The sequence below is a fragment of the Streptomyces sp. NPDC027663 genome, from assembly GCF_055566415.1.
In genome coordinates, this window is record NZ_JBVHSK010000002.1 from 821825 (window position 1) to 879296 (window position 57472).

The following is a 57472-nucleotide window of genomic DNA, read 5'->3' on the forward strand; positions in this document are numbered from 1 at the left end:
CGTACGCCGGCCAGGGCGGGATACAGATGTACGGCGACGCACACCACAGCATCTACCTCGACAATCCGTTCGAGATCACCGTGACCGCACTGATCGGGCTGGTGTTCACGCTGGCGACACCGTGGCTCGTACGGGCCCTGACGACCGTGGACGGTCTGCTCGTGCGCGGGCTGCTCGGCCCGTCCCTGCTGTCGGCGCGGGTGGTGGAGCTGGAGTCGGACCGTGGGGTCGTGGTCGACACGGCCGCCGCCGACCTGAGGCGCATCGAGCGGGACCTGCACGACGGGGCGCAGGCCCGGCTGGTCAGCCTGGCCATGGACCTGGGGCTGGCGAAGGAGAAGCTGAGGGAGGACCCGCAGACGGCGGCGCGCATGGTGGAGGAGGCGCACGGCGAGGTGAAGACGGCCCTGCAGGCGCTGCGCGACCTCGCCCGGGGCATCCACCCGGCCGTGCTCACCGACCGCGGTCTGGACGCGGCCCTGTCCTCGGTCGCCTCCCGCTGCACGGTGCCGGTGAAGGTGGACGTGGACCTGCCGTCCCGGCCGGCTCCGGCGATCGAGGGCATTGCCTATTTCACCGTCTCCGAGCTGCTGCAGAACATCAGCAAGCACAGCCGTGCCACCGCTGCCTCGGTCGACGTGTGGCGCTCCGAGGACCGGCTGATGCTGCAGGTGATCGACGACGGTGTGGGCGGCGCCGGCTCCGCCCAGGGCTCCGGACTGGCCGGCCTCGCCGGCCGTCTGGACGCGGTGGACGGCGTCCTCGTGGTGGAGTCCCCGCCCGGTGGCCCCACCCGGGTGATCGCGGAACTGCCCTGGCGCGCCTGACGGCGGCCGGCTCCTCGCCACCCGGCATTCCCCCGGCAGGGCGGCGGTCCGGCACGATTCCTGGAATGCTGGACCACCGCGGACGCACGCAACGGCGGGCGGACCGCGGTGTCGGGCTGGGGGGCCGAATAATCGTGGAGGACAAGGTGCGCGTGGTCATCGCCGAGGATTCAGTGCTGCTCAGGGAGGGCCTGACCCGGCTGCTGACCGACCGTGGGCATGACGTCGTGGCCGGCGTCGGCGACGCGGACGCGCTGGTGAAGACCATCTCCGGCCTGGACGAGCGGGGCGAGCTGCCCGACGTGGTCGTGGCCGACGTACGGATGCCGCCGACCCACACCGACGAGGGCGTCCGCGCGGCCGTGCTGCTGCGCAAGCTGCACCCGGGGCTCGGGGTGCTTGTGCTGTCGCAGTACGTGGAGGAGCGGTACGCCACCGAACTGCTGGCTGGTTCCAGCCGGGGCGTGGGCTATCTGCTGAAGGACCGGGTCGCCGACGTGCGGGAGTTCGTCGACGCGGTGGTGCGGGTCGCCGAGGGCGGCACGGCGCTGGATCCCGAGGTGGTCGCGCAGTTGCTCGGCCGCAGCCGCAAGCAGGACGTGCTGACGGGGCTGACCCCGCGGGAGCGCGAGGTGCTGGGGCTGATGGCGGAGGGCCGTACGAACTCGGCGATCGCCCGGCAGCTGGTGGTCAGCGACGGTGCCGTGGAGAAGCACGTCAGCAACATCTTCCTGAAGCTCGGCCTGGCTCCCAGCGAGGGGGACCACCGTCGGGTTCTGGCCGTCCTCACCTACCTGAACTCCTAGCCCCGGCCCGGCGTCGGCACCAGCGTCGGTGCCCGCGTCGGCCCGCCCGGCTTCCGTCGTGGGCGGGGTCGGGGTACCCGGACGGAAAAGGTTCGGACGCCCGGGACGGAAAACGGCAGGCGTTCCGGACGGACAGGCAGGGGCCCCGGAAGGAGGACGTCCGGCCTGTGCGAAGGCCGGGAGAGAACCTGGAACGCGGCGGGAGCGCCTCGACCGGCGCTCCGGCGCTGCGGGACATGATGTGAAGCCAGCGCGACAGGCCGTCTCGAAATGTCGTCCAATCCTCGGATGACCTCGGGAAGGCGACCCTAACCGACGTAGGGTTGATCCTGGGATGGTCCGTGGGACGACCACGCCCCGGACAGCCGCCTCGAAGGAGGTCCAGTTCAGTGACCAGCCAGGTCAGCAGCCCAGCGGAGCAGACCGACGGAACCGTCGTGGGAGAGCAACGCAAACCGGGCGGCGCCAAGGACGTGCGGCGCCTGGACCGGGTGATCATCCGGTTCGCGGGGGACTCGGGTGACGGTATGCAGCTCACCGGTGACCGGTTCACCTCGGAGACCGCTTCCTTCGGCAACGACCTCTCCACTCTCCCCAACTTCCCCGCAGAGATCCGCGCCCCCGCAGGCACCCTGCCGGGTGTCTCTTCCTTCCAGCTCCACTTCGCCGACCACGACATCCTCACCCCTGGGGACGCGCCGAACGTCCTGGTCGCGATGAACCCCGCCGCCCTCAAGGCGAACATCGGCGATCTGCCACGCGGTGCCGAGATCATCGTCAACACCGACGAGTTCACGAAGCGCGCCCTGCAGAAGGTCGGCTACGACGCCTCCCCGCTGGAGGACGGTTCGCTCGACGGTTACAGCCTCCACCCGGTGCCGCTGACGACCCTCACGGTCGAGGCGCTGAAGGAGTTCTCGCTCTCCCGCAAGGAGGCCGAGCGCAGCAAGAACATGTTCGCCCTGGGCCTGCTGTCGTGGATGTACCACCGGCCCACCGACGGCACCGAGAAGTTCCTGAAGTCGAAGTTCGCGAAGAAGCCGGACATCGCGGAAGCCAACATCGCGGCGTTCCGGGCGGGCTGGAACTTCGGGGAGACGACGGAGGACTTCGCGGTCTCCTACGAGGTCGCGCCGGCCGCCCAGGCCTTCCCCGTCGGCACCTACCGGAACATCTCCGGCAACCTGGCCCTCGCCTACGGCCTGGTCTCCGCGTCCCGGCAGGCGGACCTGCCGCTGTTCCTGGGGTCGTACCCGATCACGCCGGCCTCGGACATCCTGCACGAGCTGAGCAAGCACAAGAACTTCGGCGTCCGCACCTTCCAGGCCGAGGACGAGATCGCCGGCATCGGCGCGGCGCTCGGCGCGGCGTTCGGCGGCTCGCTCGCGGTGACCACGACGTCCGGTCCGGGCGTGGCCCTGAAGTCGGAGACGATCGGCCTCGCGGTCTCGCTGGAGCTTCCGCTGCTGGTCGTGGACATCCAGCGCGGCGGCCCGTCGACCGGTCTGCCGACCAAGACCGAGCAGGCGGACCTGCTCCAGGCGATGTACGGGCGCAACGGCGAGGCGCCGGTGCCGATCGTCGCGCCGAAGACACCGGCCGACTGTTTCGACGCCGCCCTGGAGGCGGCCCGGATCGCGCTGACCTACCGCACGCCGGTGATGCTGCTCTCCGACGGCTACCTGGCCAACGGCTCCGAGCCGTGGCGCATCCCCGACCTGGACGAGCTGCCCGACCTGCGGGTGCAGTTCGCCTCCGGACCGAACCACACGCTCGCGGACGGCACCGAGGTCTTCTGGCCCTACAAGCGGGACCCGCAGACCCTGGCCCGGCCCTGGGCCATCCCCGGCACCCCGGGCCTGGAGCACCGCATCGGCGGCATCGAGAAGCAGGACGGCACGGGCAACATCTCCTACGACCCGGCCAACCACGACTTCATGGTCCGCACCCGCCAGGCCAAGATCGACGGCATCGACGTCCCCGACGTGGAGGTCGACGACCCGCACGGCGCGCGCACCCTGGTCCTCGGCTGGGGTTCCACCTACGGGCCGATCACGGCGGCGGTACGGCGGCTGCGTGCTGCCGGTGAGTCGATCGCCCAGGCCCACCTGCGCCACCTCAACCCCTTCCCGCGCAATCTCGGCACGGTCCTGAAGGGCTACGACAAGGTGGTCATCCCCGAGATGAACCTCGGGCAGCTCGCCACCCTGATCCGGGCGAAGTACCTGGTCGACGCCCACTCCTACAACCAGGTCAACGGCATGCCGTTCAAGGCGGAACAGCTCGCCGCGGCGCTGAAGGAGGCCATCGATGAGTGACGCCGGCAACGGGCTGCTGCAGCTGGTCCCCAAGGCGGAGGCCAAGCAGTCGATGAAGGACTTCAAGTCGGACCAGGAGGTGCGCTGGTGCCCGGGCTGCGGTGACTACGCGATCCTCGCGGCCGTGCAGGGCTTCATGCCGGAGCTGGGCCTGGCCAGGGAGAACATCGTCTTCGTCTCCGGCATCGGCTGCTCCTCCCGCTTCCCGTACTACATGAACACCTACGGGATGCACTCGATCCACGGCCGCGCCCCGGCCATCGCGACGGGCCTGGCCGCCTCCCGCCGCGACCTGAGCGTGTGGGTGGTCACCGGTGACGGCGACGCCCTGTCCATCGGCGGCAACCACCTCATCCACGCCCTGCGCCGCAACGTCAACCTGAAGATCCTGCTGTTCAACAACCGGATCTACGGCCTGACGAAGGGGCAGTACTCCCCGACCTCCGAGGTCGGCAAGATCACCAAGTCGACGCCGATGGGCTCGCTGGACGCTCCCTTCAACCCGGTGTCGCTGGCGATCGGCGCGGAGGCGTCCTTCGTGGCGCGCACGATCGACTCCGACCGCAAGCACCTGACCGAGGTGCTGCGCGCGGCAGCGGACCACCCCGGCACGGCCCTGGTCGAGATCTACCAGAACTGCAACATCTTCAACGACGGCGCCTTCGACGCCCTGAAGGACAAGCAGCAGGCCGAGGAGGCGCTGATCCGGCTGGAGCACGGGCAGCCGATCCGCTTCGGGGCCGACGGGGCGAGAGGTGTCGTACGCGACCGGCAGACCGGCGACCTGAAGGTGGTCACGGTGACGCCGGAGAACGAGGCGGACGTCCTGGTGCACGACGCGCACTCCGCGTCCCCCACCACCGCCTTCGCCCTGTCGCGGCTCGCCGATCCGGACACCCTGCACCACACCCCGATCGGCGTGTTCCGCTCCGTCGAGCGGCCGGTCTACGACACCCAGATGTCCGACCAGCTCGACACCGCCATCGAACAGCACGGCAAGGGAGACCTCGCGGCGCTGCTCGCCGGCGGCGACACCTGGACGGTCGTCGGCTGATCTTCCTGCTGGATCACCGCTGCTGGATCACGAGGCCCGGGACTGGATTTCCCGGGCCTCGTCGTACGCCCGGCGGGCCCGCTCCACCTCGGCCATGCGCTCGTCCGTCCACCGGGCGAGGCCCCGGACCTGCTCCGCCGCCTCGCGGCCGAGCGAGGTGAGCGAGTAGTCCACGCGGGGCGGGATGACCGGCTTGGCGTCCCGGTGGACCATGCCGTCGCGCTCCAGGGTCTGGAGTGTCTGGGTGAGCATCTTCTCGCTGACCCCCCGGCCGCCGCCGTAGCCGCTGACCGCCCGGCGCAGTTCGCTGAACCGGTACGGGCGCTCCAGCAGTGTGATGAGGACGAGGACACCCCAGCGGCTGGTGACGTGCTCCAGGACCAGGCGGTGCGGGCACATCGCCTCGCCATCCGCCGCCTTACCGCTTACCAACATGCCAGTACCTTACTTCAAAGTGGGTACTTTCGTATCAACAGTGCCGCTCCTACGGTGAGTGTCATCAAGGCATCCCACAAGGAGTTACACCTCATGAGCATCGTCGTCACCGGAGCCACCGGACACCTCGGCCGGCACGTCGTGGAGCAACTGCTGGAGAAGGTTCCGGCGGAGCAGGTCACCGCCGTCGTGCGTGACGAGGCGAAGGCCGCCGGCTTCGCCTCCCGCGGCGTGAAAGTGGCCGTCGCCGACTACAACGAGCCCGGGACCTTCGACGGCCTGTTCGCCGCCGGCGACAGGGTCCTGCTGATCTCCGGCAACGAGTTCGACAAGGGCCGAGTGCAGCAGCACACGGTCGTCATCGAGGCGGCCAAGGCGGCCGGCGTGGCACTGCTCGCCTACACCAGCGCCCCCGGCGGACTCACGGCCGCACTCGCGGACGACCACCGGTCCACCGAGGAGGTGCTGCTCGCCTCCGGTCTCCCCTACAGCCTGCTGCGCAACGGCTGGTACCACGAGAACTACACCGAGAACCTGGCCCCGGTCCTGGAGCACAACGCGGTCGTGAGCGCCGCCGGCGACGGGCGGGTCTCCTCGGCCTCCCGCGCCGACTACGCCGCCGCCGCGGTCGCGGTGCTGACCGGCGAGGGGCACGAGAACACCACGTACGAGCTGGGCGGCGACGAAGCCTGGAGCTTCGCCGAGTACGCGGCCGAGCTGAGCCGGCAGACCGGCAAGGAGATCGTCCACAACGCGGTCTCGGTCGACGCCCTCACCGGCATCCTGACCGGCGCCGGGCTGCCCGAGCCGCTCGCCGCGATCCTGGCCGGCGTGGACACCTCGATCGAGAAGGGCGAGCTGGTGATCACCTCCGGCGACCTGTCCCGCCTGGCCGGCCGTCCGACCACCCCGCTGGCCGAGGCCGTCGCCGCCGCGGTCAAGGGCTGACACGTCCCGGCAATCCTGACTGTCATGACCGTATGGCGATACGGCCATGACAGCCAGGGGGGTCCGGCGCTACCTTCATTCCCATGCGTCCACGCCGGATGCGCGGGTGAGAAGGAGGGGCCGTGGCCGGGACGTCCAGGAGCGAGCACCGCACAGGCCTGCTGAACGGCTTCGCCGCCTACGGGATGTGGGGGCTGGTCCCGCTGTTCTGGCCCCTGCTCAAGCCGGCCGGCGCGGTGGAGATCCTGGCCCACCGCATGGTGTGGTCCCTGGTGTTCGTCGCCGGGGCGCTGCTCTTCGTACGCCGCTGGGACTGGGCCGCCGAGCTGCTGCGCCAGCCCCGGCGGCTCGGCCTCGTCACCCTGGCGGCCACCGTCATCACCCTGAACTGGGGCGTCTACATCTGGGCCGTGAACTCCGGCCACGTCGTCGAGGCCTCACTCGGCTACTTCATCAACCCTCTGGTCACCATCGCGATCGGCGTACTGCTCCTCAAGGAACGGCTGCGGCCCGTGCAGTGGGCGGCGGTCGGCACAGGCTTCGCCGCCGTCATCGTCCTGACCGTCGGCTACGGCCGCCCGCCGTGGATCTCCCTCTCCCTCGCCTTCTCCTTCGCCACCTACGGGCTGGTGAAGAAGAAGGTCGCCCTCGGTGGCGTGGAGTCGCTGGCCGCCGAGACCGCGATCCAGTTCTTCCCGGCGCTCGGCTTCCTGCTGTGGCTGACCGCGCACGGCGACGCAAGTTTCGTCAACGAGGGCACCGGACATGCCGCCCTGCTCGCCTCCACCGGCATCGTCACCGCCCTCCCCCTGGTCTGCTTCGGCGCGGCGGCGATACGGGTCCCCCTGTCGACGCTGGGCCTGCTCCAGTACCTGGCCCCGCTCTTCCAGTTCCTGCTCGGCGTCCTCTACTTCCACGAGGCCATGCCGCCCGAGCGGTGGGCCGGGTTCGCGCTGGTCTGGCTGGCCCTGCTCCTGCTCACCGGCGACGCCCTGCGCTTCGCTCGGCGGCCGCGGCGACTCACCCTGCCGGCGGCCCGCACCGAGGCCCCGGCCGACACCCGCGCCGAGGCCCCCGCCTCGGCTCCGGCGGACGCCTGACCGCCACGGAACACCCTCCTCCGCCCGAGGCTTCCGGTTATAAGTGGGCCATGACCACACAGGCGCCCACCCCGCTGCACTGGAAGCTCGTCATCGACGCGGCCGACCCGCACGGCCAGGCCGACTTCTGGGCCGCCGCGCTGCACTACACGCCCGAGGACAACAGCGCCCTCGTCGAACGGCTGCTGTCCCTCGGCGCGCTGCCCGGGGAGGCCACCGTCGAGTACCACGGGCGGCCCGCCTTCCGCGACCTGATCGCCGTACGGCATCCCGACGACCCGTACGACCCCGAGAGCGGCACCGGCCTCGGACGACGGCTGCTGTTCCAGCGCGTACCGGAACCGAAGACCGTCAAGAACCGGCTCCATCTCGACCTCCATCCCGGCCCGGACCGGCGCGCGGACGAGGTGGCCCGGCTTCAGGCGCTGGGCGCGCAGGTGGTGCGGGAGATGAAGGAGCCCTCCGGCCAGTGGGTGCTGATGACGGACCCGGAGGGCAATGAGTTCTGCGTGCACTAGGCGGGTTCCGCGTGCACCAGGTTCTGCCTGCGCTGGGCAGGTCCTAAGTGCGCTGGGCAGGTCCTAAGTGCGCTGGGCAGGTCCTGCGCGCGCTGGACGAGCCCTGCGTACCGGAGTCGCGTTCTACCCGTAATGGGCCTGTGCCGCACGCACTAGGCGGGTTCTGAGTGCAGCAGGCGCATTCTGCAGGCAGCAGGCAGGCGGCGGCGTCTGCGGGTCATGGCCGGCCGGCGCGGGCCGCGCGGTCGGTCAGGCGGAGCATGCGGGCGCGGGCCGACTCCAGGGGGCGCGGGTCGTCGGCGGCGGGGCCGGGCTCGGCGGTGAGGTCCGTCCACAGGTCGATCAGGTCCTGGCCCAGCCGCAGCCCCTCCTCGGGGTCGCGTACCGCGCGCCAGGCGGTCGCCGCGCTCTGCACGTTGCCGTAGGCGGCCTCCCCGTCCTGCGCCTGGCGGCGCTGCCGGGCGAGGTCCAGGGACAGGTGGAAGGCGCGCACCGGGTCACCTGCCAAGTAGGCGATGTAGGCGGACAGTTCGCGCAGATGGAGCACCTCGGCGTGGTGCGGTCCGAGCACGGTGGACGCCTCGGTGAGCGTACGGTCGGCCAGCTCCGTCGCCGCGTCGATACGGCCCGCCCGCACGGCCTCGTTGATACGGGTCATCGGCTCGGTGAGCAGCTCCGCCCCCTCGGCGGTCTCGGTCAACGGCCCGTCCCCGAGCACCTCCTCGGCGACCGCGTCGAACCCGCGGGCCGGGGTGTGGGTGGAAGCGGACGGCTCCGAGGGCAGGGTGCCGACGGGAGCCGGGGCGACGGGCGCCTCGGACACGGGCGGCTCGGGGTCCGCGAGCTGCCCGTGGGGCATGCCCCTTACGGGCTCGACCGGAACAGGCGCGTCCGCCGCGGGTGCGTCCCTCACGGGCCTGTTCGGGACGGGCGTGTCCACAGCGCGTGCGTCCGCCGCGGGGGTGCCCGCCAAGGGCCCGTTCGCCGCAGGCAGGTCCGTCACCGGGGCGTCCATCACCGGCGCCGGCCCGAACTGCCCGGTCGGAGCCTGCACGATCCCCGACGCCACGGCCACGGACTGCACGTTCGGCTGCGGCTGCGGAGTGGTCACCCGGACCGGCTCGCCCGTCACCCGGCTGGAGCCGTCCGCCGAGATCTCCAGGGGAACCACGCATCCCGAGCGGTCGTCGTGGATCGTGGCGCGTACGGGGACGCCGATGCTGATGGCCAAGCGCTGGAGGTGATTCAGTACGGCCTGCTGGATCTCCTCACCCGGTGCCGCGACGACACGCGTCCCGCCCACCGACGCGCCACCCGTGCCGAACACCCGGACCTGCACCACCGCCGGATGCGCCACGGGCTGCTGCACGCGCCTCTTCTCGAAGCTCAGTCGAGCCATCGGTGTCCCTCACTCCCCCGGCGTCGCGATCCGGTCGTACGCGTCCTGCACACCAGTCTGTCGGTTCCCTGCGGTTTCCGCGTCACCGCGACGTCACAGCCTCGCACCAGCCGCACCCTGGCCAAAGTTGATTGCGTATGCATAAAATGCACACGCCTTTATTCGTAGTACGACAAGAACCGCACCTGGGGGATCCATGAGCCGCCGCTTCCTCTTCGTCCTGGGCAGCGCCCGCGCCGAGGGCAACACCGAACTACTGGCCCGCAGGGCCGCCGAGCAGCTGCCCGGCGACGTCGAACAGCGCTGGATCCACCTCGCCGACCATCCCCTGCCCGACTTCGCGGACCTGCGGCACGACAGCGACCATGTGCGGCCGTCGCCGGACACCCCCGTCGGCCGGCTGCTGGACGCCACGCTCGCGGCGACGGACCTGGTGATCGCCTCGCCGCTGTACTGGTACTCGGTGTCCAGCCACACCAAGCGCTACCTGGACCACTGGTCGGCCTGGCTGCGCACCCCCGGCGTCGACTTCAAGGCGACGATGGCCGGCCGCACGCTCTGGGGCATCGCCGCACTGGCGGACGCCGAGCCGTCGGTCGCCGACCCCTACGCCGGCACGCTCAACAACTCCGCCGCCTACCTGGGGATGCGCTTCGGCGGGGTGCTGCTGGGCAACGGCAGCGCGCCCGGTGACGTACTCGAGGACACCGCGGCGCTGACGCGCGCGAAGACGTTCTTCGCCCAGGACGCACCCCTCGCCCGCTTCCCCTACCAGACTCCTGCCGCCTAGGGCCTTCCTTGGGCTCCGGCGGGATCCGGAAGAAAGGCCCCGGCCCCCCGCAGGCCCTACGTGCTGATGTCCTTCGCTGTGAACCCGGCCCAGGCCGCCGAGCCGAACACGGCCGCGTACAGCGCCTGGAGGCCCAGATTCCGCACCAGGTCGTCCCAGTAGACGGGGTCACGCATCAGGTCGGCGAAGGACAGCCAGTAGTGCGGGAACAGATACGGCTGCAGCGCGTGCAGCTGGGGTATCTGGTCGACGATCTGCACGGTGATCAGCAGGCCGACCGTGGTCGCCATCGCCGCGATGCCGCTGTTGGTGAGGGTCGACACGAACAGGCCGAGCGCCGCCACGCCCACGAGTGAGGCCGCGACGACCAGCGCGATCAGCAGGGCCCGGCCGAGCCCCTCGGCGAAGCTGATCCGGGTGCCGGAGATCGTCGTCAGCTCGCCCGTCGGGAAGAGCAGCGCGCCGACGGCCAGCGCGGAGACGGCGACGACCAGGGTGGCGAGCAGGCAGAAGGCCATCACGGTCGCGTACTTGGTGAGCAGCAGCCGGGTGCGGCCGGCCGGGGCGACCAGCAGATAGCGCAGGGTGCCGGCGCCCGCCTCCCCGGCGATGGCGTCGCCCGCGACGACGCCGACCGCCATCGGCAGGAAGAACGGCAGGGTCGCGGCCAGCGCCGTGAACACCAGGAACAGCCCGTTGTTGGTGATCTGCGCGATGAATGCCGGGCCCTCGCCGTTCCCGCCGCCCACCGGTCCGCCGCCCCGCGTCTCGATCTTCACCGCGATCCCGACCAGCACCGGCACCGCGGCCAGCACGCCGAGCAGGGCGAGGGTGCGCCAGCGGCGGACGGTCGTGACCAGCTCGCTGCGCAGCAACCCGAATGGCCACAGGGGACTCGGCCGGCGCACGGTGCCCGTCCGGGCCACGTCAGCCCGCGACATCGAAGCCCTCCCCGGTCAGCGCCACGAACGCGTCCTCCAGCGAGGCCCGTTCCACGGTGAGGCCCCGGACGCGGACACCCGCGGTGACCAGGGCCTCGGTCACCTCGGCGAGGTCCCGCGCGGGCGGCTCGCCGCTCACCCGGTCGCCGTCGGCGGTCACGTCCCCGACGCCCTGTTCCTTCAGCACCCGGGCCGCCTCCGCCGCGTCCGGGGTGGTCACCACCAGCCGGCCGCGCACGCCGGCCGCCAGGTCGCTCACCGCGCCCTGGGTGACGAGCCGGCCCTGCGCCATGACCGCCGCATGGGTGCAGACCTGCTCGATCTCGTCGAGGAGGTGGGAGGAGAGGAAGACCGTCGTGCCGTCGGCGGCCAGCTCCCTGATCAGGGAGCGGATCTCCCGCATGCCCTGGGGGTCGAGGCCGTTGGTGGGCTCGTCCAGGACGAGCAGCCGGCGTGGCCGGAGCAGCGCGGCGGCCAGGCCCAGGCGCTGTTTCATGCCGAGCGAGTACGCCCTCGCCTTCTTGCCGGCGGCGGCTGCGAGGCCGACCCGGTCCAGTGCCGCCGCGACGCGGGCGTGCCGGGTGCGCGGGTCGGCGGTCGGGTCGGCGGCGTCGTAGCGCAGCAGGTTGTCCCGGTCGGTGAGGAAGCCGTACAGGGCGGGTCCCTCGATGAGCGCGCCGACCTGGGGAAGGACCGTACGGGCCGCACGGGGCATGGGGCGGCCCAGCACCCGGACCGTGCCCGCGGTCGGCTCGATCAGGCCCATCAGCATGCGGATGGTGGTGGTCTTGCCGGAGCCGTTGGGGCCGAGGAAGCCGAAGACGCTGCCCGCCGGGACGGTCAGGTCGAGACCGTCCACGGCGAGCTGTCCGCCGCGGTAGCGCTTGGTGAGACCGCGCGTGGCGATGACGCTCGCCTGCGCCGCGGCCGGGTCGGGCTCCGGCGCGCCCGCGGACTCCCGCCTCGGCACGCCCGCGGCCTCCCGCCCTGCCAGGCCCGCCGAATCCCGCTCCGCCACGGACTCGGACTCCCGTTCCGCCGCGGCCGTGGGCGCACGCTTCGGCGCCTCCCCCTGCTCACGATCCGCGGCGGACGGTTCGTCCATCGGTTCCCCTCGATTCCTCGTGCCCGGATGGGTTACTTCCCCGCGTCGGCCGCCTTCACGAGGGCGTCCTTGGTCACCGCGCCGGCGTAGACCTTGCCGTCGTCGGTGATCAGGGCGTTGACCAGGCGGGTGGAGAAGACCATGCCCTTGCCGAACTTCCCGGAGACCTGGTCGCCGAGCGAGCCGAGGAAGCCGCCGAGGTCACCGCCCTGGGAGCCGGTGGGCAGGCCGCCCTCGGCTCCGGTGTCGAAGGTGGCTATGGACGTCCAGCCCTCGCCGAGGACGTTCAGCCCCTCCAGGCCCTGGGCGAAGTCCTTGCCGGACTTCGGGCCGTGCTCGCGGGCCTTCGCCTCGTCCTTCTCCTCGGTGACCTTCGCGCCCTTGGGCGGGGTGAAGTCGAACGTGGAGCCGGCAGGCCTGGCGAAGGACACCTGGGTGAAGCCGGCGTCGAGCACGGCGGCGCCGCCGCTCTTCGGGGTCAGCGTGAACTTCAGCGGCATGCCGGTCTTCGCGTCCACGGCGATGCTGATCGCACCGACCGTGGTGCCGGACTGCCTGGGCTTGATCAGCAGCTTGTAGGCGTCGCGCCCGGCGACCTGGGCGGTGCCGTCGACGGTGACGGACGTGGTGTCGTCCACCGACTTCAGGGCCTCGTCGGCGAAGTCCTCGGGCGTGGCCGGCGGCTCGGCCTGGTGGTCCTTGCCGGAGGCGGCCGCGGTTCCGTGGTAGACCTCGTTGCTCTTGCTGTCGTAGCCCCAGACGTCCTTGCCGTTGTGGATCAGGCTGTACTCCGCGCCGCTCTCCAGGAGCGACAGTTTCTGCCGGTCCGGGCCGTCGGTGGCGACGCGCAGGGTGTGGGTGCCGGAGACCAGCTCGGTAAGCTTGGACGTCGGGTCCGCGGAGGAGCCGTCGTCGCCCTGGGCCGCCCCGGACGCCAGGCTGTTCTCCAGGCCGCCGAGGTCCGGCAGGCCGAGGTCGGTGCTGATCTTCACGGTGCCGGACAGCTGCTGCACGTCCGACTTGGCGATCTTCTCGATGAGCTGCTGTGCGCTGATCTTCGGCAGGTCGGGGTCACCGGAGTCGGCGAGCGCCGGGACCAGCCCGATCGTGGCCGCCGCCACCCCCACCACCGCGACCGGTACGGCGTACCGGGCGGCCGCGCGCCGGCCGGAGCGCGGGGCAGCGTCCCGCGCGGCGTCCTCTCGCGCGGCGCCCACTGCGTCGTCGGATTCGTACGGTGCCATGTGTGCCTTACCTCCGTCGTCGGCGGCGGCTGTCCTCACGCTGGTACACCTGAGCCGCCATTCTCACCCGAATCGGTGAGGAGTGGTGATTTCCGTGGTTTCCATCTCACCAAATCAGCCGTGAAGAAGCGTCAGACCTCGGAGCCAACTGCATGTACGCCTGCGGTATGACACACGAAGGCGGCGTCTCCCCCGACCCGTAGGGGTCGTGCCGGAGAGCGCCGCCCGTACGGGTGACCGGCCTGGTCAGCCGGCCCGGTGCACCACCGCGTCGCACAGCTCCATGAGCGCCGCCTTGGCATCGCACTCCCGCAGCGGGGCCAGCGCGGCCCGCGCCTCCTCCGCGTACCGCACGGTGTCCCGACGGGCCTGCTCCAGGGCGGGGTGCGCGCGCAGCGCGGCCAGTGCCTCGGCGTGCCGGGTGTCGTCGCTGAGGTCGGAGTCCAGCAGCTCGCACAGTGCGACGTCCGCGGGCAGTCCGAGGCGGGCGGCCTGCTCGCGCAGCCGGAGCACGGGGAGGGTGGGGATGCCCTCGCGCAGGTCGGTGCCCGGGGTCTTGCCGGACTCGTGGGAGTCGGAGGCGATGTCCAGGACGTCGTCGGCGAGCTGGAAGGCGACCCCGAGCCGCTCCCCGTACTGGGTGAGCACGTCGACCACCGTCTCGTCGGCGCCGGACATCATCGCGCCGAACCGGCAGGACACCGCCACCAGGGAGCCCGTCTTGCCGCCGAGCACGTCCAGGTAGTGCTCGACCGGGTCACGGCCGTCCGTGGGACCCGCGGTCTCCAGGATCTGGCCGGTCACCAGCCGTTCGAACGCGAGGGCCTGCACCCGGACCGCCTCGGGGCCGAGGTCGGCGAGGATCTGGGAGGCGCGGGCGAAGAGGAAATCGCCGGTGAGGACCGCGACGGAGTTGCCCCAGCGCGTGTTGGCGCTCTCCACCCCGCGCCGTACGGCGGCTTCGTCCATGACGTCGTCGTGGTACAGCGTGGCCAGATGTGTCAGCTCCACGACCACGGCCGACGGCACGACGCCCGGGGCGTAGGGGTCGCCGAACTGGGCCGCGAGCATCACGAGCAGCGGCCGGAACCTCTTCCCGCCGGCCCGTACGAGGTGCTGCGCGGCCTCCGTGATGAACGGGACCTCGCTCTTGGTGGCCTCGAGCAAGCCTTCCTCGACAGCCGTCAATCCGGCCTGGACATCGGCTTCCAGAGCCTGGTCCCGCACGCTCAGCCCGAACGGCCCGACGACGGTCACGAGGGGTCTCCTGTCTGCTGGTGTCTGCTGGCGATTACACGGTTTGTCGATAGGTCGCTGCCCTCACTCAAGTCAGCGTATCCGGTCCTCTTTCGATCACCGATAGCGCCCACCGGTCCAGCCTGGGCGGTATCGACGCACGGCCGGGCATAGTTGCGATCAGATGGTAAGAACGGACATTTATTGACTTAACCGTAATTCTTGCGCCATGTCGTGACCTGGAAGCCTCTCCTAACGCCTCCTTTCGGCCATCTCTCGGTACGACAACGAGGCGTACCTCATCCGAGGTTCCACCACGAGCCCGACTTCAGGCCTGAATCCCCCGAATCCCTCATGTCTGATTTGAAGTAATTTGCTATTTCGTGAATTGGGTCACGCGCCCCTCCGGCCCACCCTGTCCGCCCGGACCCCGTCGAGCCCTTCTCCTGCTGGCGAGTTGAGGATTGGCAACCGCAAAGGATCAAGCAGCCCAAACGGCGTAGATCAAGGTCAAATGGCACGTTGTACGAATCCAGTACTTGTTCCCGACATGTGCTCTCGCATACGTTCCGGGCCGTCGGGCGGACGCCGAATCCTGCCGCCGCCCGCGTAACCCATCGACGAACTCATTCGTACGGCAGGAGCGGGGGAACCAGGTAAGCCGCCAACCCGAACGGCACACGCCGATCGGAACGGCCAGGGGTTAAGTCGTGCCTTCCCCCGGCACGGCCGGGCACCTCCCCGCCCGAACCCGACAGCTCACCTCGCAGGCGCCGGAGAGGAACCCCCCATGCCCGCTGCCGCTCAGCCCTGCCGTACCCGGAACAGCCGCCTCCTGCGCGCCTTCGCCGCCATCGGCACCGGCGCCGCCGTACTCGCCCTGCCGGTCATCGGCGCGACCAGCGCCTCGGCGGCCGACACCACGACGGCCTCCACCACCCTCGCCGGCTACCCGAACAACCTCGACGGCTGGATCCGCGAGTCGCTCGCGATCATGGCCGAGAAGGGCATCCCGGGCACCTACAACGGCATCTACCGCAACATCATCCGGGAGTCCTCGGGCAACCCCGCGGCCATCAACCTCTGGGACTCCAACGCGGCCAAGGGCATCCCCTCCAAGGGTCTGCTCCAGGTCATCGACCCGACGTTCAACGCCTACCACGTGGCCGGTACGTCGTTCGACATCTACGACCCGGTCGCGAACATCACCGCCGCCTGCAACTACGCGGCCGACCGGTACGGCTCGATCGACAACGTGTTCGGCGCCTACTGACCGGACCCGCAGCGGGCGTTACTGATATCCCGGTCAGTCGGTCGGGAACAGTCTTTCGAGGACGACGGCGACGCCGTCGTCCTCGTTCGACAAGGTGACCTCGTCGGCGACCGCCTTGAGTTCGACGTGCCCGTTGGCCATGGCGACGCCGTGTCCGGCCCAGTCGAACATCGGGATGTCGTTGGGCATGTCGCCGAAGGCGAGGGCCCGTTCGGGATGGATGCCCAGCCGCTCGGCGGCCAGCGCCAGGCCCGTGGCCTTGGTCACCCCGCTCGGCTGGAGTTCCACGGTCCCCGGCCCCGACATGGTGACCGTCGCCAGCGAGCCCACCACCGACCGCGCCACGGCCGCCAACTCGTCGTCCGACAGGCCGGGGTGCCGCAACAGCACCTTGCTGATGGGCTCGCACCACAGGTCGTCCCGTCGGCCGACCCGCAGCGCGGGAAGCGTCGGATGGGGCATCCGGTAGCCCGGCTCGATGAGCGTCAGGCCGTCCACGCCGTCCTGGTCGACCGCCGCGTAGACCTGCCCCACCTCCGCCTCGATCTTGCCGAGCGCGGTCTCGGCCAGCTCCCGGTCCAGCCGCACCGACCACAGCAGACGGTTGGTCCGGGCGTCGTAGACCTGCGCACCCTGCCCGCACACCGCGAGCCCCGTGCAGCCGAGGTCCGCGAGCAGCGGCCGCACCCGCGGGGCCGGGCGGCCGGTGACCACCAGATGCCGGGCACCGGCCCGCACCACCCGCGCGAGCGCGGCGAGCGAGCGGTCCGAGACCGTGTCGTCGCCGCGCAGCAGCGTCCCGTCCAGGTCGGTGGCGATCAGGGCATGTGCGGGGGTGGGTGCCATGATCAGAGAATACGGACACCGCGCCCCGCCGACTCACCCGTCGTTGCACGCACTTACGTGCTGACCGGCCCCAACTGTCCTGTTCCGGCTGGTCAGTTCCGGACGACCGGCCGGAGCCGGGCCTTGGACGATCAGTCCCAGGTGGTACTCGCGGGCTCCTCTACAGGAGTGCAGGACAGCCCCGTCCGGGTCTCAGCCGTGGGCCGACGCCAGGTGCTTCGCCAGGCGCGGGGAGGCGAACTCCGTACCGCAGACGAAGCGCATCACCGGGCCGTACGAGGACGCCGCCGGCAGGCCGGTGAAATACAGGCCGGGCACCGAGGAGACGTAGCCGGGGCCGAGCTTCGGCGTGCCGCGGCTGACCGCGAGCCGGGTGCGCAACTCATGGCCGAGGAAGTCCATCGCCGCGATGTCGACGCGGTAGCCGGTGGCGGCGATCACGTGGTCGGCGGTGAGCCGCTCGGTCCGACCGGCGTGGGTGCGGACGGTCAGCACAGGGCTTCCGTCCCGGACCTCGGCTCCCACCACCCGCTCGACGTCCTGCACCTGCACGCTGCTCTCGAAGCGCTCGCGCAGCCACCAGGCGCCGAGCGGGCCGAGAACCCGGCGGACCAGGTAGTGGCGAATGGTCCCGGGCAGGAAGCGGTACGGGTGCGGGTAGTAGCTGAGCGCCCACAGCGACCAGGCACGGCCGAACGGGGACTCCGGGCGGTACGTCGGCTGGTGCCAGGGCGGGGCGCCGAAGGCGACCCGGCCGCGCCCGCGCGCGACCACGCGCACGCGTGCACCCGCCTCGGCCGCGAGCGCCGCCGTCTCCAGCGCGGACTGACCGGCGCCGATGACGATCAGCTCCTTGCCGGCGAAACGGCCCAGGTCGTGGTGCTGGGAGCTGTGCGAGACCGGGGCGCTCGGCGCGGGCCCGTCGGCCGCCGCTCCCGCCAGCTCCGCCGGAAGGTGGGCGAGGCCCGACAGACCGGTGGCGACGACGACCGCGCGCGCGGTGAGCAACTCTCCCGAGTCCAGTTTGAGTTCGAAGCCGCCACCGGCGTCCCGGTCGACCGAGACCACCCGCACCTGCTCCAGGTCGGGGACCAGCTTCTGCTGGAACCACTCCCCGTAGGCGATGAAGGTCTCCACCGGGACGATGTCCTCGTCGGTCACCAGGCGGCGGATCCCGGCCGCGTCGCAGTAGTCGACGAGGGTGTGGCCGGGCTGCGGGCAGTCGAGGTTCGAGGCGGCGGGCGTCGACTTCAGGAGCATGCCCTCGGGCATGTGGTCACGCCAGCTGACCATGGGGTCGCCGAAGACACGGACGGGAATGCCCCGCGCCCGCAGATGGGCAGCGGTGGACAGGCCGAACGGCCCGGCCCCGATGACTGCAACCGGTCGAATCACGAAGTCCCTCCCCAGGACGCGATGCGCCACCCTCGTGGCCTTGCCTACTTCGTGGAGGTGCTGCTGCCGCGGCGGCTGGTCCGCCACAGCTGATACAGGTGCTTCGCGCCCGGGCGCACGAAGCGGGCGAGCATCGTGACGAACGGCAGCGGGTCGTCACCCGCCAGCCAGGCCAGCTCGGTCCCGCTCGCCTTCACCGGCGCGTGCGGGGTCGTGTAACCGCTGCGGCGGTAGGCGAGGAGGGCCGGGAGGTCGATGTTCTCCACGATGTAACGGTGGCCGGCGCGCTGTTCCCCCTCCGGTACAGGGCGGCCGGTCAGATGCAGGTGCATGGCACGCACGACGTCCACGCCCGACTCGTTCTCGAAGAGGCGGAACTGGGCGCCCATGCGCGGGTTGAAGTCGAGGAGCTTGTACTGTCCGTCGCGCCGGTCGAAGCGCAGGTCGAGGTCGATGATGCCGCTGAAGCCGATCTGCTTGATGAAACGTGCGGCGAGGTCGGCGAGTTCCGGGTTGTCGACGACGTACGCGTTCGCCGTCATGCCGGCGTGCGGCGGCCAGGAGCGGACCTTGACGCCGGTGAACAGCGTGAGCGGGCTGGAGTCCTGGTCGAAGCAGGCGTGCACGATCCAGTCCTCGGCCTGGTCACGCGGCAGGTACTCCTGGAGGATCACGCCGGGGTCGTCGCCCCAGTCGCGGGCCAGGGTGAGCAGTCCCTCGCGCGTGCCGATCCTCGTAGTGCCGTTCACGGCGGGCCTGCTGCGGCGGACGAACGCCTCACGGTTCTTGGCCACCACCGGGAAGAATGCCGTGTCGGCGAAGGCGACGATGTCGTCGTACGACTCCGGGAACGCGGCCGTGGGGCTCGCGATGCCGTGCTCCGTACACATTTCGTGCAGCCCCTGCTTGCTGGCCAGCCGGCGGGGCAGCGCCGGCTCCACGCGCGGGAACAGGAAGGGTCCGGCCAGGGCGCCCTGGTGCTCGGCGATCAGGACGGCGGCCTCCTCGTCCGTCGGGATGAGAACGGCCGGGCGGCCGATCCGGCGGCCGATGCGCAGCAGGCCCTCGACCAGGTGGTCCGGGTCCTCCGCGCCGGTCGTCGGCCACACGAACGCCTTCTTCAGGTACCGGGAAGAGGCCGCCGGTGTGTAGGGGTCCTCGGTGATGGCGTACATGGGCACGCCCAGGCGGCCCAGACTGCGGATCGCGCCGACGCCTCCGTGGTGCAACGGATAATCGCCGAACTTGACGATCAGCCCGGGCACGTCCCGATCGGCTTTCACAGGCACGCTGACGGCGTTTCCGGCCACGGGTCCCCCCACGTGTCCCCCAAAGTGGAACGGACCCACCCCGTCCGTGTCCCCAAAGGACGCTAAGCCGGAATTGCCGCCTCCCACAAGGCTTATCCGGACATTGCGAACTCTTTAGACACTGTGCGAGCAACGTTTCGAGCACTTCTCCAGGTGCTGCCCAAGACACGCATGTCGGCCGTAACGTGTGGCGCGACCACATGGAACGCATCGCCATGCATGGCCCGATGAGAGTGAGGCAGCACCCCATGCCCCCCTTCGACGTCCCCGAGGGCGACCCCTTCGGTCCGCACAACCTCCCCTATGGCGTGTTCTCGCCCTCCGGCGGCACGGAACGGAGGGTCGGCGTCCGTCTCGGTGAGCACGTCCTCGACGCGGGCGCCGCAGCCGCGGCGCTCGGCTCCCCCCACCAGGCGCTGCTCGCCCGGCCCACGCTCAACCCGCTCATGGCCGCCGGCCGCGCCACCTGGTCGGACGTGCGCCGTGACATCACCTCCTGGGTCACGGACCCCGCCCACCGTGCCACCGTCGAGCCCCTGTTCCACCCGCTGTCCGAGGTGACGCTGCACCTGCCCTTCGAGGTGGCGGACTACGTCGACTTCTACGCCTCCGAGCACCACGCCCGCAACGCCGGCCGGATCTTCCGTCCGAACGCCGAGGACTCCCTCACCCCGAACTGGAAGCACCTCCCCATCGGTTACCACGGCCGCGCCGGCACCGTGATCGTCTCGGGCACGGACGTCGTACGGCCCTCCGGGCAGCGCAAGGGCCCGAACGACCCGGCACCCGTCTTCGGCCCGTCGATCCGACTGGACATCGAGGCCGAGGTCGGCTTCGTCGTGGGCGTGCCCTCCGAGCTGGGCCGTCCGGTCCCCCTCGGTGACTTCCGGGAGCACGTCTTCGGGCTGAGCCTGCTCAACGACTGGTCCGCACGGGACCTCCAGGCCTGGGAGTACGTCCCCCTCGGCCCCTTCCTCGCCAAGTCCTTCGCCACCTCGGTGTCGGCATGGATCACCCCGCTGGAGGCGCTGGAACACGCGCGCGTGGCACCGCCGGAGCGCACCCACCCGCTCCACCCCTACCTGGACGACTCGGCACCCGGCCTCGAACCCGCCGGGTACGACCTGCGCATCTCCGTCGCGCTCAACGGCCACGTGGTCTCCGAGCCGCCGTTCTCCACCATGTACTGGACCGCGGCCCAGCAACTCGCCCACATGACCGTCAACGGCGCCTCGCTGCGCACCGGCGACCTCTACGGCTCGGGCACGGTCAGCGGCCCCGCCGAGAACCAGCGCGGCTCCCTGCTGGAACTGAGCTGGAACGGCCGCGACCCCCTCGAACTTCCGGACGGCAAGCGGACCTTCCTGGAGGACGGGGACGTGGTGACCCTGACGGCGTGGGCGCCCGGCGCGGACGGACGCCGGGTGGGCCTCGGAGAGGTCAGCGGACGGGTCCTGGCCGGCTGAGCGGCGGCGGGGCCGATACCGGGTCCCACCGATCTGCAGCCGGTCCGTGCGGGCGCGCGCGTGGCGCCCGCACGGACCGGCACCCGTCGAACGCGCGGCGCCGGGCACGGCCTTCCCCGGTGGCGGGCCTCCCGCGGAGTGACCGACGAGGATCCACTCGGGCCGGTGGCCAGAGGGACGGCCGGGGCGCGGCGAACCGGTGTACGCGCGCGTGCCGTCGGCCCGGCCGGATCGTCGCCGACCCCTGACTCGGACCGCCCGTCTTCGTCATACTGACAAGGACACGCACCACGCGCGACGCACCGCCGCGCGCCCGGCACCACGCACCACCCCACCCGCAACTCTCCGACCAGGAACCGGAGCCCCGGCATGACCGTCTGCCTGCTCCTGCTGAGCGTCGTCGCCCTGACGGCGGCCGTGCCGGCGCCGCGCGCGCTGACCCGGGCCGCCTGGCCCGAGCGGGAACCCGTGGTCGGGCTGTGGGTGTGGCAGTGCCTGGTCGCCACTGTCCTGCTGTGCTGCCTCACCGCACTGGTCCTGGGCACGGCGGCCGTCTTCCACACCGTCCGAGACCGGGTGTTCGCACCCGCGCCGCCCGTCGTCACCGCCGCGTACGACCTGTCCGCGGCGCCGGTGTGGGCCGCCGTGCTCACCGTGCTGCTGGCCTGCGGGGCCGCCTGGACGACGGCGATGCTGGCCCGGGAACTGGTCGAGGCCCGCCGCAGCCGGGGCCAGGCCCGGGCGCACCTGCGCGAGCGCGCCCCCGACCTGCCGGCCGGGCTGCCGGCTGCGCGCGGGCCGATGCTGGTGCTGGAGGACGAGTACCCAGACGCCTGGTGGATGCCGGGACACCCGCCGCAGCTGGTCGTCACCACGGGGGCGCTGCAGCGGCTCACCGACCACCAGCTGGACGCCGTCCTCACCCACGAACGCGGGCACGCCCGCGCCCACCACGACTGGCTGCTGCACCTGTCCACCGCACTCGCCACGGGCTTCCCGCACGTGCCGCTCTTCGCCCACTTCTGCGACCAGACGCACCGCCTGGTCGAGCTGGCCGCCGACGACACCGCGTCCCGGCGCTGCGGACACCTCACCACGGCCCTGGCGCTGATCGAACTGAACCAGCACCGGGGCGTCCTGTCCTGCGACTCCAGCCGCCGCCTGCTCGGCGAACGCGTGGACCGCCTGCTGGAACCACCGCCGCGGCTGATGCGCCGGCACCGGGCCCTGACGACGACGGTGGCCGCACTGGTGCCGTTGCTACCCCTGCTGATCACCTTCGCACCGGGCCTGACGGCACTGTCCTGACCAGCCCGCCGGGTGGCAGATCTTGCCCAGCCAGCAGAAAAACCCCAGCTCAGAGAGCTGATCCGGAAGCGTTCACCTGGCGCAACACTTCAGCAACACCTAATTCCCTACCCGTTGGGTATGGTTCCGGCCATGCCAGCCACCGACCGCCTCCGAGACCACGCCGGGCAGGGCGCCGCGACCACCGTCGCCGCCCACCGCGCGCGGCGCCGGCTGCGTGCGGACCGGGCCCGGCAGCTCGCCGACCTGCTGCGCCGCCAGATCCTCACCGGCGCCTTCCAGGACCGCAACCTCCCCCACGAGTCGACCCTCGCCACCGACTACCGAACCTCCCGCAACACCGTCCGCCAAGCCCTGGACCTGCTCCGGGCCGAAGGACTGGTGGACCGGCTGCCCGGAGTCGGCACCGTCGTCGTCGCCCGTAAATACCCGCACGGGCTCGACCGTCTGATGGGCCTCGCGGAAACCCTCCGCGAACACGGCCGCGTCACCAACGAGGTCCGCACCATGGGCCCCGCCCCCGCACCCGCCCCGGTGGCCGAACGCCTCCGCGTCCCCGCCGGCGCCGACGTCCTCTGCATCGAACGCCTGCGCCGCCTGAACGGTCTCCCGCTCTCTCTCGACCTGACCTACATCCCGCTCGACATCGGCACCGCCCTGCTCGACGCCGACCTGGAGAACACCGATGTCTTCCGGCTCCTGGAAGCCATCACCGGCCAGCCACTCGGCCATGCCGAGATCACCCTGGAAGCACTGAACGCGGACGCCCACTCCGCCGCCGTGCTCCAGGCCCCGCGCGGCACAGCCGTGCTGATGCTGGAACGCCTCACGCACCTCGCCGACGGCCGCCCCGTCGACCTGGAGTTCATCCGCTTCCGCGGCGACCGCATCACCATGAGCGGCCTGCTCCACCGGTCGTAGCACAACCGCCGCACACATCCCTGCCTGCACGTTTCCTGGAGACAGCCATGCCCTTGGCGCCCCAGCGGGCCGACGTGCCCGTGACCATCGACGAGTCGAAGTGCATCGACGGCTGCACCCTCTGCGTGGACATGTGCCCGCTGGACTCCCTCGCCATCGACGAGAGCAGCGGCAAGGCCTACATGCACGTCGACGAGTGCTGGTACTGCGGCCCGTGCGCGGCACGCTGCCCCACCGGGGCCGTCACGGTCAACATGCCCTACCTGCTCCGGTGAGAGGTACAACCACCATGAAACGCACGGCAGTCGCCCTGTCCGCCGTCACGCTCCTGCTCCCCCTGTCCGGCTGCGGCGGCAGCGCCGAGGCGGGCAGCGGCTCCACGGTCACCGTGACCATCGGGTACCAGTCCAAGACCATCAACACCGTCACCGCGGGAACCCTGCTGCGCTCCCTCGCATACTTCGAGAAGCAGCTCGATTCCCTGCACGACGGCCACACCTACAAGGTCGAATGGCAGGACTACGCCACCGGCGCCCCGATCACCGCCCAGATGACCGCAGGGAAGATCGACATCGGTTCGATGGGCGACTTCCCGCTGCTGCTCAACGCGGCCCGCGGCAAACAGCTCGGCCGCCCCACCCATCTGGTGTCGGTCACCGGCTACAACCTGCGCGGCGGCCTGAACACCGTCGTCACCGCACCGGACTCCCGGCTCACGTCCCTGAAGGACCTGAAGGGCAAGAAGGTCTCCACGAGCGTCGGCTCAGCCGCCGACGGCACCCTCGTACGGGCTCTGCAACGCGCCGGCATCGACCCCGACAAGGGAATCTCCAAGCTCAACCAGCAGCCAGCGGTGGGGGCCTCCGCATTGTCCGCAGGCAGCGTGGACGCGTTGTCGCAGTTCGTCGCGTGGCCGGGCCTCCTCGCCTACCAGGGCAAGGCGAAGGCCCTGTACGACGGCGCCCAGCTGAACCTGCCGACGTTCCACGGCGTCACCGCCCGCGAGGACTTCGCCCAGCAGCACCCGGCCGTCCTCGAAGCCTTCCTGAAGGCCCAGGCCCAGGCGACGGACTACCTCGACGACCATCCCGTCACCGCGGCCGAGAAGGTCGCCGAGGCCACCGGCCTGCCCGCCGAGGTCGTCTACCTCTACAACGGCGCCCACGGCATTTCCACCTTCAACCCCGCCATCACACCCCGGCTCGTCTCCGCTCTGAAGCAGGACGTGTCCGTGCTGAAGGCCGCCAAGCTGACCGGTGACATCGACGTGGACTCCTTCGTCGACGACCAGTACGTGAAGAAGGCCCTCGGCACGTCGTACACCGAGCGGCTCACCGCGTCGCCCCCACCGGCCGCGAGCGAGGTGTGGGCCAAGGGCAGCGAGAAGACCGTCTCCTACAAGTCCCCGAAGGACCTGCTGGCCCACCTGGCCGCACACCGGGACGGCATTCGCGCCGCCTACGTGCCCGACGCCACCACCGGCACCCTCTGGTTCGTCGACAAAGCGGTCTGGGTGGCCGACGGCGACAAGCTGCTGCCCTTCGTCGCACCGGAAACCGCGCAGGCCTACGTGTCCGGCCACAGCGGTGCCCGTACGGTCTCGTACCGCGAGGCTCTGGAGCGCGCCTCATGAACCGGCGGCCCCTGTCCCGGTATGCGCTGCGGATCGCGTCGCCGGCCGCCGCCCTCGGTCTGTGGCAGCTGCTGACCAGCCTGGACGTCGACCTGTGGCTGCGCTTCTCGCAGTTCCCGACGGTCACCGACGTGGCCCACGCCTTCGCCGGCCGGGTCGCCGGGGGCGATTATTGGACCGACCTCACCGACAGCCTCACCCGCATCCTGACCGGCTTTCTGCTGGCGGCCGTCCTCGGCGTGGCGACGGGCGTGCTCGTGGCGCGCTCCCGTCTGGCCGAGGACGTGCTCGGGCCGCTGCTGGAGGTCGTCCGTCCGATCCCGGCCATCGCGCTCGTCCCGGTCGCGATTCTCCTGTTCCCCTCGAACGAGCAGGGCATCGTCTTCATCACCTGCACCGCCGCCTTCTTCCCGGTGATGGTCTCCACCCGGCACGCGGTCCGCGCGCTGACCCCGGTCTGGGAGGAGGCGGTGCGCACGATGGGTGGCGGCCGGTTCCGGATTCTGCGCTCGGTCGTCCTGCCGGGTGCGCTGCCCGGCATCTTCGGCGGATTGTCCGTCGGCATCGGCGTGTCGTGGATCTGTGTGATCTCCGCCGAGATGATCTCCGGTCAGTACGGGGTCGGCTACCGCACCTGGCAGGACTACACGGTGCTCGACTACCCGGGTGTCTTCGTCGGCATGGTCACGATCGGCGTGCTCGGCTGGATCACCTCGACGGCCGTGGAACTCCTCGGCCGCCGGCTGACCCGCTGGCTGCCCCGCACCTCCTACGTCCCCGGAGGCCGCACCCGAGCGCCCCGGCCGTTCACCGCCCCCGCTCGCCCCGAAGGCGATGCCGAGCATCAGGCCCAACCCGAGCAGCAGGGCCAGAACCGCACCGAGGAGGCCCGCGATGAGCACCTCGTCTGAGACCGTCACCGCTCCCGCCCCGCCGGCACCACAGACCGTGCGCGGCACCCGGCTCGCCTTCCGCGGCGGCGTGCTCGGCCGCCCGGACGCTCCGGTCCTCGGCGGCGTCGACCTGGAGGTCGCCCCCGGCGAGATTCTCACCGTCGTCGGCCCCTCCGGCTGCGGCAAGTCCACGCTGCTGCGTACGCTCGCCGGGTTGTTGCCGCCGCTGGGCGGCACGGTGGAGGCGGACGGCAGCCCGGTGACCGGGCCGTCGGCCGATCGCGCGCTCGTCTTCCAGGAGGACGCGCTGCTGCCCTGGCGCACCTTGCGCGGAAACGTCGAACTCCCGCTGGCCATCAGGGGCGTACCGCGCGCGGAGCGGCGTTCCCGGGCCGGATCGTGGCTGGCGCGGGTCGGGCTCAGCGTGCAGGCCGGGCAGTTGCCGCACCGGGTGTCCGGCGGGCAGCGCCAGCGCGCCCAGTTGGCCCGCGCCTTGGCCGACAGTCCGCGCGCCGTCCTCATGGACGAGCCCTTCGGCGCCCTCGACGCCCAGACCCGCTCCGGCATGCAGGACCTGCTGGTGGAGGTGTTGCGGGGCACGGGAGCGACGGTCGTGTTCGTCACGCACGACGTGGACGAGGCCCTCTTCCTCGGCGACCGCGTGGCCCTGCTCGGCTCCGGCCGCGTGTCCGCCGTACGCGACGTGCCGCGTCCCCGCGACCGTGCGGCCTTCGACGATCCGGCTCGCGTGACGCTGCGCCGCGACATCCTCTCCTCGCTCGGCTCCTGAAAGGCACCCCGGTGACCACCCCCGCCCCCACCCTGGAGATTCCCGCCGTCACCGACGCCGAGGAGCTGACCTGCGACGTCCTCGTCATCGGCGGCGGCACCGCCGGCACCATGGCCGCGCTGACCGCTGCCGAGCGCGGCGCGGACGTCCTGCTGCTGGAGAAGGCCCACGTCCGGCACTCCGGCGCGCTCGCCATGGGCATGGACGGCGTCAACAACGCGGTCGTACCCGGCCGTGCCGAACCCGACGACTACGTCGCCGAGATCACCCGCGCCAACGACGGCATCGTCGACCAGTCCACCGTCCGCCAGACCGCCACTCGCGGTTTCGCCATGGTGCAGCGGCTGGAGTCGTACGGGGTCAAGTTCGAGAAGGACGAGCACGGCGAGTACGCGGTGCGCCAGGTCCACCGCTCCGGCTCGTACGTACTGCCGATGCCAGAGGGCAAGGACGTCAAAAAGGTCCTGTACCGGCAGTTGCGGCGGCGCGAGATGCGGGAGCGGATCCGGATCGAGAACCGGGTGATGCCCGTGCGGGTGCTCACCGCCGAGGGGCGGGCGGTGGGTGCCGTGGGTTTCCACACCCGTACCGGCGCCTTCGTCACCGTCCGCGCGGGCGCGGTGATCCTCGCGACCGGGGCCTGCGGCCGGCTCGGCCTGCCCGCCTCCGGCTACCTCTACGGCACCTACGAGAACCCCACCAACGCCGGTGACGGGTACGCCATGGCCTACCACGCGGGTGCCGAGCTGACCGGGATCGAGTGCTTCCAGATCAACCCGTTGATCAAGGACTACAACGGCCCGGCCTGCGCCTACGTCGCCAACCCCTTCGGCGGCTACCAGGTGAACCGGCACGGTGAGCGTTTCGTCGACTCCGACTACTGGTCGGGGCAGATGATGGCCGAGTTCGCCGCCGAGGTCGCCGGTGACCGCGGCCCGGTCTACCTGAAGCTCAGCCATCTGCCCGAGGAGTCGGTCTCCGCCCTCGAGTCGATCCTGCACTCCACCGAACGGCCCACTCGCGGCACCTTCCACGCCGGCCGCGGGCACGACTACCGCACCCATGACATCGAGATGCACATCTCCGAGATCGGGCTGTGCGGCGGCCACTCCGCCTCCGGCGTCCGTGTCGACGACCATGCCCGTACGACCGTGCCCCGCCTGTACGCGGCCGGTGACCTCGCCTGCGTCCCGCACAACTACATGATCGGCGCCTTCGTCTTCGGTGACCTGGCGGGCGCGGACGCCGCCCGGTACAGGGCGTACGAGGGTGAGCTTCCCGCGGACCAGGTGCGTGAGGCGCACGAGCTGATCTACCGCCCGCTGCGCAACCCGGACGGCCCGCCGCAGCCCCAGGTCGAGTACAAGCTGCGCCGCTTCGTGAACGACTACGTGGCACCGCCCAAGTCCGGCACGCGGCTCTCGCTGGCACTGGAGGCCTTCGAGCGGATGCGTGCCGACGTCGCCGCGATGGGTGCCCGCACCCCGCATGAGCTGATGCGTTGCGCCGAGGTCACCTTCATCCGCGACTGCGCGGAGATGGCCGCCCGTGCCTCCCTGGCCCGTACCGAGTCCCGCTGGGGCCTCTACCACGACCGTCTCGACCACCCCGGGCGCGACGACGCCTCCTGGTTCCACCATCTCGATCTGCACAAGTCCCCCTCTGGTGCGATGGAGTTCACGGCTCGTCCCGTGGCTCCCTATCTGGTTCCGGTCGAGGAGTTCACGCCTGTCGGCGGCCCCTCCCGGCGGCTGGGCGAGGTTCGGCCCGAGCAGGTGGCCACGGCCGGGCCGCGCGAGGTGGCGCCGGTGGCCGCGGGACCGGCGCCCGCCCGCGCCGCCCGCTCCGGCGACCCGGCGAGCACCGCGGGAGCCGCTTCTCCCCGGCTCCTGGAGCTGCTCGAACTGGCCGAGGCGGAACCCGAACTGGCCGAACTGGGCCCGTATTTGGCCGACTCCGATCCCGCTGTCCGCCGTACGGCCGTCTCGGTGCTCACGGAGACGGTGCCGTCCGGCACCGGGCTGGCCCTCGCCGGTGCGCTCGCCGACTCCGACGCCGAGGTCCGGGCGACGGCGGCGGCCTCACTGCGCGAACTCGTCGAGACGCTGCAGCCGGAGCCGGCCCTGGGTGCGGCTCTGACCGGTGCGCTCGCCGTGCCCGACCCCGTGGTCCGGGCCGCCGGTCTCGATGTGCTGCGGGCGCTGCGGCTCGGCGAGGCCGGGGTGTTCGCGGCGGCGCTGGACGACCCGGACGTGGGTGTCCGTATCGAGGCCGTGCGGGCGCTGGTCTCGGTCGATGCGGTCCGGCCGCTGGCGGGTGCCGCGGAGGATCCCTCCCGGGAGGTCCGGGTCACCGTGGCCAAGGCGCTGGCTGCCGTCGGCCCTGCGTCCCTCACCGCGGCCGGCCGGGGTCTGGTCGACGCCGCTCTGGACCGGCTCACCGAGGACGGTGACCCTTTGGTGCGCGGGGCCGCGCTCGGTGCGCTGGCCGTCACCGGCTGCCCGGAACCGTTCGCCGCCCGTGCCGTGGCCGCTCTGTCGGATCCGGCCTGGCAGGTACGGTCCGGCGCCGCTACTGCGCTGTCGGTCGCGCCCGCCGACACGGCCGTGCCCGCCCTCGCCAAGGCCCTCGCCGATCCGAACGCCGATGTGCGCAAGGCGGCCGTGCTCGCACTCACCCGGCACCGTGCCTCGCCGGAGGCCCGGGCAGCCCTCGCCACGGCCACGGCCGACTCGGACGCGGATGTCAGGGCCTACGCGGCACGCGGCCTGTGACGGTCCCCGGCATCGCCACTGGCCGGCCCGCTATATCCAGTCGTCCGGCTCCGGCTCCTCTGTCGGCTCCGGCCAGCCGGTGTCCTGCGCATCGGCTGCCGGGGCCGGGGCCGCGGCCGGGCCGTCCTGGGAGGCCAGCACCTCCAGGACCCCTTCCCCGTATGTCGCCAGCTTCTTCTCGCCGACGCCGCTGATCGTGCCCAGCTCGCGCACCGAACCGGGCCAACGGCTGACGATCTCCCGCAGTGTGGCGTCGTGGAAGATGACGTATGCCGGGACCCCTTGTTCCCGGGCCTGGTCGGCACGCCAGGCACGCAGGGCCTCGAAGGCGGGGAGCAGTGCGTCGGGCAGTTCGGCCGCGGCGGCCTTGGCCTTGCGCTCGCCCCCCGGGGCGCCCGCCGGTCTCGACCGGGACGCGGCCGGCTTCTTCGGCTCCTTGCGCAGCGGCACCTCACGCTCGCGCTTCAGCACCGAGCCGCTCGTGTCGGTGAGTACCAGGGTGCCGTACTCGCCCTCGACCGCGAGCAGTCCCTGGGCCAGCAGCTGCCGGATGACGCCCCGCCACTCGGCCTCGGTGAGGTCGGCTCCGATGCCGAAGACGGACAACTGGTCGTGGTCGAACTGGATGACCTTGCCGGTGCGCTTGCCGAGCAGGATGTCGGCGATCTGCACCGCGCCGAACTTCTGTCCGCGTTCCCGCTGCAGCCGCACCACCGTCGACAGCACCTTCTGCGCGGCGATCGTGCCGTCCCAGGTCTCCGGCGGGGTCAGGCAGGTGTCGCAGTTGGCGCAGCCCGACGGGTCGGGGTCCTGGCCGAAGTAGGCGAGCAGCTGGCCGCGGCGGCACTGGACGGTCTCGCACAGCGCGAGCATGGCGTCGAGGTGGGCTCCGGCGCGGCGGCGAAAGGCCTCGTCGCCCTCGCCGGACTGGATCAGTTTGCGCTGCTGTATGACGTCGTTCAGGCCGTATGCCATCCAGGCCGTGGACGGCAGGCCGTCGCGGCCCGCACGGCCGGTCTCCTGGTAGTAGCCCTCGATCGACTTGGGCAGGTCGAGGTGGGCGACGAAGCGGACGTCGGGCTTGTCGATGCCCATGCCGAAAGCGATCGTCGCGACCACGACCAGGCCGTCCTCGCGCAGGAACCGGGACTGGTGCGCGGCGCGCGTCGCAGCGTCCAGGCCCGCGTGGTACGGCACCGCGTCGATGCCGTTGGCGCTCAGGAATTCCGCCGTGCGCTCGACGGAGTTGCGTGAGAGGCAGTACACGATGCCGGCGTCGCCCGTGTGCTCCTCCCGGAGGAAGGCGAGCAGCTGCTTTCTGGGGTCGGCCTTGGGGACGATCCGGTACTGGATGTTGGGCCGGTCGAAGCTGGCGACGAAGTGGCGGGCCGTCGGCAGGTTCAGCCGCTGGGTGATCTCCTGGTGGGTGGCGCGGGTGGCCGTGGCGGTGAGGGCGATTCGCGGGACGTCCGGCCAGCGCTCGCCGAGCAGGGACAGGGTGAGGTAGTCGGGGCGGAAGTCGTGGCCCCATTGGGAGACACAGTGCGCCTCGTCGATCGCGAAGACGGAGATCTTGCCGCGGGAGAGCAGGACCAGGGTGGTGTCCAGGCGCAGCCGCTCCGGCGCCAGGTAGAGCAGGTCCAGCTCGCCGGCCAGGAACTCGGCCTCGACCATGCGCCGCTCGTCGAAGTCCTGGGTGGAGTTGATGAAGCCGGCTCGGACGCCGAGGGCGCGCAGGGCGTCCACCTGGTCCTGCATGAGGGCGATCAGCGGAGAGACCACCACTCCGGTGCCGGGGCGGACGAGGGCCGGGATCTGGTAGCACAGCGACTTGCCGCCGCCGGTGGGCATGAGGACGAGGGCATCGCCGCCGGCCACCACGTGTTCGATGATCGACTGCTGCTCGCCCCGGAAGGCGTCGTATCCGAAGACCCGGTGCAGCGTGGCCAGCGCCTCGCTGTCGTCCGTGCCCGGCCCCCCGGTCACCTGTGGCATCTCGCTGATCCCGCCCGTCGCGCCCATCGTCCTGTCCCCCGTCGGTCCCCCGTGTGTCGTCTCTCGACCGCTGCCTCCACCATAGGGGCCCGGACCGACAGCCTCGGAGTTATCCACAGGCTGACCGCGGAGACTCATGTCCAGGACACGAAAGTCGTTCACACGTTCGTGGGAGACCTGCCCGTTTCCGGTCGATAGTCTGAACGCACCGGCGAGACTCTGTCCCACGGGAGCACTGATGAGCGTCGCGCCGAAGGCGTCCACGCCCAGCTGGCCGACCCCGCCGGAAGGCGGCTGGACCGCCGACGACCTGGACCGCCTCCCGAATCTTCCTCCGCACACGGAATTGATCGACGGGAGCCTGGTCTTCGTAAGTCCGCAGACGATGTTTCACGTGCGTGTGTGAGCTTCTTCGAATGGCAGCTCCAGTCGCTGGCACCGGAGGATTCGAGGCCATCCGCGAGTTCACGATCGACATCGACCGCCAGAACCGGCCCGAGCCGGACGTGGTCGTGGTGCACGCGACCGTCGTGGAGGACCCGTACCAGACCCGCTTCCCGGCGGAGTCCGTCGTCCTGGCCATCGCGGTCGTCTCGGAGGACTCGGTCTCTCGCGACCGCGAGACCAAGCCCATGAAGTATGCCCCGCGAAGATCCCCCATTACTGGAGGGTCGAGAACGAGGAGGGCCGCGCCGTGGTGCACGTCGTCGAGCTGGAGCCGACGACCGGCACCTACACCAGCACCGGCATCTTCTGCGAGCGGATGAAGCTGGACGTGCCGTTCCCGCTGGACCTCGACCTCACGCAGATCAAGCCACGCCGCGACAAAGATCAGTGAGCCCCGGAAAACACACCGCTGCCGGGCACCCTTCCGAACACGGGTGCCGGGCAACGGCATGTGAGAAGTGATCGTCAGCGCACGAATACTCCCGCCTGGCTCGCCAGGTGCAGGAAGTACTGGGGCGCCACGCCGAGGACGACGGTCACGGCCACTCCCATGCCGATCGCGACCATGGTCAGCGGTGACGGCACGGCGACGGTCGGGCCTTCCGGCTTCGGCTCGCTGAAGAACATCAGCACGATCACGCGGATGTAGAAGAACGCGGCGATCGCCGAGGAGATCACACCGACCACGACCAGCGGGGCCGCGCCGCCGTCCGCCGCCGCCTTGAACACAGCGAACTTCCCGGCGAAGCCGGAGGTCAGCGGGATTCCGGCGAAGGCAAGCAGGAAGATCGCGAAGACCGCCGCCACCAGGGGCGAGCGGCGGCCGAGTCCGGCCCACTTGGACAGGTGGGTCGCTTCGCCGCCCGCGTCCCGCACCAGCGTGACCACGGCGAACGCGCCGATCGTCACGAAGGAGTAGCCCGCCAGGTAGAAGAGGACGGAGGACACGCCGTCCTTCGACGTGGCGATGACACCCGCGAGGATGAATCCCGCGTGCGCGATGGACGAGTACGCCAGCAGCCGCTTGATGTCGGTCTGGGTGATGGCGACGATCGCGCCGCCCAGCATGGTGATGATCGCGACGGCCCACATGACCGGCCGCCAGTCCCAGCGCAGCCCGGGCAGGACGACGTACAGCAGGCGCAGCAGCGCGCCGAACGCGGCCACCTTGGTCGCCGCCGCCATGAAGCCGGTCACGGGGGTGGGCGCGCCCTGGTAGACGTCGGGCGTCCACATGTGGAACGGCACCGCGCCCACCTTGAACAGCAGGCCCATGACGAGCATGGCGGCGCCGATCAGGAGCAGCGCGTCGTTGCCCATGGTGTTGGCGAGTGCCGGGTCGACGTCGGTGACGGTGCCGTCGACGACCTGGGCGATGCGCGCGTACGACACCGAGCCCGCGTAGCCGTACAGCAGCGCGATGCCGAACAGCGTGAACGCGGAGGCGAACGCGCCGAGCAGGAAGTACTTGACTGCGGCTTCCTGCGACATCAGCCGCTTGCGGCGGGCGAGCGCGCACAGCAGGTACAGCGGGAGGGAGAAGACCTCCAGGGCCACGAACAGGGTCAGCAGGTCGTTGGCCGACGGGAAGATCAGCATGCCGCCGATGGCGAAGAGGAGGAGCGGGAAGACCTCCGTGGTGGTGAAGCCGGCCTTCACCGCGGCCTTCTCGCTGTCGCTGCCGGGTACGGCGGCGGCCTGCGCGGCGAAGGAGTCGACGCGGTTGCCGTGGGCGGCCGGGTCCAGGCGCCGCTCGGCGAAGGTGAACAGGCCGACCAGGCCGGCCAGGAGGATCGTGCCCTGCAGGAAGAGGGACGGGCCGTCGACCGCGATGGCTCCCATGGCGGCGACGTGTGCCTTCGTGGTGCCGTACCCGCCGGCCGCGAGTGCGACGACCGCAGCGAACGCGGCGCACAGTGCGACGACGGCGACGAACACCTGCGCGTAGTAGCGGGACTTGCGCGGCACGAAGGCCTCGACGAGCACCCCGACCAGCGCCGCGCCGACGACGATCAGGGTCGGCGACAATTGTCCGTATTCGATCTTCGGCGCGTCGATCTTCGAGATCGGTTCGGCCGCGGTTGTCCACAGGCTGTGGACGGCTGCTGCGCTCACTTGGCCGCCTCCACCTCGGGCTTGGGGTCGGTCTTGTGTACGTCGGACATGGTCTGCTCGACCGCGGGGTTGACGATGTCCGTGACGGGCTTCGGGTAGACGCCCAGGAAGATCAGCAGCACGATCAGCGGGGCGACGACGACCAGCTCGCGCACGCGGAGGTCGGGCATCGCCGACACCTCGGGCTTCACCGGGCCCGTCATCGTCCGCTGGTACAGGACGAGCACGTAGAGCGCGGCGAGGACGATGCCGAAGGTGGCGATGATGCCGATCGCCGGGTAGCGCGTGAACGTGCCGACCAGGACCAGGAACTCGCTGACGAACGGCGCGAGGCCGGGCAGGGAGAGAGTGGCGAGGCCGCCGATCAGGAAGGTGCCGGCGAGCACCGGGGCGACCTTCTGCACGCCTCCGTAGTCGGCGATGAGCCGGGAGCCGCGCCGGGAGATCAGGAAGCCGGCGACCAGCATCAGCGCGGCCGTGGAGATGCCGTGGTTGACCATGTAGAGCGTGGCGCCGGACTGGCCCTGGCTGGTCATCGCGAAGATGCCCATGATGATGAAGCCGAAGTGCGAGATCGACGCGTACGCCACCAGGCGCTTGATGTCCCGCTGGCCGACGGCGAGCAGCGCGCCGTAGACGATGCTGATCAGGGCCAGGACGAGGATCACGGGCGTCGCCCACTTGCTGGCCTCCGGGAAGAGCTGGAGGCAGAAGCGGAGCATCGCGAAGGTGCCCACCTTGTCGACGACCGCGGTGATGAGGACGGCGACAGGGGCGGTGGACTCCTGCATGGCGTTGGGCAGCCAGGTGTGCAGCGGCCACAGCGGCGCCTTCACCGCGAAAGCGAAGAAGAAGCCCAGGAACAGCCAGCGTTCGGTGCTCGTCGCCATGTGCAGCGAGCCGTTGGCGCGGGCCTGCGCGATCTCCTGGAGGCTGAAGTTCCCGGCCACGACGTAGAGGCCGATCACCGCGGCCAGCATGATCAGGCCGCCGACGAGGTTGTAGAGCAGGAACTTCACCGCGGCGTACGACCGCTGGGTGGCGGCCGTCTCTTCGCCGTGCTCGTGTGCGCGGTCCCCGAAGCCGCCGATGAGGAAGTACATGGGGATGAGCATGGCTTCGAAGAAGATGTAGAAGAGGAAGACGTCGGTGGCCTCGAAGGAGATGACCACCATCGCCTCGACCGCGAGGATCAGCGCGAAGAAGCCCTGGGTGGGCCGCCAGCGGCGGCTTCCGGTCTCGAGCGGGTCGGCGTCGTGCCAGCCGGCGAGGATGATGAACGGGATCAGTACGGCGGTCAGCGCGATCAGCGCCACCGCGATGCCGTCGACGCCCAGCTCGTACCTGACCCCGAAGTCCTTGATCCAGGCGTGGGATTCGGTGAGCTGGTAGCGGGAGCCGTCCGGGTCGAAGCGGACCAGGACGGTGACCGCCAGGGCGAGTGTGGCGAGGGAGACGAGCAGCGCCAGCCATTTGGCGGCGGTGCGCCGCGCGGCCGGTACGGCGGCCGTGGCGACGGCCCCGATGGCCGGGAGCGCCGCCGTCGCTGTCAGCAGGGGAAAGGACATCGGTATCAGACCGCCCTCATCAGGAGGGTTGCGGCGACGAGGAGTGCCGCACCGCCGAACATCGAGACCGCGTAGGAGCGGGCGAAGCCGTTCTGGAGCCGGCGCAGCCGTCCGGACAGACCGCCGAAGCCGGCCGCCGTGCCGTTGACGACGCCGTCGACCAGGGTGTGGTCGACGTACACCAGGGAGCGCGTGAGGTGTTCGCCGCCACGGACCAGGACCACGTGGTTGAAGTCGTCCTGGAGCAGGTCGCGGCGGGCCGCGCGGGTGAGCAGCGAACCGCGCGGGGCGAGGGCCGGGACGGGTTTGCGGCCGTACTGGGCCCAGGCGATGGCGACGCCGATGACCAGGCAGACCATGGTGGCGCCGGTGACCGTCGCCGCGCTGAGCGGGGAGTCGCCCTCGCTGTGGCCGGTGACCGGCTCCAGCCAGTGCAGGAAGCGGTCGCCGATGCTGAAGAACGCACCGCCGAAGACGGAGCCGACGGCCAGCACGATCATGGGGATCGTCATGACCTTCGGGGACTCGTGCGGGTGCGGCTCCGCATGTTCGCCGCGGTGCTCGGCCGCAGGTTCCGCGCTGGGGGCCTCCGGGGAGCGAGTGGGTTGGTTCCTCCAACGCTCCTCTCCGAAGAAGGTCATCAGCATCACGCGCGTCATGTAGAAGGCGGTGATGGCCGCGCCGAGCAGGGCCGCGCCGCCGAGGATCCAGCCCTCGGTGCCGCCCTTGGCGAACGCCGCCTCGATGATCTTGTCCTTGGAGAAGAAGCCTGACAGGCCGGGGAAGCCGATGATCGCGAGGTAGCCGAGACCGAAGGTGATGAAGGTGACCGGCATGTACTTGCGCAGGCCGCCGTAGCGGCGCATGTCGACCTCGTCGTTCATGCCGTGCATGACCGAGCCGGCGCCGAGGAAGAGCCCGGCCTTGAAGAAGCCGTGCGTCACCAGGTGCATGATCGCGAAGACGTAGCCGATGGGGCCGAGTCCGGCGGCCAGCACCATGTAGCCGATCTGCGACATGGTCGAGCCGGCCAGTGCCTTCTTGATGTCGTCCTTGGCGCAACCGACGATCGCACCGAAGAGAAGCGTGACCGCGCCGACGACGGTGACGGCCAGCTGGGCGTCGGGGGCGGCGTTGAAGACGGCGCCGGAGCGGACGATCAGGTAGACACCGGCGGTCACCATCGTCGCCGCGTGGATCAGGGCCGAGACCGGGGTCGGGCCCTCCATGGCGTCCCCGAGCCAGGACTGCAGCGGCACCTGGGCGGATTTGCCGCAGGCGGCGAGCAGCAGCATCAGGCCGATCGCGGTGAGCTTGCCCTCGGAGGTGTCACCGGTGTGGCCGAGGACGGGGTCGAAGGCGAAGCTGCCGAAGGTGGTGAACATCAGCATGATCGCGATCGACAGGCCCATGTCGCCGACGCGGTTGACGAGGAAGGCCTTCTTGGCGGCCGTGGCGGCGCTGGGCTTGTGCTGCCAGAAGCCGATCAGCAGGTACGAGGCGAGACCGACGCCTTCCCAGCCGACGTAGAGCAGCAGGTAGTTGTCGGCGAGGACGAGCAGCAGCATCGCCGCGAGGAACAGGTTCAGGTAGCCGAAGAAGCGGCGGCGCCGCTCGTCGTGCTCCATGTAGCCCACCGAGTACAGGTGGATCAGCGAGCCGACGCCCGTGATGAGCAGCACGAACGTCATGGACAGCTGGTCCAGGCGGAACGTGACGTCCGCCTGGAAGCCGGCCACCGGGACCCAGCTGAACAGGTGCTTGACGAGCGTGCGGTGTTCGGCGCCCTTGCCGAGCAGGTCGGCGAAGAGGATCAGGCCGAACACGAAGGAGCCGGCCGACAGCAGCGTGCCGATCCAGTGACCGACGCGGTCGAGCCATCGGCCGCCGACCAGGAGGACGGCCGCTCCGAGCAGGGGCGCCGCGATGAGCAGCGCGATCAGGTTCTCCACGATTCTTCCGACCCCTTACAGCTTCATCAGGCTGGCGTCGTCGACCGAGGCCGAGTGGCGGGTTCGGAACAGCGACACGATGATCGCGAGGCCCACCACGACCTCCGCGGCGGCGACGACCATCGTGAAGAACGCGATGATCTGGCCGTCGAGGTTGCCGTGCATCCGGGAGAAGGCGACGAACGCGAGGTTGCAGGCGTTCAGCATCAGCTCGATGCACATGAAGACCACGATGGCGTTGCGCCGGATCAGTACGCCGGTCGCGCCGATCGTGAACAGCAGGGCGGCGAGGTAGAGATAGTTGACCGGGTTCACTTCGACGCCTCCTCGGGCCGCTTGAACGTCTCCGGTGCGATCGCCGTGCGCTCCAGGCGTTCCTCCGCGCGCTGCTCCAGCGCCCGAAGGTCGTTGAGCGCCTCGGTGGACACATCGCGGATCTGGCCGCGTTCGCGCAGCGTCTTGTTGACGGTCAGCTCGGACGGGGTGCCGTCGGGGAGCAGGCCCGCGATGTCCACGGCGTTGTGCCGGGCGTAGACACCGGGGGCGGGCAGCGGCGGGATGTGCGCACCCTCGCGGATGCGCTGCTCGGACAGCTCGCGCTGGGTCTTGGCGCGCTCGGTGCGCTCGCGGTGGGTGAGCACCATCGCGCCGACGGCGGCCGTGATCAGCAGGGCGCCGGTGATTTCGAAGGCGAAGACGTACTTGGTGAAGATGAGGGCCGCGAGGCCCTCCACGTTGCCGTTCGCGTTCGCCTGGCCGGTGCCGTTGAACTCCTTCAGGGAGGCGTTGCCGATGCCGGCCAGGAGCAGGACGCCGAAGCCGAGCCCACACAGAAGGGCCAGCCAGCGCTGGCCCTTGATGGTCTCCTTAAGGGAGTCCGCGGCCGTGACGCCGACGAGCATCACCACGAACAGGAACAGCATCATGATCGCGCCGGTGTAGACGACGATCTGCACGATCCCGAGGAAGTAGGCGCCGTTGGCGAGGTAGAACACCGCCAGGACGATCATGGTGCCGGCGAGGCAGAGCGCGCTGTGCACGGCCTTCTTCATGAAGACGGTGCAGAGGGCGCCGATCACCGCGACCGTGCCGAGGACCCAGAACTGGAAGGCCTCACCGGTGGAGGTGGTGGAGGCGGCGAGGTGCGTCATCATCGGCCGATCACCTTCTCCGAGGCCGGTTCCTCCTCGCCGAAGGTGGACGCGGCCTCCTGCGGCACCTCGCCCCTGGAGACGGCGACCTGGGGGACCGTGCCGGGTGCGGCCTGGGTCACCAGGCCCCGGTAGTAGTCCTGTTCGTCGGTCCCGGGGAAGATCGCGTGCGGCGTGTCGACCATGCCCTCTTCGAGGCCGGCGAGCAGTTGCTCCTTGGTGTAGATGAGGTTGGCGCGGCTGGAGTCGGCCAGTTCGAACTCGTTGGTCATCGTCAACGCGCGCGTGGGGCACGCCTCGATGCACAGACCGCACAGGATGCAGCGCGCGTAGTTGATCTGGTAGACGCGGCCGTAGCGCTCGCCCGGCGAGTAGCGCTCCTCGTCGGTGTTGTCGGCGCCCTCCACGTAGATGGCGTCGGCGGGGCAGGCCCAGGCGCACAGCTCGCAGCCGACGCACTTCTCCAGGCCGTCCGGATGGCGGTTGAGCTGGTGCCGTCCGTGGAACCGCGGAGCCGTGGTCTTCTTCTGCTCCGGGTACTGCTCGGTCAGCCGCTTCTTGAACATGGCCTTGAAGGTCACGCCGAAGCCGGCCACGGGGTTCTGGAAGCCGGGCGTGGTCTGCCCGGACTCCTGAGGCTCCTCAGCCATCGGACGCCTCCTTTCCATCCGAAGATCCGTCACTGACAGTGTCCGACCCGCCACTGACAATCAGCTCCCGGTCGCGGTGCGAGCGGCGCCTCGGCACCGCCGGAAGCTCCTGTCCGGGCAGCGGCGGTACGGGGAATCCGCCGGCCATCGGGTCGAAGGCCGCCTCCTGGGCGGCGGGCTCCTCGGCCGTCTTCGCCTTCTCGCGGAACATGTCGGCGACGAAGGAGATGAGCAGCAGGGCGAGGACTCCGCCGCCGACGTAGAGGGCGATGTCGGCGAAGTCGTAGTTCTCGTTGCGCAGGGCCCGTACGGTCGCGACCAGCATCAGCCAGGTCACCGACACCGGGATGAGGACCTTCCAGCCGAGCTTCATCAGCTGGTCGTAGCGGACGCGGGGCAGCGTGCCGCGCAGCCAGATGAAGAAGAACAGCAGCAGCTGCACCTTGATGACGAACCAGAGCAGCGGCCACCAGCCGTGGTTCGCGCCCTCCCAGAAGGTGCTGATCGGCCAGGGGGCGCGCCAGCCGCCGAGGAACAGGGTGGCCGAGACGGCCGAGACGGTCACCATGTTGACGTACTCGGCGAGCATGAACATCGCGAACTTGATCGACGAGTACTCGGTGTTGAAGCCGCCGACCAGGTCGCCTTCGGACTCCGGCATGTCGAAGGGGGCGCGGTTGGTCTCGCCGACCATGGTGACGATGTAGATGATGAAGGAGACCGGCAGCAGCAGGATGTACCAGCGGTCGTGCTGCTGTTCGACGATCGTGGACGTCGACATCGACCCCGAGTACAGGAACACGGAGGCGAACGCGGCGCCCATGGCGATCTCGTAGGAGATCATCTGCGCGCAGGAGCGCAGGCCGCCGAGGAGCGGGTAGGTGGATCCGGAACTCCAACCCGCCAGGACGATGCCGTAGATGCCGACGGAGGCGACCGCGAGGATGTAGAGCATCGCGATCGGCAGGTCCGTCAGCTGCATCGTGGTGCGGTGGCCGAAGATCGAGATCTCGTTGCCGGCCGGGCCGAAGGGGATCACCGCGATCGCCATGAAGGCCGGGATGGCCGCGACGATCGGCGCGAGGACATAGACCACCTTGTCCGCGCGCTTGACGATGAGGTCTTCCTTGAGCATCAGCTTCACGCCGTCGGCGAGCGACTGGAGCATGCCCCAGGGGCCGTGCCGGTTGGGGCCGATGCGCAGCTGCATCCAGGCGACGACCTTGCGCTCCCAGACGATGGAGAACAGCACGGTCACCATCAGGAAGGCGAAGCAGAAGACGGCCTTGACGACGACCAGCCACCAGGGGTCGCGGCCGAACAGCGAGAGGTCTTCAGCGGCGAGGTACGTGCTCATGCCTCCACCTCCTTGGGGGCCTCTTCGGCGAGCGCCGCCGGGCCGATGCGGACGAGGGAGCCGGGCCGTGCCCCGGTGTCGGAGGCGACGCCGGTGCCGACGGAGTTCAGCGGAAGCCAGACCACCCGGTCGGGCATCTCGGTGACGCGAAGCGGGATTTCGACGGAGCCCTCGGGGCCGGTGACGGCGAGGATGCCGCCGTCCTCGACGCCCGCCTCGGCGGCGGTCGCCGCGGACACGCGCGCGTGTGCGGCGTGCCGGGTGCCGGCGAGCGCCTCGTCGCCCTGCTGGAGCACGCCCTGGTCGAGCAGCAGCCGGTGCCCGGCGAGTACGGCCTCGCCGGCGGCCGGGCGGGGCAGTACTCCCGCGGATTCCGTGGGTGCGGCGGCGCGCGGGCCGTCCCAGGGGCCGAGCCGGTCGATCTCCGCGCGCGTGGTGCGCAGATCCGGCAGGCCCAGGTGGACGTCCATGGCGTCGGCGAGCATCTGCAGCACACGTGTGTCGGTCGGTGCGAGCCGGCGGGTCATCTGGTCGGGCTTGAGCGTGGCCTCGAAGAAGCGGACCCGGCCTTCCCAGTTGAGGAAGGTGCCGGCCTTCTCGGCGACCGCGGCGACCGGCAGGACGACGTCGGCGTGCTCGGTGACCTCGCTGGGCCGCAGCTCCAGCGACACCAGGAAGCCCACGTTTTCGAGCGCCTCGCGCGCGCGTGCCGGTTCGGGCAGGTCGGCGACCTCCACACCGGCGACCAGGAGTGCCGACAGTTCGCCGCTGCCGGCGGCCTCGACGATCTGGTGCGTGTCACGGCCGTAGCGCAGCGGGAGTTCGGCGAGGCCCCAGACGGCGGCGACTTCTTCCCGCGCGCGTGGGTCGGTCGCCGGACGGCCGCCCGGCAGCAGCGAGGGCAGCGCGCCCACCTCGACGGCGCCGCGTTCCCCGGCCCGGCGTGGGATCCACACCAGCTCGGCACCGGTCGAGGTGGCGGCTCGCAGGGCGGCGGTGAGACCGCCCGGGACACCGGCCAGCCGCTCGCCGACGACGATGACCGCGCCCTCGGTGCGCAGGGCCTGTGCGGCCTGCGCACCGGGCTCCTCCAGGCCGCCGTCGCTCGCGAGGGCGTCCAGCCACTCCGTCTCGGTGCCCGGCGCGGCCGGCAGCAGGGTGCCGCCCGCCTTCTCCAGGCCCCGGGTGGCGTGCGTGGCCAGGGCGAACACCTGCTGCTTGTGCCTCCGCCAGGCCTTGCGCAGCCGCAGGAAGACGCCGGGCGCCTCCTCCTCCGACTCGAAGCCGACGAGCAGCACTGCGGGTGCCTTCTCCAGGGAGGTGTACGTGACGCCCGTGCCGTCTAGGTCACGGCCCCGGCCGGCCACCCGGGCGGCCAGGAAGTCGGCCTCCTCGCCGCTGTGCACGCGCGCGCGGAAGTCGATGTCGTTGGTGTCGAGGGCCACGCGCGCGAACTTGCTGTAGGCGTAGGCGTCCTCGACGGTGAGCCGGCCGCCGATGAGGACGCCGGCCCGGGAGCGGGCGGCGGTCAGTCCGTGTGCGGCCGCCTCGAGGGCCTCGGGCCAGGAGGCAGGTTCCAGGACGCCGTCGGCGTTGCGCACCAGGGGTGTGCCGAGGCGGTCCTTCGTCTGTGCGTACCGGAACGCGAAGCGTCCCTTGTCGCAGATCCACTCCTCGTTGACCTCGGGGTCGTCGGCGGCGAGCCGCCGCATGACCTTGCCGCGCCGGTGGTCCGTGCGGGTGGCGCAGCCGCCCGAGCAGTGCTCGCACACCGACGGCGAGGAGACGAGGTCGAAGGGGCGGGAGCGGAAGCGGTAGGCGGCCGAGGTGAGGGCGCCGACCGGGCAGATCTGGATGGTGTTGCCGGAGAAGTACGACTCGAACGGGTCACCCTCGCCGGTGCCGACCTGCTGCAGTGCGCCCCGCTCGAGCAGCTCGATCATGGGGTCGCCCGCGACCTGGTTGGAGAACCGGGTGCAGCGGGCGCACAGCACGCACCGCTCACGGTCGAGGAGCACCTGGGTGGAGATCGGTACGGGCTTCTCGTAGGTGCGCTTCTTGCCGTCGAAACGGGATTCGGCGTTGCCGTGCGACATCGCCTGGTTCTGCAGCGGGCACTCGCCGCCCTTGTCGCAGACCGGGCAGTCCAGCGGGTGGTTGATGAGCAGCAGCTCCATCACGCCGTGCTGGGCCTTCTCGGCGACCGGTGAGGTGAGCTGGGTCTTGACGACCATGCCGTCCGTGCAGGTGATCGTGCAGGACGCCATCGGCTTGCGCTGGCCCTCGACCTCGACGATGCACTGGCGGCAGGCGCCGACCGGGTCCAGGAGGGGGTGGTCGCAGAACCGCGGGATCTCGATGCCGAGCTGCTCGGCGGCCCGGATGACCAGGGTGCCCTTGGGCACGCTGATCTCGACGCCGTCGATCGTCAGCGTGACGAGGTCTTCCGGCGGGACCGCCGCCTGACACCCTCCGGTGGGGCGCTGGCCCGCGGCGGAGCCGCTACTGGCCTGCTGTACGGTCATGCGTTCACCTCCGGGCGGTCCGCCCAGGCCGTCGACTTGGCCGGGTCGAAGGGGCAGCCCCGGCCCGTGATGTGCTGCTCGTACTCCTCGCGGAAGTACTTCAGCGAGGAGAAGATCGGGGATGCGGCGCCGTCACCGAGGGCGCAGAAGGACTTGCCGTTGATGTTGTCGGCGATGTCGTTCAGCTTGTCGAGGTCGGACATGACGCCCTTGCCGGCCTCGATGTCCCGCAGCAACTGCACCAGCCAGTAGGTTCCTTCGCGGCAGGGCGTGCACTTGCCGCAGGACTCGTGGGCGTAGAACTCGGTCCAGCGGGTCACCGCCCGCACCACGCAGGTCGTCTCGTCGAAGCACTGCAGCGCCTTGGTGCCGAGCATGGAGCCGGCGGCGCCGACGCCCTCGTAGTCGAGGGGGACGTCGAGGTGCTCGTCGGTGAACATCGGTGTCGAGGAGCCGCCCGGCGTCCAGAACTTGAGGCGGTGCCCGGACCGCATGCCACCGCTCATGTCGAGGAGCTGGCGGAGCGTGATGCCGAGCGGGGCCTCGTACTGGCCGGGGCTCGCGACGTGGCCGCTGAGCGAGTAGAGCGTGAAGCCCGGGGACTTCTCGCTGCCCATCGACCTGAACCAGTCTTTCCCGTTTTTCAGGATGGCGGGAACCGACGCGATCGACTCGACGTTATTCACCACAGTCGGACAGGCGTAGAGGCCTTCCACCGCAGGGAAGGGGGGACGGAGCCGCGGTTGACCACGGCGGCCTTCGAGCGAGTCCAGGAGTGCGGTCTCCTCACCGCAGATGTACGCGCCGGCGCCCGCGTGCACGGTGAGCTGGAGGTCGAGTCCGCTGCCCAGGATGTTCTCGCCGAGGTAGCCCGCCGCGTAGGCCTCGCGCACGGCCTCGTGCAACCGCCGCAGAACGGGGACGACTTCACCACGCAGATAGATGAAGGCATGCGACGACCTGATGGCATAGCACGCGATCACAATGCCCTCGATGAGGCTGTGCGGGTTCGCGAAGAGGAGCGGGATGTCCTTGCAGGTGCCCGGCTCCGACTCGTCGGCGTTGACAACTAGATAGTGCGGTTTTCCATCACCCTGAGGAATGAACTGCCACTTCATTCCGGTCGGGAATCCCGCGCCGCCGCGGCCTCGCAGCCCGGACTCCTTGACGTACGCGATCAGGTCGTCCGGTGACATGGCGAGCGCCTTGCGGAGCCCCTCGTACCCTTCGTGCCTCCGGTAGACGTCCAGAGTCCAGGACCGGTCCTCGTCCCAGAAGGCCGACAGCACGGGTGCGAGCAGCTTCTCCGGGCTCGTGTCCTTGAGTTCGGGTGCCACGGTCATCACTCCCCCTCCTCGGCGGTAGGCCCTGCCGCGTCGAAGCCCTGGGGCGGAGCCCCTCCCTCACGGGTGGTGGAGGGTGACGGGTGGGACGGGTCGGAGGCAGATGTCTCCTGCGGCGCGTCATGAGAACTGAGGTGCTCGGCCGGCGACGGCTCGTGCACCCGGTCCTGCGGTTCGTCGTGCGGACCGCCGTCGCGCGGATGGACCACGCGCGCGGGTGCGGCCTCTCCCCTTGCCAGGCGAAGGCCCACCAGCGACGCGGGTCCCGCACTGCCGCTCTCCTCGACGGCCCCGGGCCGCTCGTCGGGGAAGCCGGCCAGGATTCGCGCGGTCTCCTTGAAGGTGCACAGGCGCGCCCCTCGCGTGGGCTCGACGGGGTGCCCCGCACGCAGATCGTCGACCAGACGCTTGGCGCTGCCCGGCGTCTGGTTGTCGAAGAACTCCCAGTTGACCATCACTACCGGCGCGAAGTCGCAGGCCGCGTTGCACTCGATGTGTTCCAGGGTGATCATGCCGTCGTCGGTGGTCTCGCCGTTGCCGACGCCCAGGTGCTCCTGGAGGGTCTCGAAGATCGCGTCGCCGCCCATCACCGCGCACAGCGTGTTGGTGCAGACGCCGACCTGGTAGTCACCGGAGGGCTTGCGCCGGTACATGGTGTAGAAGGTGGCGACGGCGGTGACCTCGGCCGTGGTCAGGTCCAGCATGTCCGCGCAGAACTGCATCCCGGTGCGCGTGACGTGGCCCTCCTCGGACTGCACGAGGTGGAGCAGCGGCAGCAGGGCGGAGCGGGAATCCGGGTAGCGCGCGATCACCTCGCGCGCGTCCGCCTCCAGGCGGGCCCGGACGTCGTCCGGATATGCGGGGGCGGGCAGTCCGGGCATGCCCAGGCTGACTCCCCGCTCCGAAGAAGAGGTGGTCACCGGTCGACGCCTCCCATCACGGGGTCGATGGACGCGACGGCGACGATGACGTCGGCGACCTGGCCGCCTTCGCACATCGCCGCCATGGCCTGCAGGTTGGTGAAGGACGGGTCGCGGAAGTGGACCCGGTAGGGGCGGGTGCCGCCGTCGGAGACGGCGTGCACCCCGAGTTCGCCCTTGGGGGACTCGACGGCCGCGTACGCCTGTCCCGGCGGGACGCGGAAGCCCTCGGTGACCAGCTTGAAGTGGTGGATCAGGGCCTCCATGGAGGTGCCCATGATCTTCTTGATGTGGTCGAGGGAGTTGCCGAGCCCGTCCGGCCCCAGCGCGAGCTGGGCGGGCCAGGCGATCTTCTTGTCGGCGACCATGACCGGTCCGGGCTGGAGCCGGTCCAGGCACTGCTCGACGATCCTGAGCGACTGGCGCATCTCTTCCAGGCGGATCAGGAAGCGGCCGTAGGAGTCGCAGGTGTCGGCGGTCGGGACGTCGAAGTCGTACGTCTCGTAGTCGCAGTACGGCTGTGCCTTGCGCAGGTCGTGCGGCAGGCCGGTGGAGCGCAGGATCGGGCCGGTCGCGCCGAGGGCCATGCAGCCGGCCAGGTCGAGGTAGCCGATGTTCTGCATGCGGGCCTTGAAGATGGGGTTCCCGGTGGCGAGCTTGTCGTACTCCGGGAGGTTCTTCTTCATCTTCTTCACGAACTCGCGGATCTGGTCCACCGCGCCGGGCGGCAGGTCCTGGGCGAGTCCGCCGGGCCGGATGTACGCGTGGTTCATGCGCAGGCCCGTGATCAGCTCGTAGAGGTCGAGAATCATTTCACGATCACGGAATCCGTAGATCATGATCGTGGTGGCGCCCAGCTCCATGCCGCCGGTGGCGATGCACACCAGGTGGGAGGACATCCGGTTCAGCTCCATCAGGAGCACCCGGATGATCTTCGCCCGCTCGGTGATCTGGTCCTCGAGGCCGAGGAGTTTCTCGACGGCGAGGCAGTAGGCGGTCTCGTTGAAGAAGGACGTCAGGTAGTCCATGCGCGTGACGAAGGTGGTGCCCTGCGTCCACGTGCGGAACTCGAGGTTCTTCTCGATGCCGGTGTGCAGGTAGCCGATGCCGCAGCGGGCCTCGGTGACCGTCTCGCCCTCGATCTCCAGGATCAGGCGGAGCACTCCATGGGTGGACGGGTGCTGAGGACCCATGTTGACGACGATGCGCTCGTCGTCGGCGCGGGCCGCGGTCTGGACGACCTCGTCCCAGTCGCCACCGGTGACCGTGTACACGGTTCCCTCGGTGGTCTCGCGCGCGGATGCGGCGGACGCGGCGGATGCTGACTGCGTGCTCACGAGTACGACCTCCGCTGGTCCGGAGCCGGGATCTGGGCGCCCTTGTACTCGACGGGGATGCCGCCGAGGGGGTAGTCCTTGCGCTGCGGGTGGCCCTGCCAGTCGTCCGGCATCATGATCCGCGTCAGGGCCGGGTGACCGTCGAAGACGATCCCGAAGAAGTCGTAGGTCTCGCGCTCGTGCCAGTCGTTGGTGGGGTAGACGGAGACCAGTGACGGGACGCGCGGGTCGCCGTCGGGGGCGCTGACCTCGAGGCGGATCAGCCGGTTGTGGGTGATCGAGCGCAGGTGGTAGACGGCGTGCAGCTCGCGGCCCTTGTCGTTCGGGTAGTGGACGCCGCTGACGCCGGTGCACAGCTCGAAGCGCAGGGCCGGGTCGTCGCGCAGGGTGCGGGCGACGCGCAGCAGGTGCTCGCGTTCGATGTGGAAGGTCAGCTCGCCGCGGTCGACGACCGTCTTCTCGATGGCGTTCCCGGGGAGGAGTCCCTGTTCCTCCAGGGCGCCTTCCAGTTCGTCGGCGACCTCGTCGAACCAGCCGCCGTAGGGGCGGGTGGCGGGTCCCGGGAGCCGGATGGAGCGGACCAGGCCGCCGTAGCCGGAGGTGTCGCCGCCGTTGTCGGCGCCGAACATGCCGCGCTGGACGCGGATCTCCTCGCCGCCCTGGCCGCGCTGGCCGGGGAGGTTGGAGGCGGAGAGGTCCTTCTCGGGGTTCACCCCGTTCGCGGAGCCGTTGGCCCCGTTCGCGGGACCCTTCGCCTCGTTCGCGCCGTTGGTGCCGTTCGCGTCGCTCACCGCAGCAGCCCCTTCATCTCGATCGTGGGCAGGGCCTTGAGCGCCGCCTCCTCCGCCTCGCGGGCCGCTTCCTCGGCATTCACGCCGAGCTTGGAGGACTGGATCTTCTGATGGAGCTTGAGGATCGCGTCCATCAGCATCTCGGGGCGCGGCGGGCAGCCGGGCAGGTAGATGTCGACCGGGACGATGTGGTCGACGCCCTGGACGATCGCGTAGTTGTTGAACATGCCGCCCGAGGAGGCACAGACGCCCATGGAGATCACCCATTTCGGGTTGGGCATCTGGTCGTAGACCTGCCTCAGGACCGGCGCCATCTTCTGGCTGACCCGGCCGGCGACGATCATCAGGTCCGCCTGACGCGGCGATCCGCGGAAGACCTCCATGCCGAAGCGCGCCAGGTCGTAACGGCCGGCGCCGGTGGTCATCATCTCGATGGCGCAGCAGGCGAGGCCGAAGGTGGCCGGGAAGACGGACGCCTTGCGCACCCAGCCCGCGGCCTGCTCGACGGTGGTGAGCAGGAAGCCGCTCGGCAGCTTTTCTTCGAGTCCCATGTCTTTAAAGGCCCCTCAGTCCCATTCCAGGCCGCCGCGCCGCCATACGTACGCGTACGCGACGAAGACGGTGAGCACGAAGAGCAGCATCTCCACGAGCCCGAAGATCCCCAGGGCGTCGAAGGTGACGGCCCAGGGGTAGAGGAAGACGATCTCGATGTCGAAGACGATGAAGAGCATCGCCGTCAGGTAGTACTTGATGGGGAAGCGCCCGCCGCCGGCCGGCGTGGGGGTCGGCTCGATACCGCACTCGTAGGCCTCGAGCTTGGCGCGGTTGTACCGCTTCGGACCGATCAGCGTGGCCATGACCACGGAGAAGATCGCAAAGCCTGCCCCGAGGGCTCCCAGTACGAGGATGGGCGCATACGCGTTCACCGCTCCTCGCTCCTCTCAGTCGGCACTGACTGCATGGGGTCCCCCCTGGTCGAGCGAAGCCGAGACCTTGGGGGAGGTCGCACTGGGCTCACATCCGCCTCACCGGTCCCACGAGCCCCGCTCGTCCCGGGCGAAGATCGAGAACATGTGAAGCAGGTCACAAGCCCAACTGCCTCGCATCTTATGCCCGCCGCTCTGTGATCTGCGACACGGGGTATTACACAAGCTTTGTGATCTCCACCACCTGACGAACGATCATGAAGTCGGATGATCGGTGATCTTCATACGCGAAGCGTTCAGCTGATCACCAGAAGTGACAATTTTGCTCATCGCCGCAGGCTGGAGGGGTCGTCTCAATATCAAGAGAGTTCCACTGCATGCAAATTGGCGTCGGACACCAGGGCCTGATAGTGGTCCGCGTTCACACATCAGGGGGAGGTTCGGGAGGGGTGTGGACGCGAGCCGGGGCGCGTGCGCGCATTCACTAGCTCCGCAGGCGCGGGACGCGGCGGTTCCGGTAATCGTTCCGTGACCTCTGCCACACCCATGAGAGGCCCATGAGAACCGGGCTTGGCCAACGAACCCAACCAGTGGTAGGTGGGGGGCAATTCGGACTTAATGATCAAAGACCGTGATCAAGGGCTTGATCACGGGCGTCCGCAATGTCCGTTACGGCGTCAATAAAGAACGACACGCCCGGGATTTGGCGCCTCCGTTGAGCAAATGTGGCGCAGCACACGTTTCTTGAAGATATGAAGGAGCCCCTGGTACCGGTTATTCCCATGTCCCACACCGCTCACATACGCAGCCACCGGAAGCCCCGCCGCAGCAGCGCGTCGACCCTCGCCATGCGGGCCGGAGTTGCCGGTGGCGTCCTCAGCACCCTGGCAGTCGCCGGGGCGTCGGGCTCGGCGAACGCTGCCGAGCCGGTGACGCAGACCCTCGAACTGCCCACCCTGACGGCCGACCTGGCCGCTCAGGCGGCCCAGTCCGCGGACGCCACCCAGCAGGCCGCCGCGAACTACCAGCTGCAGGCCGAGCGTGACGCGGCTGCCGCAAAGGCCGCGAAGCAGGCCAAGACGGACCTCGCCGAGGCCAAGCAGAAGGCCGCGGCAGCCAAGAAGAAGGCCGAGGAGGCCGCGCGCAAGGAGGCCGCCGCACGCGCCTCCCGCAGCACGGAGCGGACCACGCTGTCCACCAAGGCGGACAGCGGCTCGACCTCCACCAGCACGTCGCCGGCGACCGGTTCGGCCGCTGCCGTCATCAGCTTCGTCAAGGCTCAGGTCGGCAAGGCGTACGTCTCCGGCGCCACCGGCCCCTCCGCCTTCGACTGCTCCGGCCTGGTGCAGACGGCCTTCAAGCAGGTCGGCATCAGCCTGCCGCGCGTCTCGCAGGACCAGTCGACCGCCGGCACCCAGGTCTCGCTGAGCAACCTGCAGCCGGGCGACATCCTGTACTGGGGCAGCGCGGGCAGCGCGTACCACGTCGCGGTGTACGTCGGGGACGGCATGTTCGTCGGTGCGCAGAACCCCTCCAGCGGCGTCGTGGAGCGCTCGCTGTCGTACGACCCGCCCACCGGGGCCGTGCGGGTGCTCTGAGCGCACTCCGCACCTCTCACGCGCGTAGGGCCGCAGCCGCTCGGGGGCAGCGGCCCTTGCGCCGTTCTCGCGGGCCCCGTTCCCGTTGCCGCCGGGGGCCAGGTCCCCCGAATCCCGGCGCGCACCGCACATACCATCCGATCGCACCGTCTGGTGACGAAACAGGCGTAATCGGCACGCGCGTCCCAAGTGCCCGTCAGGCTTGCCCTATTTCCCCATGAGGAGGACGGGTGGCCATCTACGTCTGGCAGCGGACCCTCGACGCGCTCGAGGAGCGCGTCGAGAAGAACCAGGACGCTGTCGTTGTCCGGAACTCGACCATCCGGGCGCTGGAGGGGCGCGAGCGGCTGCGGCTGGAGCGACTGCGGGCCGTCTGCACGCTGCTGCGCCGACGAGGACTGGATACCTTCCCGCGGTCACCTCGCTGGCCGAACGAATGGAAGACGCTCGTCATCTACCGCTCAGAGCTGACCACGATCCGGCTCGAGGCCGTCGAGCCGCAGAACCGCGAGGCACTGCTCTACGTGCTCGACGCGCTCAAGAAGTCCGATCTGCACCAGAATCTGGCGTCCGCTCATGAATTCCGGCGGCATCTGATCAAGCTCTCCGGGGCGCGAGCGAAGGTGGCCAAGTCCGTGGTGGAGCGACTGTATGTGGCGTGACGACCGTCGGCCCGCGGCGGCTGCGCTGCGGGCCGACGGTCGGCGTGGGCGCTCGGCCCGCGGGGTCAGGCCTTCGGGGCCACCTTGGTCAGGCCGTTGATGATGCGGTCCATCGCGTCGCCGCCCGTGGGGTCGGTGAGGTTCGCGAGGAGCTTGAGGGTGAACTTCATCAGCATCGGGTGGGTCAGGCCGCGCTGGGCGGCGATCTGCATGACCTTCGGGTTGCCGATGAGCTTCACGAACGCGCGGCCGAGGGTGTAGTAGCCGCCGTAGGTGTCCTTCAGGACGCGCGGGTAGCGCTGCAGGGCGATCTCGCGCTGGGCGGGCGTCGCGCGCGCGTGGGCCTGCACGATGACGTCGGCGGCGATCTGGCCGGACTCCATGGCGTAGGCGATGCCCTCGCCGTTGAACGGGTTCACCAGGCCGCCGGCGTCACCCACCAGGAGCAGCCCGCGCGTGTAGTGCGGCTGGCGGTTGAAGGCCATGGGGAGGGCGGCGCCGCGGATCGGGCCGGTCATGTTGTCGGGGGTGTAGCCCCAGTCCTCCGGCATGGACGCGCACCACGCCTTGAGGACCTCGCGCCAGTCCAGCTCCTTGAAGGCGGCGGAGGTGTTGAGAACGCCGAGTCCGACGTTCGACGTGCCGTCGCCCATGCCGAAGATCCAGCCATAGCCGGGCAGGAGACGGTCCTGGGCGCCGCGGCGGTCCCAGAGCTCCAGCCAGGACTCCAGGTAGTCGTCGTCGTGGCGGGGGCTCTCGAAGTACGTGCGGACCGCGACGCCCATGGGGCGGTCCTCGCGGCGGTGCAGGCCCATCGCGAGCGACAGCCGGGTGGAGTTGCCGTCGGCGGCGACGACGAGCGGCGCGCGGAAGGTGACCTCGCGCTTCTCCTCGCCGAGCTTGGCGGTGACGCCGGTGATGCGGCCGGTGCGTTCGTCGACGACCGGACCGGTGACGTTGCAGCGTTCGAAGAGGCGGGCGCCGGCCTTCTGGGCGTTGCGGGCGAGCTGCTCGTCGAAGTCGTCGCGCTTGCGGACCAGGCCGTAGTCGGGGAAGGAGGCGAGATCCGGCCAGTCGAGCTGGAGGCGGACCCCGCCGCCGATGATGCGCAGACCCTTGTTGCGCAGCCAGCCGGCCTCCTCGGAGATGTCGATGCCCATGGCGACGAGCTGCTTGACCGCGCGCGGGGTGAGGCCGTCACCGCAGACCTTCTCGCGCGGGAACTCGGTCTTCTCCAGGAGCAGGACGTCGAGACCGGCCTTGGCGAGGTGGTACGCGGTCGTGGAGCCGGCTGGCCCCGCGCCCACGACGATCACATCGGCGGTGTTGTCGGAGAGGGGCTCGGTCACGGCGGGATCTCCCCAAGGTTCGAAATCTGCGTGCCGACCGGCACTGGACATGGGCAGTCTATTCAGCAGAATTGATCACCCGGCTGAAGGGCTGCCCTGTGAACCGACCTCTCCCCGCGGTACGGCTGCGCGTTCCCACCCACGAGGACGCGGTCGCCTGGCACCGGCTCTTCGACGACCCGGAGGTCATGCAGTTCTACGGCGGCCGGCCGGTGGGCCTGTCGGTCTACGAGGAACTGACCGCGCGCCAGCGGCGGCACGACGCGGAACTCGGCTTCTGCCTGTGGACTCTGCTCGACGCGTCCGGGGAGGTCATCGGGTTCACCGGCGCGCAGCCTTGGCGGCCGGACTGGGGGCCGGTCGGTGAGACGGAGATCGGCTGGCGGCTCGGCCGGGAGCACTGGGGCAAGGGCTATGTCACCGCGGCGGCTCAGGAGACCCTGAGGCGGGTGCGGGCGGCCGGGGTCCGGGAGCTTGTGGCGATGGTGCGGACGGGCAACGAGCGGTCGATCGCGGTGACCCGGCGGCTCGGCATGGAGCCGGCGGAGACCTACACGCACCCCACGCTGAACGAGCCGGCGCTCTGCTTCCGACTCCCGCTCAACTACGCACAGTAGTCGTCTGTTACAGAAAGACACTGGCGCCTTCCGGGCGGAGGGCGCGAGAGTTACCCTTCCAGTACCGCTGGGGGTGACATCTGTGCGTATAACACCCAAAACACCCGAAGTGTGCGTCCCGCGTCTGGTCGGTCTCATGGCCGTGGACGCGCGCGAAACGGCCCGGGCGCAAGGTCTGTTCCTCAACGCGCCGGACCGCCCGGACTTCCACCTCGCCGTGGTGGACTACGTCGTGCGCCAGTATCCGCAGCCCGGTGCCGAGGTGCCGCGCGAGTCGATGGTGTACGTGTGGTTCGACTTCGGTGAGAGCGAGGGCGGCGGTGGCGTGCGTGAGCCACGCATTCCGGGGCCGCCCAGAGGTGGACTGCAGCGCGAGCTGGACCAGCCCGGCGACCCGTACGCGGTAGCCGGCTTCAGCTCTCCCTGAAGCCCCGGCGCTCAGCCCTCCTTGAAGTGCCGTCGCTCAGCTCTGCCTGAAGCCCCGGCGCGCAACTCCCCCTGGAGCCCGGGGACTCAGACCTCCGCGAAGCCGCGGCGCTCAGTTGTCGAAGGCCCCGCGCTCAGCTCTCCTTGAAGCCCCGGTGCAGCGCGACCACACCGCCGGTGAGGTTGCGCCACGCCACCTTGGACCAGCCCGCCTTGCGCAGCCGTTCGGCGAGGGCCGGCTGGTCGGGCCAGGCACGGATGGACTCGGCGAGGTAGACGTACGCGTCGGGGTTCGAGGACACCGCGCGCGCGACCGGCGGCAGGGCCCGCATCAGGTACTCGGTGTAGACGGTGCGGAACGGCTTCCAGGTCGGGTGCGAGAACTCGCAGATCACCACGCGCCCGCCGGGCCGGGTCACCCGGTGCATCTCCCGTAGCGCCGCGTCCGTGTCCTGCACGTTGCGCAGCCCGAAGGAGATCGTCACCGCGTCGAAGGTGTCGTCCTTGAAGGGCAGCTTCGTCGCGTCGCCGGCCGTGAACGGCAGCCAGGTGTGTTTGCGCTTGCCGACCTGGAGCATCCCGAGCGAGAAGTCGCACGGGACGACGTACGCACCGGACTGCGCGAAAGGCAGCGAGGAGGTGGCAGTGCCGGCGGCGAGGTCCAGGATCTTCTGCGCGGGCCGCGCATCGACCGCCTTCGCCACCTCCTTGCGCCAGCGCCGGTCCTGGCCGAGTGACAGCACGTCGTTCGTCAGGTCGTACCGTTCCGCCACGTCGTCGAACATCGAGGCGACTTCGTGCGGCTGCTTGTTCAGGGAAGCGCGGGTCACCCGCCCATTCTTGCAGCCCGCTCCCACGGCAGGAGCCTGGGCTTCGTTCCGCCGGCACCGGAGCACAGGGAACCGCCGAGCAGCATCACGCAGGTCGGCGCCGGCTGGAGCAGGAAGGCGAGGCCGATGCGGGGGCGTTGCAGCGCCGAGCGGGTGAGGGGGCACGTGCGGGCCGCCCGGGGCTGGACGCGCGGTTCCCCGCGCCGCTTTCGGGAGCGCGGCTCCCCGCGCTCCCGAAGGCGCTCCCTACCTGCGCCTGTGAACCAGCCGGCCGGCGCACACCGTCGCGATGCACGCCCCCGTGTCGTCGAACACGGCAAGGTCGGCGCGGCCGGTTTGCGTGATGGCCGGTTTCCGGGCAGCACTCGGGAACACCACGACGTCGTTGCGCTCGGCCGCGGCTCGGAGTTCGGGTGAGTCGGCGTACCGCTCCAGGATCACGACCGCTCCCAGCTTGAGCACGGCGTGCACGCGCTCGCGCGGGCTGGGGGCGTCCGGGAGGGGGCCGTCGTGGATGCGGGCGGGGCCGAGGGAGCCCGGCCAGGTGCGTACCCGCGCCTGCGGGAACCGCTCGCGCAGCTCGTCGTACGTCCCGACCGCGCCGATCCGGTCCCGCCCGACCACCACGGCGCCGTTCTCGATCGGCGCGGCGTCCCAGGTGACGAAGACCCTGTCCGCCGTGTGAATCGTCTCCACGACCGCGTCAGTTGGAGGCCAGCAGCTTCAGCTCGGGGTGGGCGGTGCCGCCCTCGATGGCCGTCGAGGAGATGTGGGAGACCACGCGGTCGTCGGCGGGGTCGTCGGCCGGGTCGTCGTGGACGACGAGGTGCTCGTACGTCGTGGAGCGCTGCGCCGGGACACGGCCCGCCTTGCGGATCAGGTCGATGATCTCCAGGCGGTTGGAGCGGTGCCTGGCGCCGGCCGAGGAGACCACGTTCTCCTCCAGCATGATCGAGCCGAGGTCGTCCGCGCCGTAGTGCAGGGACAGCTGGCCGACCTCCTTGCCGGTGGTGAGCCAGGAGCCCTGGATGTGCTGGACGTTGTCGAGGAAGAGGCGGGCGATGGCGATCATCCGCAGGTACTCGAAGAGGGTCGCCTGGGTCCGGCCCTTCAGGTGGTTGTTCTCGGGCTGGTAGGTGTACGGGATGAACGCCCGGAACCCGCCCGTACGGTCCTGCACGTCCCGGATCATCCGCAGGTGCTCGATGCGCTCGGCGTTGGTCTCGCCGGTGCCCATCAGCATGGTCGAGGTGGATTCCACGCCCAGCCTGTGCGCGGCCTCCATGATCTCCAGCCAGCGCTCGCCGCTCTCCTTGAGGGGCGCGATGGCCTTGCGCGGCCGCTCGGGCAGGAGTTCGGCGCCGGCTCCGGCGAAGGAGTCCAGACCGGCCTCGTGGATCCGCGTGATGGCCTCTTCCACCGACACACCGGAGATCCGGGCCATGTGCTCGACCTCGGAGGCACCCAGCGAGTGGATCACGAGCTGCGGGAAGGCGTCCTTGATGGCCTTGAAGTGCTTCTCGTAGTACTCGACGCCGTAGTCCGGGTGGTGGCCGCCCTGGAACATGATCTGGGTGCCGCCCAGCTCGACGGTCTCCGCGCAGCGGCGCAGGATGTCGTCGAGGTCGCGGGTCCAGCCCTTCTCCTTGTCCTTCGGAGCCGCGTAGAAGGCGCAGAACTTGCACGCCGTGACACACACGTTCGTGTAGTTGATGTTGCGCTCGATGATGTACGTGGCGATGTGCTCGATGCCCGCGTACTTGCGGCGGCGCACGGCGTCGGCCGCGGCGCCCAGGGCGTGCAGGGGCGCGGCGCGGTAGAGGTCGAGCGCCTCCTCGGGGGTGATCCGCCCGCCGGCGGCGGCACGGTCGAGGACGGCTGTGACTTCCACAGAGGTGAGGTCGGCCTTCTCGGTCACCGGCGTCCCTTTCGCAAGGTTCCTAAGGGTTGACAGGGCGATGTGCGCAAACCGCTCGATATAGGGGTGGTGGTCGGAGACGGGCGGGCGGACGCCGCCAGCCTACGCCAGCCGTTTCACCCCGGAGACGTCAGGCCGCGTACGCGCCTATCAGGAGCCCGGTGAGGGCGCCGGCGAGGAGGAACGGGCCGAACGGTACGGCCGTCTTCCGGCCCGCCCGCCGGGCCAGGACGAGCGCGCCGCCGTAGAGCGCGCCGAGCAGGAATCCGGCGAAGGTACCGAGTAACACGGTGGGCCAGCCGTACCAGCCGAGTACGGCGCCCACTCCCAGGGCCAGTTTCACGTCGCCGAAACCCATGCCGCCGGGGTTGACGAGGTGCAGCACGTAATAGCCGGCGCCGAGGGCGAGGGCGCCGTAGAGGGCGGTCGGCCAGTGGCCGGCGTGTTCGGGGAGCAGGGCGGCGAGACCGAGCAGGGTGAGCGCGCCGGCGGCGAGCGGGAGCGTCAGCGGGTCGGGCAGCCGCTGCACCCGGAAGTCGACGGCGGCGAGCAGTACGCCGACGGGTGCGAGCAGCAGCCAGACCGCAAGCTCGGGCCGGGTGCCGGTGGCGGCGGCCATGGCGAGGCAGACGAGGGCGGTGGCGGTGGCGAGGAGGGCGGCGGAGGGGGCGTACGACAGGGAGGGCGCACTCCGTTGGGAATGCACGGGAGAACGCGCGCCGGCGTACGCCGCACCGCTCCCGGGCTCCCCACGCACCTGGGCCTCCTCGCGCACCCCCGTCTCTCCGCGCACCCCCGGCTCCCTGCGCACCCCGGACTCCCTGCACTCCGCGCATCCGGCTCCGCCCAGCCACCCCCGGACCGGGTGACGGCCACCGGGGCACCTGTCGCGCCAGGGCTCGCCGGAGGCAACGGCGAAGCGATAGGCGGCGCGTGGCAGCAGCGTGCCCGCGAACGCGCCCCACACCGCGGCGACCAGTGCCAGCACCTCCGTGGTCGGACTGCCCACGATTCCCCCCGTCACCACGCTCACCCGCCGTGCCCCCAGGTCCCTACCCGCTTCGGACGGCCGGCATCGCGCGGGCACCCCACAAAGGAGGGCGTCCTCGTCACGTGACCGTCCTCGTCCAGCAGCGTCCTCGTCGCGTGGACGCCCTTCACGTGGACGTATACACGTCACGCGGGCGTACACGTCACGCGGGCGCCTGTCGGCTGGTGCTCCTCACTGCTGGAGCAGTTCCACCTTCACGTCCGCCGGGAAGCCCGTGGTCGGTCCGACGCGACGGGCGAACTCTGCGACGGCCGCCAGCTGGGGGGTGCCGAAGCTGAAGTCGAGGGTGGTGAAGTACTGCTCCAGGGTCGCCTCGTCGAAGGCCTCCCACCGGGCCGCCTGTTCGGCGACCTTGCCGACCTCTTCCAGGGAGAGGTTGCGGGAGGCGAGGAAGGCCTCGTGGACCTTGCGGGTGATGAACGGCTCGCGTTCCGCGTAGTCCCGGCGGGCCGCCCACACCGCGAAGACGAACGGCAGGCCGGTCCACTCCTTCCAGAGCGCGCCGAGGTCGTGCACCTCCAGGCCGTAGCGCGGTCCGTCGAGGAGGTTGGCGCGCAGGGCGGCGTCTCCGATGAGGACGGCCGCCTCGGCCTCCTGCATCATCAGGCTGAGGT

51 protein-coding genes, 1 pseudogene and 1 riboswitch (2 of these 53 cut by a window edge) are annotated in these 57472 nt (G+C 70.4%); of the genes and pseudogenes, 22 read left to right on the plus strand and 30 right to left on the minus strand.

Annotated features, from left to right (window positions below; all coding sequences use genetic code 11):
• The 4 genes from ACZ4SF_RS08635 to ACZ4SF_RS08650 all read left to right on the plus strand — a co-directional run.
• Positions 1-827: the 3' portion of a sensor histidine kinase gene (locus tag ACZ4SF_RS08635; RefSeq protein WP_468380026.1), read on the plus strand. It extends 493 nt beyond the left edge of the window; the window shows 827 of its 1320 coding nt (coding positions 494-1320); its start codon lies off the left edge, out of view; its stop codon occupies positions 825-827.
• A 134-nt stretch (positions 828-961) separates the two neighbouring features.
• Entirely contained in the window at positions 962-1633 is a 672-nt protein-coding gene (locus tag ACZ4SF_RS08640; protein WP_468380030.1) for a LuxR C-terminal-related transcriptional regulator, read from the plus strand.
• A 389-nt stretch (positions 1634-2022) separates the two neighbouring features.
• Positions 2023-3951: a 2-oxoacid:acceptor oxidoreductase subunit alpha gene (locus tag ACZ4SF_RS08645; RefSeq protein ID WP_468380033.1), complete on the plus strand. Its 1929-nt coding sequence runs from the start codon at positions 2023-2025 to the stop codon at positions 3949-3951.
• A complete protein-coding gene (locus tag ACZ4SF_RS08650; protein WP_468380036.1) occupies positions 3944-5005 on the plus strand; it encodes a 2-oxoacid:ferredoxin oxidoreductase subunit beta in 1062 nt (353 codons plus the stop codon). Before ACZ4SF_RS08645 ends, ACZ4SF_RS08650 begins: the two co-directional genes overlap by 8 nt.
• A gap of 27 nt (positions 5006-5032) precedes the next feature.
• Here the strand turns inward: ACZ4SF_RS08650 and ACZ4SF_RS08655 are convergent, their stop codons facing one another.
• Complete coding sequence (locus ACZ4SF_RS08655) at positions 5033-5440, minus strand: winged helix-turn-helix transcriptional regulator (RefSeq protein WP_468380038.1); 408 nt, start codon at positions 5438-5440, stop codon at positions 5033-5035.
• A gap of 93 nt (positions 5441-5533) precedes the next feature.
• On the opposite strand from ACZ4SF_RS08655, the gene ACZ4SF_RS08660 reads away from it, so the two are divergent.
• The 3 genes from ACZ4SF_RS08660 (at position 5534) to ACZ4SF_RS08670 (ending at position 8006) form a co-directional block, all read left to right on the plus strand.
• Positions 5534-6388, plus strand: coding sequence for an SDR family oxidoreductase (locus ACZ4SF_RS08660; RefSeq protein ID WP_468380041.1), 855 nt, complete (start codon positions 5534-5536; stop codon positions 6386-6388).
• A 122-nt stretch (positions 6389-6510) separates the two neighbouring features.
• On the plus strand, positions 6511-7488 hold the full coding sequence (rarD, locus tag ACZ4SF_RS08665; RefSeq protein WP_468380043.1) for an EamA family transporter RarD: 978 nt from the start codon (positions 6511-6513) through the stop codon (positions 7486-7488).
• A 50-nt stretch (positions 7489-7538) separates the two neighbouring features.
• Complete coding sequence (locus ACZ4SF_RS08670; protein ID WP_468380046.1) at positions 7539-8006, plus strand: VOC family protein; 468 nt, start codon at positions 7539-7541, stop codon at positions 8004-8006.
• Between the two features lie 217 nt (positions 8007-8223).
• Here ACZ4SF_RS08670 and ACZ4SF_RS08675 read toward each other — a convergent pair whose 3' ends face one another.
• Positions 8224-9405 carry a hypothetical protein gene (locus tag ACZ4SF_RS08675; protein ID WP_468380048.1) on the minus strand — a complete coding sequence of 394 codons (1182 nt, stop codon included), beginning with the start codon at positions 9403-9405 and terminating at the stop codon, positions 8224-8226.
• Positions 9406-9601: 196 nt separating this feature from the next.
• Here ACZ4SF_RS08675 and ACZ4SF_RS08680 point away from each other — a divergent pair, with 196 nt between their 5' ends.
• Positions 9602-10195 (plus strand): flavodoxin family protein, encoded by a 594-nt coding sequence (locus tag ACZ4SF_RS08680; RefSeq protein ID WP_468380051.1) that lies wholly within the window; start codon positions 9602-9604, stop codon positions 10193-10195.
• Positions 10196-10251: 56 nt separating this feature from the next.
• Here ACZ4SF_RS08680 and ACZ4SF_RS08685 read toward each other — a convergent pair whose 3' ends face one another.
• From ACZ4SF_RS08685 to ACZ4SF_RS08700, 4 genes are all read right to left on the minus strand, one after another.
• Positions 10252-11136, minus strand: coding sequence for an ABC transporter permease (locus ACZ4SF_RS08685; protein WP_468380054.1), 885 nt, complete (start codon positions 11134-11136; stop codon positions 10252-10254).
• Entirely contained in the window at positions 11123-12241 is a 1119-nt protein-coding gene (locus ACZ4SF_RS08690; RefSeq protein WP_468380057.1) for an ABC transporter ATP-binding protein, read from the minus strand. The genes ACZ4SF_RS08685 and ACZ4SF_RS08690 overlap by 14 nt, the downstream gene beginning before the upstream one ends.
• A gap of 32 nt (positions 12242-12273) precedes the next feature.
• Complete coding sequence (locus ACZ4SF_RS08695; protein ID WP_468380059.1) at positions 12274-13485, minus strand: LolA family protein; 1212 nt, start codon at positions 13483-13485, stop codon at positions 12274-12276.
• Positions 13486-13731: 246 nt separating this feature from the next.
• Entirely contained in the window at positions 13732-14742 is a 1011-nt protein-coding gene (locus tag ACZ4SF_RS08700) for a polyprenyl synthetase family protein (protein WP_468380062.1), read from the minus strand.
• A gap of 587 nt (positions 14743-15329) precedes the next feature.
• Positions 15330-15507, plus strand: a riboswitch (cyclic di-AMP (ydaO/yuaA leader).
• A 4-nt stretch (positions 15508-15511) separates the two neighbouring features.
• Between ACZ4SF_RS08700 and ACZ4SF_RS08705 the strand changes: the two genes are divergently transcribed.
• Positions 15512-15994: a transglycosylase SLT domain-containing protein gene (locus ACZ4SF_RS08705; protein ID WP_468380065.1), complete on the plus strand. Its 483-nt coding sequence runs from the start codon at positions 15512-15514 to the stop codon at positions 15992-15994.
• Positions 15995-16027: 33 nt separating this feature from the next.
• On the opposite strand, the gene ACZ4SF_RS08710 is transcribed toward ACZ4SF_RS08705, so the two are convergent.
• From ACZ4SF_RS08710 to ACZ4SF_RS08720, 3 genes are all read right to left on the minus strand, one after another.
• Complete coding sequence (locus tag ACZ4SF_RS08710) at positions 16028-16840, minus strand: HAD family hydrolase (protein ID WP_468380068.1); 813 nt, start codon at positions 16838-16840, stop codon at positions 16028-16030.
• Positions 16841-17032: 192 nt separating this feature from the next.
• A complete protein-coding gene (locus tag ACZ4SF_RS08715) occupies positions 17033-18235 on the minus strand; it encodes an FAD-dependent oxidoreductase (RefSeq protein ID WP_468380072.1) in 1203 nt (400 codons plus the stop codon).
• A gap of 44 nt (positions 18236-18279) precedes the next feature.
• Positions 18280-19524 (minus strand): carboxylate--amine ligase, encoded by a 1245-nt coding sequence (locus ACZ4SF_RS08720; RefSeq protein ID WP_468380074.1) that lies wholly within the window; start codon positions 19522-19524, stop codon positions 18280-18282.
• A gap of 269 nt (positions 19525-19793) precedes the next feature.
• On the opposite strand from ACZ4SF_RS08720, the gene fahA reads away from it, so the two are divergent.
• The 8 genes from fahA to ACZ4SF_RS08760 all read left to right on the plus strand — a co-directional run bounded on the left by fahA (position 19794) and on the right by ACZ4SF_RS08760 (position 29330).
• On the plus strand, positions 19794-21011 hold the full coding sequence (gene fahA / locus ACZ4SF_RS08725) for a fumarylacetoacetase (RefSeq protein WP_468380077.1): 1218 nt from the start codon (positions 19794-19796) through the stop codon (positions 21009-21011).
• Positions 21012-21380: 369 nt separating this feature from the next.
• Positions 21381-22319, plus strand: a complete 939-nt coding sequence (locus ACZ4SF_RS08730; RefSeq protein ID WP_468380080.1) for a M56 family metallopeptidase — start codon at positions 21381-21383, stop codon at positions 22317-22319.
• A 132-nt stretch (positions 22320-22451) separates the two neighbouring features.
• Positions 22452-23240 (plus strand): GntR family transcriptional regulator, encoded by a 789-nt coding sequence (locus tag ACZ4SF_RS08735; RefSeq protein WP_468380083.1) that lies wholly within the window; start codon positions 22452-22454, stop codon positions 23238-23240.
• A gap of 47 nt (positions 23241-23287) precedes the next feature.
• Positions 23288-23515 (plus strand): 4Fe-4S dicluster domain-containing protein, encoded by a 228-nt coding sequence (locus tag ACZ4SF_RS08740; RefSeq protein WP_030347217.1) that lies wholly within the window; start codon positions 23288-23290, stop codon positions 23513-23515.
• 14 nt (positions 23516-23529) lie between these two features.
• Complete coding sequence (locus ACZ4SF_RS08745; RefSeq protein ID WP_468380086.1) at positions 23530-24873, plus strand: ABC transporter substrate-binding protein; 1344 nt, start codon at positions 23530-23532, stop codon at positions 24871-24873.
• Positions 24870-25784, plus strand: a complete 915-nt coding sequence (locus ACZ4SF_RS08750) for an ABC transporter permease (RefSeq protein ID WP_468380089.1) — start codon at positions 24870-24872, stop codon at positions 25782-25784. The genes ACZ4SF_RS08745 and ACZ4SF_RS08750 overlap by 4 nt, the downstream gene beginning before the upstream one ends.
• Positions 25768-26556: an ABC transporter ATP-binding protein gene (locus ACZ4SF_RS08755; RefSeq protein ID WP_468380091.1), complete on the plus strand. Its 789-nt coding sequence runs from the start codon at positions 25768-25770 to the stop codon at positions 26554-26556. Before ACZ4SF_RS08750 ends, ACZ4SF_RS08755 begins: the two co-directional genes overlap by 17 nt.
• An 11-nt stretch (positions 26557-26567) precedes the next feature.
• Positions 26568-29330 carry a fumarate reductase/succinate dehydrogenase flavoprotein subunit gene (locus tag ACZ4SF_RS08760; protein ID WP_468380094.1) on the plus strand — a complete coding sequence of 921 codons (2763 nt, stop codon included), beginning with the start codon at positions 26568-26570 and terminating at the stop codon, positions 29328-29330.
• 30 nt (positions 29331-29360) lie between these two features.
• Here ACZ4SF_RS08760 and recQ read toward each other — a convergent pair whose 3' ends face one another.
• On the minus strand, positions 29361-31352 hold the full coding sequence (recQ, locus tag ACZ4SF_RS08765) for a DNA helicase RecQ (RefSeq protein WP_468380097.1): 1992 nt from the start codon (positions 31350-31352) through the stop codon (positions 29361-29363).
• Positions 31353-31563: 211 nt separating this feature from the next.
• Here recQ and ACZ4SF_RS08770 point away from each other — a divergent pair.
• Positions 31564-32163 (plus strand): annotated as a pseudogene (locus ACZ4SF_RS08770) (Uma2 family endonuclease).
• Positions 32164-32237: 74 nt separating this feature from the next.
• On the opposite strand, the gene nuoN reads toward ACZ4SF_RS08770, so the two are convergent.
• Genes nuoN through ACZ4SF_RS08840 form a run of 14 tightly spaced genes read right to left on the minus strand, consistent with a single transcriptional unit; the run spans position 32238 to position 48407 of the window.
• Positions 32238-33887, minus strand: a complete 1650-nt coding sequence (gene nuoN, locus ACZ4SF_RS08775; RefSeq protein ID WP_468380100.1) for an NADH-quinone oxidoreductase subunit NuoN — start codon at positions 33885-33887, stop codon at positions 32238-32240.
• Entirely contained in the window at positions 33884-35455 is a 1572-nt protein-coding gene (locus ACZ4SF_RS08780; RefSeq protein WP_468380102.1) for an NADH-quinone oxidoreductase subunit M, read from the minus strand. Before ACZ4SF_RS08780 ends, nuoN begins: the two co-directional genes overlap by 4 nt.
• A 5-nt stretch (positions 35456-35460) precedes the next feature.
• Positions 35461-37407, minus strand: coding sequence for an NADH-quinone oxidoreductase subunit L (gene nuoL / locus ACZ4SF_RS08785; protein WP_468380105.1), 1947 nt, complete (start codon positions 37405-37407; stop codon positions 35461-35463).
• A gap of 15 nt (positions 37408-37422) precedes the next feature.
• Positions 37423-37722, minus strand: coding sequence for an NADH-quinone oxidoreductase subunit NuoK (gene nuoK / locus ACZ4SF_RS08790; protein ID WP_028420845.1), 300 nt, complete (start codon positions 37720-37722; stop codon positions 37423-37425).
• The gene (locus ACZ4SF_RS08795) at positions 37719-38561 is read right to left on the minus strand and encodes an NADH-quinone oxidoreductase subunit J (RefSeq protein WP_468380108.1); all 843 of its coding nucleotides are present in this window, start codon (positions 38559-38561) and stop codon (positions 37719-37721) included. Before ACZ4SF_RS08795 ends, nuoK begins: the two co-directional genes overlap by 4 nt.
• The gene (gene nuoI / locus ACZ4SF_RS08800) at positions 38558-39208 is read right to left on the minus strand and encodes an NADH-quinone oxidoreductase subunit NuoI (protein WP_468380111.1); all 651 of its coding nucleotides are present in this window, start codon (positions 39206-39208) and stop codon (positions 38558-38560) included. The genes ACZ4SF_RS08795 and nuoI overlap by 4 nt, the downstream gene beginning before the upstream one ends.
• On the minus strand, positions 39201-40565 hold the full coding sequence (gene nuoH, locus ACZ4SF_RS08805) for an NADH-quinone oxidoreductase subunit NuoH (RefSeq protein ID WP_468380114.1): 1365 nt from the start codon (positions 40563-40565) through the stop codon (positions 39201-39203). The genes nuoI and nuoH overlap by 8 nt, the downstream gene beginning before the upstream one ends.
• The gene (locus tag ACZ4SF_RS08810; protein ID WP_468380117.1) at positions 40562-43090 is read right to left on the minus strand and encodes an NADH-quinone oxidoreductase subunit G; all 2529 of its coding nucleotides are present in this window, start codon (positions 43088-43090) and stop codon (positions 40562-40564) included. Before ACZ4SF_RS08810 ends, nuoH begins: the two co-directional genes overlap by 4 nt.
• On the minus strand, positions 43087-44436 hold the full coding sequence (gene nuoF, locus ACZ4SF_RS08815; protein ID WP_468380120.1) for an NADH-quinone oxidoreductase subunit NuoF: 1350 nt from the start codon (positions 44434-44436) through the stop codon (positions 43087-43089). Before nuoF ends, ACZ4SF_RS08810 begins: the two co-directional genes overlap by 4 nt.
• Positions 44433-45353 carry an NADH-quinone oxidoreductase subunit NuoE gene (nuoE, locus tag ACZ4SF_RS08820; protein WP_468380123.1) on the minus strand — a complete coding sequence of 307 codons (921 nt, stop codon included), beginning with the start codon at positions 45351-45353 and terminating at the stop codon, positions 44433-44435. Before nuoE ends, nuoF begins: the two co-directional genes overlap by 4 nt.
• Positions 45350-46690: an NADH-quinone oxidoreductase subunit D gene (locus ACZ4SF_RS08825; RefSeq protein WP_468380125.1), complete on the minus strand. Its 1341-nt coding sequence runs from the start codon at positions 46688-46690 to the stop codon at positions 45350-45352. The genes nuoE and ACZ4SF_RS08825 overlap by 4 nt, the downstream gene beginning before the upstream one ends.
• Complete coding sequence (locus tag ACZ4SF_RS08830; protein WP_468380128.1) at positions 46687-47481, minus strand: NADH-quinone oxidoreductase subunit C; 795 nt, start codon at positions 47479-47481, stop codon at positions 46687-46689. Before ACZ4SF_RS08830 ends, ACZ4SF_RS08825 begins: the two co-directional genes overlap by 4 nt.
• Positions 47478-48032: a NuoB/complex I 20 kDa subunit family protein gene (locus tag ACZ4SF_RS08835; RefSeq protein ID WP_007383964.1), complete on the minus strand. Its 555-nt coding sequence runs from the start codon at positions 48030-48032 to the stop codon at positions 47478-47480. Before ACZ4SF_RS08835 ends, ACZ4SF_RS08830 begins: the two co-directional genes overlap by 4 nt.
• Before the next feature lie 15 nt (positions 48033-48047).
• Positions 48048-48407 carry an NADH-quinone oxidoreductase subunit A gene (locus ACZ4SF_RS08840; RefSeq protein WP_003992243.1) on the minus strand — a complete coding sequence of 120 codons (360 nt, stop codon included), beginning with the start codon at positions 48405-48407 and terminating at the stop codon, positions 48048-48050.
• A 782-nt stretch (positions 48408-49189) separates the two neighbouring features.
• Between ACZ4SF_RS08840 and ACZ4SF_RS08845 the strand changes: the two genes are divergently transcribed.
• Together ACZ4SF_RS08845 and ACZ4SF_RS08850 are read left to right on the plus strand one after the other, a co-directional pair.
• The gene (locus ACZ4SF_RS08845; RefSeq protein ID WP_468380131.1) at positions 49190-50005 is read left to right on the plus strand and encodes a C40 family peptidase; all 816 of its coding nucleotides are present in this window, start codon (positions 49190-49192) and stop codon (positions 50003-50005) included.
• 230 nt (positions 50006-50235) lie between these two features.
• On the plus strand, positions 50236-50667 hold the full coding sequence (locus tag ACZ4SF_RS08850; RefSeq protein WP_468380134.1) for a hypothetical protein: 432 nt from the start codon (positions 50236-50238) through the stop codon (positions 50665-50667).
• 65 nt (positions 50668-50732) lie between these two features.
• On the opposite strand, the gene ACZ4SF_RS08855 is transcribed toward ACZ4SF_RS08850, so the two are convergent.
• Positions 50733-52067, minus strand: coding sequence for a geranylgeranyl reductase family protein (locus tag ACZ4SF_RS08855; protein WP_468380137.1), 1335 nt, complete (start codon positions 52065-52067; stop codon positions 50733-50735).
• A 47-nt stretch (positions 52068-52114) separates the two neighbouring features.
• Between ACZ4SF_RS08855 and ACZ4SF_RS08860 the strand changes: the two genes are divergently transcribed.
• Together ACZ4SF_RS08860 and ACZ4SF_RS08865 are read left to right on the plus strand one after the other, a co-directional pair.
• Positions 52115-52633, plus strand: a complete 519-nt coding sequence (locus ACZ4SF_RS08860; protein WP_468380141.1) for a GNAT family N-acetyltransferase — start codon at positions 52115-52117, stop codon at positions 52631-52633.
• A 136-nt stretch (positions 52634-52769) separates the two neighbouring features.
• Positions 52770-53060 (plus strand): PASTA domain-containing protein, encoded by a 291-nt coding sequence (locus ACZ4SF_RS08865; RefSeq protein ID WP_468380144.1) that lies wholly within the window; start codon positions 52770-52772, stop codon positions 53058-53060.
• A 133-nt stretch (positions 53061-53193) separates the two neighbouring features.
• On the opposite strand, the gene ACZ4SF_RS08870 is transcribed toward ACZ4SF_RS08865, so the two are convergent.
• The 5 genes from ACZ4SF_RS08870 to ACZ4SF_RS08890 form a co-directional block, all read right to left on the minus strand.
• Positions 53194-53889, minus strand: a complete 696-nt coding sequence (locus ACZ4SF_RS08870) for a demethylmenaquinone methyltransferase (protein ID WP_468380146.1) — start codon at positions 53887-53889, stop codon at positions 53194-53196.
• Between the two features lie 246 nt (positions 53890-54135).
• Positions 54136-54585: an imidazolonepropionase-like domain-containing protein gene (locus ACZ4SF_RS08875; protein ID WP_468380149.1), complete on the minus strand. Its 450-nt coding sequence runs from the start codon at positions 54583-54585 to the stop codon at positions 54136-54138.
• 7 nt (positions 54586-54592) lie between these two features.
• On the minus strand, positions 54593-55807 hold the full coding sequence (mqnC, locus tag ACZ4SF_RS08880) for a cyclic dehypoxanthinyl futalosine synthase (protein ID WP_468380151.1): 1215 nt from the start codon (positions 55805-55807) through the stop codon (positions 54593-54595).
• A gap of 130 nt (positions 55808-55937) precedes the next feature.
• Positions 55938-56816, minus strand: coding sequence for a prepilin peptidase (locus ACZ4SF_RS08885; protein ID WP_468380154.1), 879 nt, complete (start codon positions 56814-56816; stop codon positions 55938-55940).
• Positions 56817-57029: 213 nt separating this feature from the next.
• Positions 57030-57472 carry the 3' portion of a menaquinone biosynthetic enzyme MqnA/MqnD family protein gene (locus ACZ4SF_RS08890; RefSeq protein WP_468380156.1) on the minus strand. The gene runs 406 nt beyond the window's last position, so only the last 443 of its 849 coding nucleotides appear in the window; the start codon falls outside the window, past its right edge — the gene reads right to left on this strand; it ends in the stop codon at positions 57030-57032.

Coding starts and splice junctions, on each gene's coding strand:
- ACZ4SF_RS08650 (WP_468380036.1), top strand. CDS start 3,944: ATGAGTGACGCCGGCAACGGGCTGCTGCAGCTGGTCCCCAAGGCGGAG.
- ACZ4SF_RS08655 (WP_468380038.1), bottom strand. CDS start 5,440: ATGTTGGTAAGCGGTAAGGCGGCGGATGGCGAGGCGATGTGCCCGCAC.
- ACZ4SF_RS08660 (WP_468380041.1), top strand. CDS start 5,534: ATGAGCATCGTCGTCACCGGAGCCACCGGACACCTCGGCCGGCACGTC.
- ACZ4SF_RS08670 (WP_468380046.1), top strand. CDS start 7,539: ATGACCACACAGGCGCCCACCCCGCTGCACTGGAAGCTCGTCATCGAC.
- ACZ4SF_RS08675 (WP_468380048.1), bottom strand. CDS start 9,405: ATGGCTCGACTGAGCTTCGAGAAGAGGCGCGTGCAGCAGCCCGTGGCG.
- ACZ4SF_RS08680 (WP_468380051.1), top strand. CDS start 9,602: ATGAGCCGCCGCTTCCTCTTCGTCCTGGGCAGCGCCCGCGCCGAGGGC.
- ACZ4SF_RS08685 (WP_468380054.1), bottom strand. CDS start 11,136: ATGTCGCGGGCTGACGTGGCCCGGACGGGCACCGTGCGCCGGCCGAGT.
- ACZ4SF_RS08690 (WP_468380057.1), bottom strand. CDS start 12,241: ATGGACGAACCGTCCGCCGCGGATCGTGAGCAGGGGGAGGCGCCGAAG.
- ACZ4SF_RS08695 (WP_468380059.1), bottom strand. CDS start 13,485: ATGGCACCGTACGAATCCGACGACGCAGTGGGCGCCGCGCGAGAGGAC.
- ACZ4SF_RS08705 (WP_468380065.1), top strand. CDS start 15,512: ATGCCCGCTGCCGCTCAGCCCTGCCGTACCCGGAACAGCCGCCTCCTG.
- ACZ4SF_RS08710 (WP_468380068.1), bottom strand. CDS start 16,840: ATGGCACCCACCCCCGCACATGCCCTGATCGCCACCGACCTGGACGGG.
- fahA (WP_468380077.1), top strand. CDS start 19,794: ATGCCCCCCTTCGACGTCCCCGAGGGCGACCCCTTCGGTCCGCACAAC.
- ACZ4SF_RS08730 (WP_468380080.1), top strand. CDS start 21,381: ATGACCGTCTGCCTGCTCCTGCTGAGCGTCGTCGCCCTGACGGCGGCC.
- ACZ4SF_RS08735 (WP_468380083.1), top strand. CDS start 22,452: ATGCCAGCCACCGACCGCCTCCGAGACCACGCCGGGCAGGGCGCCGCG.
- ACZ4SF_RS08740 (WP_030347217.1), top strand. CDS start 23,288: ATGCCCTTGGCGCCCCAGCGGGCCGACGTGCCCGTGACCATCGACGAG.
- ACZ4SF_RS08745 (WP_468380086.1), top strand. CDS start 23,530: ATGAAACGCACGGCAGTCGCCCTGTCCGCCGTCACGCTCCTGCTCCCC.
- ACZ4SF_RS08750 (WP_468380089.1), top strand. CDS start 24,870: ATGAACCGGCGGCCCCTGTCCCGGTATGCGCTGCGGATCGCGTCGCCG.
- ACZ4SF_RS08755 (WP_468380091.1), top strand. CDS start 25,768: ATGAGCACCTCGTCTGAGACCGTCACCGCTCCCGCCCCGCCGGCACCA.
- recQ (WP_468380097.1), bottom strand. CDS start 31,352: ATGGGCGCGACGGGCGGGATCAGCGAGATGCCACAGGTGACCGGGGGG.
- ACZ4SF_RS08780 (WP_468380102.1), bottom strand. CDS start 35,455: ATGTCCTTTCCCCTGCTGACAGCGACGGCGGCGCTCCCGGCCATCGGG.
- ACZ4SF_RS08795 (WP_468380108.1), bottom strand. CDS start 38,561: ATGATGACGCACCTCGCCGCCTCCACCACCTCCACCGGTGAGGCCTTC.
- nuoI (WP_468380111.1), bottom strand. CDS start 39,208: ATGGCTGAGGAGCCTCAGGAGTCCGGGCAGACCACGCCCGGCTTCCAG.
- nuoH (WP_468380114.1), bottom strand. CDS start 40,565: ATGAGCACGTACCTCGCCGCTGAAGACCTCTCGCTGTTCGGCCGCGAC.
- ACZ4SF_RS08810 (WP_468380117.1), bottom strand. CDS start 43,090: ATGACCGTACAGCAGGCCAGTAGCGGCTCCGCCGCGGGCCAGCGCCCC.
- ACZ4SF_RS08835 (WP_007383964.1), bottom strand. CDS start 48,032: ATGGGACTCGAAGAAAAGCTGCCGAGCGGCTTCCTGCTCACCACCGTC.
- ACZ4SF_RS08845 (WP_468380131.1), top strand. CDS start 49,190: ATGTCCCACACCGCTCACATACGCAGCCACCGGAAGCCCCGCCGCAGC.
- ACZ4SF_RS08855 (WP_468380137.1), bottom strand. CDS start 52,067: ATGTCCAGTGCCGGTCGGCACGCAGATTTCGAACCTTGGGGAGATCCC.
- ACZ4SF_RS08865 (WP_468380144.1), top strand. CDS start 52,770: ATGGCCGTGGACGCGCGCGAAACGGCCCGGGCGCAAGGTCTGTTCCTC.